Annotated in this window: 50 protein-coding genes (2 of these 50 cut by a window edge); 31 read left to right on the top strand and 19 right to left on the bottom strand. The window is 49.3% G+C overall.

What is annotated here, in order from left to right; all coding sequences use genetic code 11:
- From BP71_RS23885 to alaS, 9 genes are all read left to right on the top strand, one after another.
- Positions 1-386, top strand: the 3' portion of a protein-coding gene (locus BP71_RS23885) for an RNA polymerase sigma factor (RefSeq protein WP_496383921.1). Its footprint begins 238 nt before the window's first position; only the last 386 of its 624 coding nucleotides appear in the window; its start codon lies beyond the left edge, outside the window; it ends in the stop codon at positions 384-386.
- Between the two features lie 61 nt (positions 387-447).
- A complete protein-coding gene (locus tag BP71_RS23880; protein WP_496383919.1) occupies positions 448-1,440 on the top strand; it encodes a FecR family protein in 993 nt (330 codons plus the stop codon).
- Between the two features lie 85 nt (positions 1,441-1,525).
- Positions 1,526-4,936 (top strand): SusC/RagA family TonB-linked outer membrane protein, encoded by a 3,411-nt coding sequence (locus tag BP71_RS23875; protein ID WP_496383917.1) that lies wholly within the window; start codon positions 1,526-1,528, stop codon positions 4,934-4,936.
- A gap of 26 nt (positions 4,937-4,962) precedes the next feature.
- Complete coding sequence (locus BP71_RS23870; RefSeq protein ID WP_496383915.1) at positions 4,963-6,447, top strand: RagB/SusD family nutrient uptake outer membrane protein; 1,485 nt, start codon at positions 4,963-4,965, stop codon at positions 6,445-6,447.
- 463 nt (positions 6,448-6,910) lie between these two features.
- On the top strand, positions 6,911-7,303 hold the full coding sequence (locus BP71_RS23865) for a hypothetical protein (protein ID WP_496383913.1): 393 nt from the start codon (positions 6,911-6,913) through the stop codon (positions 7,301-7,303).
- Positions 7,304-7,372: 69 nt separating this feature from the next.
- Positions 7,373-7,630, top strand: a complete 258-nt coding sequence (locus BP71_RS23860; RefSeq protein WP_496383911.1) for a hypothetical protein — start codon at positions 7,373-7,375, stop codon at positions 7,628-7,630.
- 221 nt (positions 7,631-7,851) lie between these two features.
- Complete coding sequence (locus tag BP71_RS23855) at positions 7,852-10,230, top strand: TonB-dependent receptor (RefSeq protein ID WP_496383909.1); 2,379 nt, start codon at positions 7,852-7,854, stop codon at positions 10,228-10,230.
- Between the two features lie 11 nt (positions 10,231-10,241).
- On the top strand, positions 10,242-11,186 hold the full coding sequence (locus tag BP71_RS23850) for a DUF4249 domain-containing protein (RefSeq protein WP_496383907.1): 945 nt from the start codon (positions 10,242-10,244) through the stop codon (positions 11,184-11,186).
- Positions 11,187-11,248: 62 nt separating this feature from the next.
- On the top strand, positions 11,249-13,900 hold the full coding sequence (alaS, locus tag BP71_RS23845) for an alanine--tRNA ligase (RefSeq protein ID WP_496383905.1): 2,652 nt from the start codon (positions 11,249-11,251) through the stop codon (positions 13,898-13,900).
- 101 nt (positions 13,901-14,001) lie between these two features.
- Here alaS and BP71_RS23840 read toward each other — a convergent pair whose 3' ends face one another.
- The 3 genes from BP71_RS23840 to BP71_RS23830 all read right to left on the bottom strand — a co-directional run bounded on the left by BP71_RS23840 (position 14,002) and on the right by BP71_RS23830 (position 16,627).
- Positions 14,002-14,487 (bottom strand): CHRD domain-containing protein, encoded by a 486-nt coding sequence (locus BP71_RS23840; RefSeq protein WP_496383903.1) that lies wholly within the window; start codon positions 14,485-14,487, stop codon positions 14,002-14,004.
- 167 nt (positions 14,488-14,654) lie between these two features.
- Positions 14,655-15,524, bottom strand: coding sequence for a lysophospholipid acyltransferase family protein (locus tag BP71_RS23835; RefSeq protein ID WP_496383901.1), 870 nt, complete (start codon positions 15,522-15,524; stop codon positions 14,655-14,657).
- On the bottom strand, positions 15,524-16,627 hold the full coding sequence (locus BP71_RS23830; RefSeq protein ID WP_496383899.1) for a hypothetical protein: 1,104 nt from the start codon (positions 16,625-16,627) through the stop codon (positions 15,524-15,526). The genes BP71_RS23835 and BP71_RS23830 overlap by 1 nt, the downstream gene beginning before the upstream one ends.
- Before the next feature lie 317 nt (positions 16,628-16,944).
- Here BP71_RS23830 and BP71_RS23825 point away from each other — a divergent pair, with 317 nt between their 5' ends.
- On the top strand, positions 16,945-17,913 hold the full coding sequence (locus BP71_RS23825) for a T9SS type A sorting domain-containing protein (RefSeq protein WP_496383897.1): 969 nt from the start codon (positions 16,945-16,947) through the stop codon (positions 17,911-17,913).
- A 14-nt stretch (positions 17,914-17,927) separates the two neighbouring features.
- Positions 17,928-18,749 (top strand): exosporium glycoprotein BclB-related protein, encoded by an 822-nt coding sequence (locus BP71_RS23820; protein WP_496383895.1) that lies wholly within the window; start codon positions 17,928-17,930, stop codon positions 18,747-18,749.
- A 78-nt stretch (positions 18,750-18,827) separates the two neighbouring features.
- On the opposite strand, the gene BP71_RS23815 is transcribed toward BP71_RS23820, so the two are convergent.
- From BP71_RS23815 to BP71_RS23795, 5 genes are all read right to left on the bottom strand, one after another.
- Complete coding sequence (locus tag BP71_RS23815) at positions 18,828-20,648, bottom strand: STN and carboxypeptidase regulatory-like domain-containing protein (RefSeq protein ID WP_496383894.1); 1,821 nt, start codon at positions 20,646-20,648, stop codon at positions 18,828-18,830.
- Positions 20,649-20,662: 14 nt separating this feature from the next.
- Positions 20,663-21,652: a FecR family protein gene (locus BP71_RS23810; RefSeq protein ID WP_496383892.1), complete on the bottom strand. Its 990-nt coding sequence runs from the start codon at positions 21,650-21,652 to the stop codon at positions 20,663-20,665.
- 6 nt (positions 21,653-21,658) lie between these two features.
- Entirely contained in the window at positions 21,659-22,231 is a 573-nt protein-coding gene (locus BP71_RS23805) for an RNA polymerase sigma-70 factor (RefSeq protein ID WP_496383890.1), read from the bottom strand.
- A gap of 123 nt (positions 22,232-22,354) precedes the next feature.
- Entirely contained in the window at positions 22,355-22,585 is a 231-nt protein-coding gene (locus BP71_RS23800; protein ID WP_496383888.1) for a hypothetical protein, read from the bottom strand.
- A 223-nt stretch (positions 22,586-22,808) separates the two neighbouring features.
- A complete protein-coding gene (locus tag BP71_RS23795) occupies positions 22,809-24,302 on the bottom strand; it encodes a catalase (RefSeq protein WP_496383886.1) in 1,494 nt (497 codons plus the stop codon).
- A 182-nt stretch (positions 24,303-24,484) separates the two neighbouring features.
- On the opposite strand from BP71_RS23795, the gene BP71_RS23790 reads away from it, so the two are divergent.
- The gene (locus BP71_RS23790; RefSeq protein ID WP_496383885.1) at positions 24,485-25,417 is read left to right on the top strand and encodes a hydrogen peroxide-inducible genes activator; all 933 of its coding nucleotides are present in this window, start codon (positions 24,485-24,487) and stop codon (positions 25,415-25,417) included.
- A 16-nt stretch (positions 25,418-25,433) separates the two neighbouring features.
- Here BP71_RS23790 and BP71_RS23785 read toward each other — a convergent pair whose 3' ends face one another.
- Both BP71_RS23785 and BP71_RS23780 read right to left on the bottom strand, forming a co-directional pair.
- The gene (locus BP71_RS23785; RefSeq protein ID WP_496383883.1) at positions 25,434-26,615 is read right to left on the bottom strand and encodes an ATP-binding protein; all 1,182 of its coding nucleotides are present in this window, start codon (positions 26,613-26,615) and stop codon (positions 25,434-25,436) included.
- 106 nt (positions 26,616-26,721) lie between these two features.
- On the bottom strand, positions 26,722-28,440 hold the full coding sequence (locus BP71_RS23780; RefSeq protein ID WP_496383881.1) for a PHP domain-containing protein: 1,719 nt from the start codon (positions 28,438-28,440) through the stop codon (positions 26,722-26,724).
- 280 nt (positions 28,441-28,720) lie between these two features.
- Between BP71_RS23780 and BP71_RS23775 the strand changes: the two genes are divergently transcribed.
- From BP71_RS23775 to BP71_RS23765, 3 genes are all read left to right on the top strand, one after another.
- The gene (locus BP71_RS23775; RefSeq protein WP_496383879.1) at positions 28,721-29,992 is read left to right on the top strand and encodes an AGE family epimerase/isomerase; all 1,272 of its coding nucleotides are present in this window, start codon (positions 28,721-28,723) and stop codon (positions 29,990-29,992) included.
- 157 nt (positions 29,993-30,149) lie between these two features.
- Positions 30,150-30,347: a CsbD family protein gene (locus BP71_RS23770; RefSeq protein WP_295928044.1), complete on the top strand. Its 198-nt coding sequence runs from the start codon at positions 30,150-30,152 to the stop codon at positions 30,345-30,347.
- A 125-nt stretch (positions 30,348-30,472) separates the two neighbouring features.
- Complete coding sequence (locus BP71_RS23765) at positions 30,473-31,474, top strand: 3-hydroxyacyl-CoA dehydrogenase family protein (RefSeq protein WP_496383877.1); 1,002 nt, start codon at positions 30,473-30,475, stop codon at positions 31,472-31,474.
- Between the two features lie 249 nt (positions 31,475-31,723).
- On the opposite strand, the gene BP71_RS23760 is transcribed toward BP71_RS23765, so the two are convergent.
- Positions 31,724-32,974, bottom strand: coding sequence for an alpha/beta hydrolase family protein (locus BP71_RS23760; protein ID WP_496383875.1), 1,251 nt, complete (start codon positions 32,972-32,974; stop codon positions 31,724-31,726).
- 171 nt (positions 32,975-33,145) lie between these two features.
- On the opposite strand from BP71_RS23760, the gene BP71_RS23755 reads away from it, so the two are divergent.
- From BP71_RS23755 to BP71_RS23730, 6 genes are all read left to right on the top strand, one after another.
- Positions 33,146-34,459, top strand: coding sequence for a cytochrome ubiquinol oxidase subunit I (locus BP71_RS23755; RefSeq protein WP_496383873.1), 1,314 nt, complete (start codon positions 33,146-33,148; stop codon positions 34,457-34,459).
- A gap of 76 nt (positions 34,460-34,535) precedes the next feature.
- Positions 34,536-35,561 (top strand): cytochrome d ubiquinol oxidase subunit II, encoded by a 1,026-nt coding sequence (locus BP71_RS23750; protein ID WP_496383871.1) that lies wholly within the window; start codon positions 34,536-34,538, stop codon positions 35,559-35,561.
- Positions 35,562-35,744: 183 nt separating this feature from the next.
- Positions 35,745-36,494 (top strand): LytR/AlgR family response regulator transcription factor, encoded by a 750-nt coding sequence (locus BP71_RS23745; protein WP_496383869.1) that lies wholly within the window; start codon positions 35,745-35,747, stop codon positions 36,492-36,494.
- Positions 36,495-36,635: 141 nt separating this feature from the next.
- Positions 36,636-37,889: an L-fucose:H+ symporter permease gene (fucP, locus tag BP71_RS23740; protein WP_496383867.1), complete on the top strand. Its 1,254-nt coding sequence runs from the start codon at positions 36,636-36,638 to the stop codon at positions 37,887-37,889.
- A 39-nt stretch (positions 37,890-37,928) separates the two neighbouring features.
- A complete protein-coding gene (locus BP71_RS23735) occupies positions 37,929-38,717 on the top strand; it encodes an SDR family oxidoreductase (protein WP_496383865.1) in 789 nt (262 codons plus the stop codon).
- A gap of 12 nt (positions 38,718-38,729) precedes the next feature.
- The gene (locus tag BP71_RS23730; RefSeq protein ID WP_496383863.1) at positions 38,730-39,743 is read left to right on the top strand and encodes a zinc-binding alcohol dehydrogenase family protein; all 1,014 of its coding nucleotides are present in this window, start codon (positions 38,730-38,732) and stop codon (positions 39,741-39,743) included.
- Positions 39,744-39,746: 3 nt separating this feature from the next.
- Here BP71_RS23730 and BP71_RS23725 read toward each other — a convergent pair whose 3' ends face one another.
- From BP71_RS23725 to BP71_RS23690, 8 genes are all read right to left on the bottom strand, one after another.
- On the bottom strand, positions 39,747-40,865 hold the full coding sequence (locus tag BP71_RS23725) for an ABC transporter permease (protein ID WP_496383861.1): 1,119 nt from the start codon (positions 40,863-40,865) through the stop codon (positions 39,747-39,749).
- Positions 40,862-41,968, bottom strand: a complete 1,107-nt coding sequence (locus tag BP71_RS23720; protein ID WP_496383860.1) for an ABC transporter permease — start codon at positions 41,966-41,968, stop codon at positions 40,862-40,864. The genes BP71_RS23725 and BP71_RS23720 overlap by 4 nt, the downstream gene beginning before the upstream one ends.
- Positions 41,969-41,970: 2 nt before the next feature.
- Positions 41,971-42,717, bottom strand: coding sequence for an ABC transporter ATP-binding protein (locus tag BP71_RS23715; RefSeq protein WP_496383858.1), 747 nt, complete (start codon positions 42,715-42,717; stop codon positions 41,971-41,973).
- Positions 42,718-42,739: 22 nt separating this feature from the next.
- Positions 42,740-43,648, bottom strand: coding sequence for an ABC transporter ATP-binding protein (locus BP71_RS23710; protein WP_496383856.1), 909 nt, complete (start codon positions 43,646-43,648; stop codon positions 42,740-42,742).
- Complete coding sequence (locus BP71_RS23705; RefSeq protein WP_496383854.1) at positions 43,648-44,583, bottom strand: HlyD family secretion protein; 936 nt, start codon at positions 44,581-44,583, stop codon at positions 43,648-43,650. Before BP71_RS23705 ends, BP71_RS23710 begins: the two co-directional genes overlap by 1 nt.
- A gap of 29 nt (positions 44,584-44,612) precedes the next feature.
- Positions 44,613-45,893 (bottom strand): TolC family protein, encoded by a 1,281-nt coding sequence (locus tag BP71_RS23700; protein WP_496383852.1) that lies wholly within the window; start codon positions 45,891-45,893, stop codon positions 44,613-44,615.
- A 52-nt stretch (positions 45,894-45,945) separates the two neighbouring features.
- Entirely contained in the window at positions 45,946-46,557 is a 612-nt protein-coding gene (locus BP71_RS23695) for a TetR/AcrR family transcriptional regulator (protein ID WP_496383850.1), read from the bottom strand.
- A gap of 109 nt (positions 46,558-46,666) precedes the next feature.
- Positions 46,667-47,497: a helix-turn-helix transcriptional regulator gene (locus BP71_RS23690; RefSeq protein ID WP_496383848.1), complete on the bottom strand. Its 831-nt coding sequence runs from the start codon at positions 47,495-47,497 to the stop codon at positions 46,667-46,669.
- 76 nt (positions 47,498-47,573) lie between these two features.
- On the opposite strand from BP71_RS23690, the gene BP71_RS23685 reads away from it, so the two are divergent.
- From BP71_RS23685 to BP71_RS23640, 10 genes are all read left to right on the top strand, one after another.
- Positions 47,574-47,930: a hypothetical protein gene (locus tag BP71_RS23685; RefSeq protein WP_496383846.1), complete on the top strand. Its 357-nt coding sequence runs from the start codon at positions 47,574-47,576 to the stop codon at positions 47,928-47,930.
- A 3-nt stretch (positions 47,931-47,933) separates the two neighbouring features.
- A complete protein-coding gene (locus BP71_RS23680) occupies positions 47,934-48,986 on the top strand; it encodes an HTTM domain-containing protein (protein ID WP_496383844.1) in 1,053 nt (350 codons plus the stop codon).
- Between the two features lie 129 nt (positions 48,987-49,115).
- Positions 49,116-50,903, top strand: coding sequence for a translation elongation factor 4 (lepA, locus tag BP71_RS23675; RefSeq protein ID WP_496383842.1), 1,788 nt, complete (start codon positions 49,116-49,118; stop codon positions 50,901-50,903).
- Between the two features lie 10 nt (positions 50,904-50,913).
- Complete coding sequence (locus BP71_RS23670) at positions 50,914-52,611, top strand: DUF6044 family protein (protein ID WP_496383840.1); 1,698 nt, start codon at positions 50,914-50,916, stop codon at positions 52,609-52,611.
- A gap of 115 nt (positions 52,612-52,726) precedes the next feature.
- A complete protein-coding gene (locus tag BP71_RS23665; RefSeq protein ID WP_496383838.1) occupies positions 52,727-53,458 on the top strand; it encodes a class I SAM-dependent methyltransferase in 732 nt (243 codons plus the stop codon).
- Positions 53,458-54,249 carry a class I SAM-dependent methyltransferase gene (locus tag BP71_RS23660; protein WP_496383836.1) on the top strand — a complete coding sequence of 264 codons (792 nt, stop codon included), beginning with the start codon at positions 53,458-53,460 and terminating at the stop codon, positions 54,247-54,249. Before BP71_RS23665 ends, BP71_RS23660 begins: the two co-directional genes overlap by 1 nt.
- Positions 54,246-55,070 carry an aldolase/citrate lyase family protein gene (locus tag BP71_RS23655; RefSeq protein ID WP_496383834.1) on the top strand — a complete coding sequence of 275 codons (825 nt, stop codon included), beginning with the start codon at positions 54,246-54,248 and terminating at the stop codon, positions 55,068-55,070. Before BP71_RS23660 ends, BP71_RS23655 begins: the two co-directional genes overlap by 4 nt.
- Positions 55,067-56,011, top strand: a complete 945-nt coding sequence (locus BP71_RS23650; protein ID WP_496383832.1) for a D-2-hydroxyacid dehydrogenase — start codon at positions 55,067-55,069, stop codon at positions 56,009-56,011. Before BP71_RS23655 ends, BP71_RS23650 begins: the two co-directional genes overlap by 4 nt.
- Positions 56,011-56,757: a glycosyltransferase family 2 protein gene (locus BP71_RS23645; protein ID WP_496383830.1), complete on the top strand. Its 747-nt coding sequence runs from the start codon at positions 56,011-56,013 to the stop codon at positions 56,755-56,757. The genes BP71_RS23650 and BP71_RS23645 overlap by 1 nt, the downstream gene beginning before the upstream one ends.
- Positions 56,758-56,988: 231 nt before the next feature.
- On the top strand, positions 56,989-57,671 hold the beginning of the coding sequence (locus tag BP71_RS23640; RefSeq protein ID WP_496383828.1) for a pyruvate dehydrogenase complex dihydrolipoamide acetyltransferase. It continues 1,000 nt past the right edge of the window; 683 of the gene's 1,683 nt are visible here — the first part of the coding sequence; its start codon is at positions 56,989-56,991; its stop codon lies off the right edge, out of view.

Here is a 57,671-nt window from a genome sequence, read left to right as displayed (position 1 = left end):
TCTGTCACTTCAAAAGTTACCTTTTTACGGTATGCAGGAACATGACCCTTAACCTGTTGACAAGGGCATCACGGGAGGCGCGGATCATGGAACTCATCTTACACGGGGCTCAAAAATTCCATGTGGACACTGACACAAAATTGCAACAGCAAGAATACGACAGGCTGTTTCAGGAAGCCATTGAGCAACTGCCCCCGCAACGAAAGCTGATTTTCAGGCTTTGTAAAATTGAGGGAAAAAGTTACGACGAAGTGGCTGCTCAGATGGGTGTCACACCGGGCACAGTCAATGACCACATTGTAAAGGGGACCCGGTCCGTAAAAGATTACCTTCGCCGATACAACATCACACTTACTCAATTAATCTTCCTGGCCCTTTTCAAATAATTTTTTCGCCGCGAGCATATGTTGGCTGTCTCTTGCTGGTCTTAGCAAGAAACAAACGAATATGAAGCAGATCCAGGCTGATCACCTGATGCGCCGGTTCATCGATAACAGATGTACGGCAGGAGAAGTGACCAGATTTATTAAACTCATGGCATCGGAAAAACACAGGCAATTATACGATAACCTGATGATGGAAACTATGGGCAAAGGAGCAATAGAAACGGTGGCCGTTCCCGATGATCTGATTGAAAAAAACTTTATCGCATTGGAACGGGAACTCGGTTCCGGCGTTCAGTCCATCCAGACCCAACAGGTTTTCTGGCTAAAATACATTACCACGGCCGCAGCGATTGCCGGGATTGTCCTGGCCGCAGCACTAGCCATTTACCATCTCGCGGGTAATTCTGCCGTACAATATGCAACAGGATTTGGCGAGATCAGGCGTATAGAACTGCCGGATGGTTCGACGGTTGTTCTGAATGGCAATTCTGCCATTACATACTGCCAGAAGCCCTACTTTCCAGGGCCAAGGTCCGTGGAGCTGCGGGGAGAGGCGTTTTTCAGGATCAGGAAAACGCCTGACCGCAAAAAATTTGTGGTAGTAATGCCCGGCTCCGGCAGTATCGAAGTGCTCGGCACGGAGTTTAATGTCCGGCACAGGCCTGTCGGCTCCCGGGTAATGCTGAGGACAGGCAGCATCCGGCTGACGCTGAACAAAGGAGGAGAACAGCCAGTCATCATGACACCGGGCGAAACGATCGACATCAGCAGGAATGGCCCCAATATTTTGCGTAAAAACATAGACCCGTCGATGTATGACAACTGGACCACCAACAAACTTGTTTTCGACAACACCCCTCTTCACGAAATAGCAGACATGCTCAGGGATACCTACGGCTTGGAAGTTTCCGTCAGCGATCCCCGGCTGCTCGACAAAAAACTTTCAGGTACCGCCCCTATCCATAACCTCGATATTTTTTTAGAAGCCCTCTCCGGTTCTTTTGATCTCAGGATCAACCGTCAAAAAGACAAAGTGATTATCTCGGCCCGCTAAGATCAACAGGGTTCCTCAATGCTTGTGGTTCTAATTCAAGCCCTTACAGGCTTACGGTATTCTATTGATCAATTTTTCAGGATTTATGAAAACAAACCTACGATATTGGTTGGCGATGACCGTCATTAGCTCATTCGTTGCGGTCCCGGCAGTCGTTGCGCATACGCGGCTCCCTGAAGCACCCCGTACTGAGGTTGCTCCTTCTGCAACACCGAAACCATTGCGGAATGCACTCTCTGAACTTGAAAAGATTTTTAACGTATCCATCCTTTACAACAGTGATCTCGTAAACAATAAATTTGTTACCATCCACGACTACACAACGGGGTCTATAGAAGAATCTCTTACCCGGTTACTCAAAGAACATGGTCTGCATTTCAGGAAGGCTGCTAACGGGTTTTATTACATTTCAGCCAAAAAGGAGCAAACCTACTCTAGTCCGGCTGCTCCATTACCACCAGACCAACCGCTGGAAACAGCAAGCGAAATCTCCGGTCAGGTTGTTCCCAACGCACCAGGATACATTTCCGGAAAAGTCAGCGATGCGGCTACCGGCGAACCGATTCGCGGGGCAAATGTCCTGCTTAAAGGCACCCATCATGGCACAGTGGCCGACACGGCCGGTGCATTTGGGCTTTCGTCCGATTCGGAAAAGGGCGTACTCGTGTTTTCATATATCGGATATGCCCCACGTGAAGTTAAGCTGAACGGGAAGACGACGCTGCTTGTGTCACTGGAACAGGATGTCAAGTTTCTGGCAGAAGCAGTCGTCGTAGGATATGGCACTCAGGACCGGAAAGATATTACCGGCTCCATTTCGGAGATCAGGTCGGCCGACATTGAGAAAATGCCTGTAAGCGGCTTGGATCAGGCCATGCAGGGACTGGTATCGGGCGTATTTGTTTCCTCCAATTCCGGTGCGCCGGGTTCGGATGTTACTGTCAGGATCCGCGGAACCGGTACCATCGGCAACAACAATCCGCTGTATGTAGTTGACGGGACGCCAACCGGACCAGAGGCACTCAACATGTTCAATCCCAGGGACATTGAATCGATTGTCGTTTTGAAAGACGCAGCAGCAGCCACCATTTACGGATCGCGGGCAGCGAATGGAGTAATTCTGATAACCACAAAAAAAGGAAAAAATGATGCTCCTAAAATCGCTTTTGATACCTATCACGGCGTGCAAACCGCCTGGCGGCTACCTCAACTACTGAATGTGACGGAATATGCGGCAGTTATTAACGAGGCGTATGTAAATGCCGACAAGGATCCGGCATTCGCCCGTCCTGACACCTTGGGCCAAAATCATGATTGGCTGAAAGAGCTTTTCCAAGCAGCTCCAACCCGGAATTACAATTTATCTTTTTCAGGCGGAACCGAAAAATCACAATATGCTTTATCAGCGGCATACCTCGGACAGCAGGGTATTTTGCCTAACAGCTATTTCAAACGAATTTCGTTCCGGTTAAATACATCTCACAAGATCAGGCCTAAATGGCAGGTTGGTCAAAATCTTACCATCAGCCATTCGACAGGCAACCAGATCCGTACTAACGAACTAGGCGGAATTCTTGCCAATGCAGTTTACAAAAGGCCTTTTAGCCCCGTCTACGACAGTGAGGGAAAATACGCAGAATCGGCAATGGACCCCAATCCGATTGCCCAGGCCTATCGCACCGAAAACCGAAGAAAACGCCTGCGATTGTTCGGCAATGTCTTTGCGGAATGCGAACTGACCGCTGATCTGAAACTAAGAAGCAATTTCGGACTGGATATCAACTACTCCAAAAACAAGAATTACGCCCCGGCATTCGGTGCGACGCCAAATTCACTCGTCGAATACCTGGATGCCTCCTACTCCCCGCTCTGGCAAAACTCGTTGTCCTTCCAAAAGAAAATCCGCGGCAAACATGCGTTGTCCGCTGTGCTGAGTGTAGACGCACAGTCTGCCCGCTATGAGTTCACCACACTGAAAGCCGATAATTTCGTAACCGACGACCCTGATAACCGGTATATCTCTGCGGCCCAGAATATTGACATTGGTCGCGTGGATGGCAGCGCAACGGAATGGTCGTTACTGTCGCTAGTAAGCCGATTGAATTACAGCTTTCGCGACCGTTATTTGTTCAGTGCAAGCCTCCGGCGCGACGGTACGTCACGCTTTGCCAAAGGTCATCGGTGGGGCAATTTCCCCTCGTTCTCCGCAGCATGGCGAATATCCGAAGAAGGGTTTTTACATAATCAGCCCTTTTTATCCGATTTGAAGATCCGCGCCAGCTGGGGCCAATTGGGCAATCAGGAGGTAGGCGACAATTACGCAGCCTACAATACAGTCGCTACGGGATTGCAATACACATTCGGGCCGGGGTCGCAAACTTATTATGACGGACTGGGTATCCCGAGCAATGGAAAGGCCGGGGCCAAACTTGCCTCGGACAAGCTTGTGTGGGAGGCCAGTTCACAGACCGACCTGGGCATCGACATGGCGTTCTTCAACGATAAACTGCTGCTTACGGCGGATTACTTTTCGAAAAAGACGACCGATATGCTTCTGGACCAGCCGGTTTCTTCGCTGTCCGGCGCCTCCACGATCAGCGTTAATGCGGGATCGGTCCGGAACCGGGGTGTGGAAGTGAGCCTGAGCGTAAACAAAAGCACAGGAGACTTCCGCTATAGTGCCGGTGCCAATGTTACGCTACTGGAAAATAAAGTGTTAGCACTAAATCAGGGCATCAGCTATATCCTCGGACCCGTGAGCGGCACACAGGGAAACCTGCTCACCCGTACTTCTGTCGGCGATGAAATCGGTGCATTTTACGGATACAAGGTCGACGGAATTTTCCAGAACACGGAGGAAGTGACAAACCATGCGAAGCAGGAAATCGGCACTGCGCCGGGAGACATTCGTTTCAAAGACCTCAACAATGATCATGTAATCGACGCCAAAGACCAGTCAAAAATAGGCAGCCCCATCCCCAACTGGCTATTTGGTGTCCAAAGTAATGTCAGTTACAAAAGTTTAGAATTTTCAGTATTATTTCAAGGCGTACAAGGAAACGACATATACAATCAACTCGCCATGCGGGCGCAGAGCGGCACGAATCTCTTCAACAAATTTGCTTCGGTCAAAAGCAGATGGAGCGGCGCCGGAACCAGCGATACGGAGCCACGTGTCCATATTTCAGACCCCAATAACAATGTCCGTGTTTCCGACCGATGGGTCGAGGACGGATCGTATGTCAGGCTCAAAAATGTTCAGATTGCTTATTCGCTCCCGTCGTCATTGATTCAGAAAGCCGGATTATCAAGTCTACGCCTGTACATGACCGCGCAGAATTTATTCACAATCACCAGATACGCCGGCTTCGACCCCGAAATGGGCCCTTCTACGGAGTTTGTAGACGGCCGCGGAGCAGATCTTGAAGTAGGTGCCGATAAAGGAAGATATCCCCAGTCCAGAATTTTCCTACTGGGCTTGTCCATGGGTTTATAAGGTTTAACAACATATCAGGAAGGCTTATGAAAACTTGTCTGACTAAATGCATCTTACTCATCTCAGTACTGATGACTCCGGGCTGCAAAGATTATCTCGAAAAGCGGCCCATCGGTGAAATGGTCCTTGGAAGTATCACCACCGAAGACCAGGCGGTCCTATTCGTCAATGCGGCTTACGAACCCTTATTGTGGGGCCGTGGAGATCCGATGCAGGGGCATTACTTCAATGATATGTGGGTTTTGGGCGACGTGATGTCGGACGACACGGAAACACCGGTTGATCCCAATAATAGTAGCGAGCGTGCTTTGCAGGATTTTAATGTATTCCCCGACAATCCGAATTTACGCGACTGGTTTGGGAGCGCCTATGTGGGTATTGCCAGATGTAACGCAGTGATCCGTGGTCTTGCTGATCTTCCCGAAAAAAACTTCAAAAACGTGGGTGTACGGGCGCGATGCCTGGGGGAAGCCCACTTCCTCCGGGGATTGTATTACTTTGATCTCGTGAAAGTTTTTGGCGGAGTACCTCTTGTCGATGAGCCAATCTCGACGATTGAAGAGACCAAAGTACCGCGATCCACGACAGAAGAGACATGGACTTTCATTGAAATGGACTTAAAACAGGCCCGTGACCTTTTGCCATCGGTTGTAAGTTACCGGAGCACCGCCCATCTGGGTAGGGCCAGTAAAGGTACCGCCACTGCATTGCTTGCAAAGGTATACCTCTACCAACAAAAGTGGGGTGAGGCCGTGAAGGCGTCCGAAGAAGTGATTTTGTCCGGAGACTACGCACTGTCGACTGATTATCTTGCGCAATTCAATGACCAGAATAACCAGAATACGATTGAATCGATTTTTGAAGTGCAAGCTTACAAAACCAATGGCTGGGGCGGAGGAACGGAGATCAGCCTTGATTTTGGCAGATGGGGCCTCAACAATCCGACAAAAGAACTGGTAAACGCGTACGAAAAAGGTGATCCTCGCAGGCGGTATAGCGTATTCAGCCCTGGCGACGACCGGTTCGGCCAACCGTATGACCCACAAAAAGGCCCGAACACCGTCACAGGCTACGTTGCACATAAGTATGTATTCGATCCCGCCGCCATGGGTCAGGGAGTGAATGGGTGGACGAATGGGGAAGGGATCAATTATGTTGTGCTGCGTTATGCAGAAATCCTGCTGATCCATGCAGAGGCCCTGATCGAGCAGAACCTGCGACTGCAGGATGCGACGGATGATATCAATGCAGTGCGCAGCCGGAAGGGAGTCGCAATGCCGGCCATCCCGCTAAGCGACCAGGCAACGCTGCGAAAACAGCTGCGTCATGAGCGCCGGGTGGAGCTGGCCCTGGAAGGACATCGCTACTACGACCTCATGCGTTGGGGGAAGGATTACGCCACGACATTGCTTTTAGAACAGGGTAAAGCTAATTTTAACTATGACAAGCACAAGTTGTTCCCTATCCCGCAGATAGAGATAGATTTGAACCCATTACTCATCCAGAATTGAAAGTCATGTGTATAAAATTCACTATTCTGATCTTTCTGGTCAGTATCGTAGTCCAAAAATCCACCGCACAGTCCCCAACGACCGAGCTGGTGGGTTGGAACCCAATGAACGGGACGACCTGTGGAAAAACTTCGAAGCACTTTTCAGTACATCATCGCAATAGCAAACCCATCATGATGACTACTCAAAATCCCCGACTCAAACGCAGGGTTAAAGCCAACATATGGAAGCCTGAAAAAGATATTAAGGTGTTTGAGCTCGCCAAATGCATTCGTTTTGTTACCAATCCCATCTGCTTGGACAGCTCGCTGATCGACCCCGGTTGCATGAGGCACTTTACAATAACTTTTATTTGAATGCTTAAAAATTCATCAGCACAGCATATGTAGCTCCCCTTGAATATGTCTTATTAATAAACTCCGTTCCATATCAATTTCAATTAATCAACTAAAAACGATCTGGTATGAAATCGAAGTATTGTTTAACACTGTGCATCGGTGTAGCTATCGCCGTCGCAGCCTGTAAGGAAAAGGAAGTCGATTCCAAATTCATTACCGTCAGTTCACCAACGCCTCATCAGCGGATCAATGACAAGGACAGTGTCGTTATCGAGGCAATCATCAAACCTCAAAACACAACGGTCATCAGCTATTCCGTATCTGTTAAAACCAAGAATGATAAAATTCTTTTTACAACGAACAGAAGCTGCGATTGTAAATTGGTGAAGGAGGTTAAAATGCGGGAATCATTTCTATACGACATTGATCAAACCTCGGACGTTTTCCTGGAAATCGTTGCCGTAATGGCAGACAATAGCGAAACCAGGGAAAAGGTGCCCTTCATTCTCCAAAACTAATACATCAGCGGTTTGGCGCAGCAGGATAAACCTTGTGATCGATTTTAATCATTATCAAACTATATGCACATGAAAACAATATCATTTTTTATTCCACTTTTGGGAATCGCTTTGTCCATTGGATCTTGTGAAGAGAAAGAACGGGTGTATGAAGATTCGCCCTTGATAACGGTTAAATCCCCAGCCAGAAACCAATACATAGAGGACACTGACAGCGTGCGGGTACAGGCTGTAATCGAAAACAAAAACGCATTATTGAAAAAATGTATCTGTTTGGTTGATAGACAATCACAAACAATACATATACAACCAGCAATGGTCTTGTGATTGTGAAGATGAAAAGGTAATCGTAATTAATACTGCCTTTTTACACGACATTGCAAAGACATCGGACCTCATACTGAACATTCACGCTGAATTTGATAACGGAGACATCGCCCGCGAGGAAATACCATTCCGGCTGGTAGACAAGGGCAATTAAACGCCGATAACCAAACCTGAAAAGCAGGGTTCAATTCCTTGATTCATCAACAACCATAACTAAGGCCATGAAAATACCTTTTGCAGCCTTGCTGTTGATATACAGCATTGGCGTTGCTGCGCAGCAACGTATAACCATCAGCGGTTTTGTACGGGAACAAAAGAGCCGAGAACAACTTCCTAGCGTAAATGTATACATCCAGGGCACTTCTTATGCCGCTGTTACCAATAATTACGGATTCTACTCCCTGACTGTGCCGGCTTCGGATTCCGCTGTTCTGTCTTTTTCTTTGGTGGGTTATGAAAGAGACAACCGGAGGATACATCCCCGAAAGAACATGGAACTGAACGTATTTCTTGCCTCCATGAACCAGTTGGATGAGGTCGTCGTGAAAGCCAATCGTGACGATGATATCAGCCAACGTGCCCAAATGAGCCAGATCGATGTTCCTATCGCCCAAATCAAAAAGATACCGGCGCTCTTCGGCGAGAAGGATGTATTGAAAGTGCTTCAGTTGATGCCTGGTGTGCAAAAAGGGACCGAAGGACAAACAGGCCTATACGTTCGCGGCGGCGGTCCCGATCAGAATCTGATTATCTTGAACGACGCGGTGGTTTACAATGCAAACCATTTGTTCGGCTTTTTCTCGGTCTTCAACAGTGATGCCATCAAGAGCGTCGAACTTACAAAAGGAGGCTTTCCGGCCCGATACGGCGGCCGGTTATCTTCCGTCGTGGAAATGAATATGAAGGAAGGCAGTAAAGACCGCCTGCATGGTGAGGGTGGAATAGGGCTGATTTCTTCCAGGCTGACGCTCGAAGGACCTATCCGAAAGGAAAAATCGTCATTTCTGGTTTCCGGCCGTCGAACATACATCGATCTGCTGGCCTCACCCGTCATCGCGCGCCAGCAAAAAGTCTTGAAGGATCGTACCAAACCGGGTTACTATTTTTACGATCTGAATGCCAAAGTGAATTTTGATATCGGCCCAAAAGACAAGCTCTATATCAGCAGCTATTTTGGCAGGGACAATTTTTACATGGATGAAAAAAGTGAATCCTATAAGGCTAACATCGGGCTGAATTGGGGAAATGCAACGGGCACAGTACGATGGAACCACCTCTTTTCGCAAAAGTTATTCGCCAACTCTTCCCTGATATTCAGCGACTTTAATTTTGGAGTTACCAGTGATTTTGCCGAGCTGAACCAAAAAGGCGTCGAAACAGATCGAAACACGCTCCGTTATAATTCAAAGATCAGAGATTTGAGTTTTAAAACAGATTTCGATTTTTACCCGTCTTCGCGACACACCCTGAACTTGGGAGCGCAAGGGATATTCCACAGGGCAGTCCCATCGGCAATCGCCATCACAGGGCCTGTTATCGCCAACCCCACCCCGCCCGTAAATCCAACTTTCAATTCATTTGAAGCAGGTGTATATGCAGAGGACACCTGGCAACCCTTCGCCGGAACGAAAATGAACGCAGGAATGAGGTTAAGTATTTTTACCACCAGGGGAAAAACTTACATCCGGCCGGAGCCCAGGATCTCGACAGCCATCAAGCTGGCACAGGGCCTTGCCTGGAAGCTCTCCTACGCCGGAATGAACCAATATGTGCATCTGCTTTCCAATACCGGGATCGGACTTCCCACTGATCTTTGGGTGCCGGCAACTGACAAAATCGGCCCACAACGATCCGAACAATTTGCAACTGGTTTCGCAAAGGACATTGAAAGGCCCGCATTACTTGTGACACTGGAGGGTTACTATAAAAAGATGAACCATATTCTATCCTATAAAGAAGGGGCGTCGTTTATCAATATCAATGGAGAGAATTCCAATGATCCAAGCTGGCAAGACAACGTCACCTCTGGCCGGGGATGGTCATACGGGACCGAATTACTGGTCCGAAAAAAAACAGGAAAGCTGTCGGGCTGGGTGGGCTATACGCTTTCTTGGACAAAATGGAACTTCCCTGAACTAAACTTTGGACAAACATTCTATCCAAGACATGACCGGCGGCATGATGTATCAGTAGTTACCATTTATGAAATCAATAAGCATATTACGTTGTCTGCAAACTGGGTGTATGGTACAGGTAATGCCCTTACTCTGCCGGTGTCAAAATACACCGGTATCCAAGAGTACTTTTTTGGAAGTGTTGCCGACGATCAGGAACACCTGATGAATACTGAATTAAGTGAATACTCCGGAAGGAGCAACTTCCGCGCTGAGCCATTTCACAGGATGGATATTGCAATTCAATTCCGCAAAAAGAAAAAACGATTTGAGAGAACGTGGGAGGTCGGCATTTACAATGTATACAACAGAAAAAACCCGTTTTTCTATGACATGGCGCCGCAGGGAACTACCGGCAAGAAGGTTTTAAAAAAATATTCGCTCTTCCCGATACTGCCCTCGTTCAGTTACAACTTCAAATTCTAACCCACACACTCATGAAATACGAACATCTTTTTCTCCCGATCATCTTCGCCGGATTGGTTTCATGCGAAACACTTGTGACAAACATACCGGAATCGCGCCTACCCAAAACGGAGTCAAAATTGGTTGTCCATTCTTTTTTATCGCCCCAGAATCCAAAAATCAGCGTATCAGTTTCTGAATCCATTCCATTGTTTTCGAACTCCACAGCGGGAGAAGATGCAATAAAAAATGCACTGGTAAAAATTTCTGACGGAACATACGAAGTAATCCTTCCATTTGATATTAAAAACCAGGTGTACAGCATCGACCAAAGTAAATTTCCGATTGAAGCTTCCAAAACCTACTCGCTTTTTGTTTCGGATGGCAAAAGGGAGATCACTGCGCGTTGCACCGTCCCGAGAAATACACCTGTTATTAAATCTTACGTCCTGGATACCGTTGTTGCCAGCAACCCAGCTTTCGGGCAGGACACTGCCATTACACTCAAGATGAACTGGCAGGATATTCCGGCAGACACAAATTATTATCGGGTAAGAGCTTCAGCAGAAGTTGAATACAGCATTCCCGATCCAATGCCGCAGGAAAAAAGGATCCGCAATTACTTCAATTTTGCGTGGGACAATACGCTGGGACGAAACGAATTCCAATCAGATCGAAACATTGATGGATCGCTCTTCTCCTCACCCCAGGGAAAAGTGACCATGCCTAATTTCACTCCGGCCCAACCCGGGAACACTGCAACGGTGCCGTTCTATCCCAAGAGCCATATCATTTCAGTCACCATGATGGTCTATAACACGGACATACATTACTTTAAATACCATCGTTCTCTGCAATTAAGGATGGATACCGATAATCCTTTCTCTGAGCCAACAATGATCTACTCCAACGTCCAGGGCGGCCTGGGCTGCTTTGGAGCATACACGATCGGAAAGCTCACCTACCAGCCTGACTAAATGAGATTTTTCGCTACCTTTGCGGCAAAATTCTTGATTGATATAGTACCAAAACATATACAATGACCTCGCATCAAATACGTCAGGCTTTTCTTGATTTTTTCCGCAGCAAAGAGCATTTAATCGTACCGTCGGCCCCGCTTGTGGCAAAAAACGACCCCACCCTGATGTTCAACAACTCGGGAATGGCGCAGTTCAAAGACTTCTTTCTCGGAAACGGCACACCTCCCTCCCGACGGATCGCCGATACTCAGAAATGCCTGCGGGTTTCAGGAAAACACAATGACCTGGAAGATGTAGGTTTCGACACCTATCACCACACCATGTTCGAAATGCTTGGTAACTGGTCATTTGGTGATTATTTCAAAAAAGAAGCTATTGCGTGGGCATGGGAGCTGCTCACCGAAGTGTACAAATTGCCCAAAGACCGCCTGTATGTGTCGGTTTTCGAAGGCGATGCCAAAGACGGCGTACCGTTTGACCAGGAAGCCTGGGACCTTTGGAAAGGCATTGTAGGCGAAGATCGTATTATCTTGGGTAACAAAAAGGACAACTTCTGGGAAATGGGCGACACTGGTCCGTGTGGTCCCTGCTCGGAAATCCATATCGACCTGCGTTCCCCTGCAGAAGTAGCCGAAGTATCAGGTAAATCACTGGTTAACAACGATCACCCGCAGGTCGTGGAGATCTGGAACCTGGTATTTATGCAGTTCGAGCGGAAGGCCGACGGTTCGCTGATCCCCCTACCCGCCACCCATGTTGACACCGGAATGGGTTTCGAGCGCTTGTGTATGGCGATCCAGCAAAAAACTTCCAACTACGACACCGACGTTTTTCAGAACACGATCGGGGTATTGGAAACCCTTTCGGGTAAAAAATACGGACAGAACGACGAGCCGTTCGCAGACATCGCAATGCGGGTGATCTCCGACCATATCCGGGCCGTTTCCTTCGCCATTACCGATGGTCAGCTGCCATCCAATGTCAAGGCGGGTTATGTAATCCGACGGATTCTGCGCCGCGCGGTTCGCTATGGCTATTCGTACCTGGGCTTGCAGGAGCCATTCTTCCACAAGCTCGTGCCGGTTCTGGCAGAGCAGTTCAAGGATGTGTTCACTGAGTTGAAAGACCAGGAGGAATTTGTAGGCAGGGTGATCCTGGAAGAAGAAAAAAGCTTCCTGCGTACGCTGGAGTCCGGCTTGAAGAGACTCGACAGCATCACTACTTCCCTGAAAGAAAAAGGGATCAATACCATTCCGGGTGACGAGGTTTTCGAGCTCAGCGATACTTTTGGTTTCCCCGTTGACCTTACCGCATTGATCGCCCGCGAAAAGAGCTTCCAGATCGACGAAACCGGATTCCAGGATGCATTGGCAGAGCAGAAAAAACGCTCCCGTCAGGATGCCGCCAAAGAAGCCACCGACTGGGTAGAGCTGCGTGAATACGACGGCGTGGAGTTCCTGGGTTATGATTTTGAAGAAACCCACAGCCATATCGTGAAATATCGCAAGGTAAAAACGAAAACCGGCGAAGAATACCATATCGTGCTCGATCGTACACCGTTCTATGCCGAAATGGGCGGGCAGGTTGGTGACACCGGTGAACTCCTGATAAACGGAAAGGAAGAAGGAAAGAGGATTCGGATCGTCGATACTAAAAAAGAAAACGACCTGTTTGTACATGTTTCCCGGGACAAGAATCTCGACGAGGCATTGTCAGAGGCTGGCATTGTTACCGCGAAGATTGACGTGGACCGTCGCGACAAGATCAAGGCAAACCACACGGCTACGCACCTGATGCTCTCGTCTATGCGCGAGGTCCTGGGCGCACACGTGAGCCAGAAAGGTTCATTCCTGAACGATGAGGTGCTGCGCTTCGACTTTGCCCATTTCTCCAAGGTAACCGACGAGGAACTGCAAAGGATCGAAGACCGCGTCAATGAAAAAATCCGGGAAAACATCGCATTGGATGAGCGCAGAAATGTACCTATCCAACAAGCGCTGGATGCAGGAGCTACGGCGACCTTTGGTGAAAAATACGGCGAATTCGTTCGGCTGATCATTTTCGACCCCAAATTCTCCTTTGAACTTTGCGGGGGCACCCACGTACCGTCAACCGGAGAAATCGGTGTGTTCAAATTCATATCCGAAGGGTCGGTATCCGCGGGCGTTCGTCGTGTGGAAGCCGTTACGGGGGAGAAAGCTCTGGAACTGATGCGCCAGCAGGAAGAAACCCTGAACAGGATCAAAGATCTTCTCAAGGGACCTACCGACCTTGTCAAAGCGGTGGAAAACCTCATCGAGGAACGCTCCGCTTTGCAAAAGAAAATCACTGCCCTCGAAAACGAGAAAATTCAGACGCTGAAAGCAACGCTGATCGAAAACATGGAAACCCACAGTACATTCAATCTGATCGTACAGAAAGTGGACGTCCCCCATGCCGATTCCCTGAAACAGCTGTCCTACGAACTCCGCGACCAGATCGAAAACCTCATCGCCGTTTTCGGAACCGAAATCGGCGGGAAGCCGCAGCTTTCTGTGTTCATTGCCGAGAACATCGTGCAGGAAACCGGACTGAATGCGGGTAAGATCGTAAAAGACCTCGCTAAGGATATCCGCGGCGGTGGCGGCGGTCAGCCTTTCTTCGCTACGGCAGGCGGTTCCGACTCCAGCGGGCTTGACACCGCGCTTGAAAAAGCACGGGGGCTTTTCTGACAGACATTCCTACTCACTTTATCATACGCAAAAGAGCGGCTCCTTATGGATGCCGCTCTTTCTGCTTGGTTGCATTACCGGGAATGCATCAACCAAACAGGTTATTCTTCAGCTTTCAGCTGACCTCTGATCTCGCCGTTCGGATACTTGGCTGTATGGATATTTACATAATACAAACCTGCTTTCAGATCGGCCACCTGTGCCTCGGTAAGGGTGTCTTTAAATGCGAAAGGTGATTTGAAATCGGTACCAAAGTCGATCACTACCGAACCGGTTGAATCGGCCGCTGCTTTGTGAATGTGCCATGCGGTAGGTGTAAAAACGGAATCAGCCGATGACGAATCCGCGGCGGCGGAATCGCTGTACATAATGTTGAGACTCAAAATCCTCGATTCCTGATCTAATGTACCATCTACTGAACCAGTAGCTGTTGATGGATTAGCGGGTACTTCGTTTGCCCCGGAAAGTGTTGTGGAGACTTTCAACTCAGGCAATACAGGAGTGGGGTCTGTCGGATCGTCGTCGTCATTACAACCTGCCACCATCGCGGCGATCACAAACACACCCATGAATGCTAATTTTCTCATAATGCTTTGTTTTAGTAAATAATTGGTTTGACCGCGGCGCTACAAAATTATGATTCCCGCCGAACAGGAATTAACATATCACACTGACAATCAATTATTTAAAAAGCATTATTAAAAAATTACAAAAAACCGGGATATGGGGAGAACTAGCTACCCTTTGCTGAATATTACAACACTTTAAGTGCGCTAACCGGCTTCTGCCCTTCCCTGCTCGCAAATTTCCACCGGTTATGCGACCAAAGCCATAGCTCGGGCTGTCTTTGAATGGTGTTTTCCAGGGCCTTATAGTAATGTTCCATAATTCCTGCTTCACCCAGCTGCCGTGCTTCCGCCGTGATCAGCCTGAACCGGAAATGATAATTGTTACGGGCAGTCTGACTTACATCCAGGTACACGACGGCACAATCCCGCCGAACCGCTATCCGTGCCGCACCCGATTGCACAAATGTCTTTCTGTTCATGAAATCAAGGTAGTACTTTCCCGACTCCGGTGGCCGTTGGTCTGCTATCGTTACAAAAATAGCCGGTTTATCCTCGCACCACTCCATCGTCTTGCGATACCACTCGGATTTCGGCACCAGCAATACACCGAAACGCCCGCGCATTCTTCGCAGCCAGCCATCTATCCGCCGGTTCGATACCGGTGAGTAAGCTGCCAATACCTTAGCGTCGGTCTGCAGGGGAAGCGAGAGGAGGTATTCCCAGCTACCATAATGCGAAGCCATCAGCACGATGCGTTTCTTTTCCTTCAACAGACGGTCCAGCAATGCGACGTTCTCGTAGCGCACCAACCGGTCCATATCGGCATGCTTTATATTGCTGAGCATCAATGGCTCTACTACGAGATCGGAAAGGTGACGAAAATACTCCTTCGCCATTTGCCTGATTTCTCCTTCAGACCGTGTTGGAAAACAGCGGGCCATGTTGACTAATACCATGTTCCTGCGATAAGGCCAGATTCGAACCAAGATCAGGAAAATCAGGTCCGCCAGCGACCGCCAGCCCCGTAGGGCCAGCCTGAAACTGAGTGCCTGCATCAAAACAGGATCTGTGCACCAACATTGAACCCTACAAACAGCCCCTGGAAGTCTTTGGATTTGTTGTTCTTCCAGATATACTTTTTGATGAAATCGTAATCATTTTCACGTTCGTAGCTGACGTAGTTGAGTGTGGGCCCCGCAAAGGCCTCGAAACGGTTGCCCAGCTTCAAAGCAGGCAAGATCCGCAACGAATTTTTGAAATAGCTGCCACCGTCAAAGTCTGTCAGAGTGTGGCTTACGGCCTCTACATTTATCCGGAGACTTCTGGCCAGCGGAATATGTGCACCCAAACCGCCCTCGGCCGCAAACATGTCTTTCGCATTGTCCTTGAAATTGTAGCCCACACCGGCGATGCCGTACAACACCCGTCCACCCGAGCGGAAAGATACAATACCCGTCATCGTTTCGTCGAAGGTAAGCGCTACGGATTTTTCACCATTTTTGATGAAGTTAAAGATCGCGATCGGATAGTCGCTGCTGTCGGCGATGTTGATCAAACCAGCCAGTTGAACACCTTTCACTTTTTTCGCAACATTCGCAAAACCACCGATCTGCACATTCACATCATTGGCTTTATTGAGAAAGCCCGCGATCTGAACACCTTTCACATTTTTTCGGGCTATGTTGGTAAATCCGGCTACCTGGGCTGCACCGGCATTTTCTGCCAGATTAATGAAGCCCGCAATCTGCGCACCTTTAGCATCGTGTCCGACAATGTTTCCAAACCCCGCTAACTGGGCTCCGCCCGAGTTATTCCCGACCACATTGGTCACACCTGCTAACTGGACGCCATCGGCATCTTTTCCGGTCACGTTCGCCGCCCCGGCCATTTGCAGGCCCCGTGCGTTTTCTTTAATGACATTGGCGACACCGGCCATTGCGACACCTGTTTCGGCTTTGGAGAGACCGGCTATTGCGTGTATCGAAAAACGGTTGGTATAAGAAGCCGCATTTTTTCCATTGGAACTAACCGGATAAATAAAGCCGACATGTACCGTAGCGGTGCGCTCCTCCTGGGCATACAGAGATGCAAAAGTGGTGGAAACTAATATGATAACGGTAAGCAGAATTCCGGATGGATTAAAAAGAAGATTTTTCATGGGTAATGCATTTGAGAAATTAAAATGTTCAAACGCACACGGTGACCACTATTTCATTGCAGGCCTTCAAATCGATCGCTTCATCCGTATGCAATGAATCGACAACCAGCAGCCCTGTTACCCTATTTTTTTTGAAAAAATTTCCAACAAATAACATAGTTGCCAAAACATATAAATATATCTCTACAAACAATATTCACCTCGAAAATAAATAGGTAGAAATAATTTTATGCAAACTCATTAGCTTCTATAAATATTTATATACATTTATCCAATTATCTTATTATTCAATTTATCACAAAAATCAGTTCACTATTATGAAACGTTATCTGCTTTTTTGTCAACTGGCACTGCTTCCTACTATGGCGGCACATGCCCAGTTCGGGGCCGGCACACAGGGATTCGTCATCAAGCAAAACACTCAGGTGTTTATTGACGGTCTGACCCTGCTGCCCAGCACCGACTTTACAATTGAATCCCGCAACCTGACGATCTCACCCACCCCAATACCCGGCACCCCGCCCAGTATTGCGCGCGTGTATGATTTTAGCAGTTCGGTTGACTTTGTGGGAACTGTCGGTTTTTTCTACCTGGGCTCCGAGCTCAACGGTAATAACGAGAGTACTTTACAGCTGGCACACGGGAATGCAGCTTTTGTAACCACGCTGGGAAGCACGGTGAACATACCGCAGCATTACATTTCGAATACCCTGCCGCTCACCAATTTCACTTCGGTGACAGCTGCGCAGGAAGGCGCGTTACCGGTTACGCTGGTTGATTTCAGTGTAAAGCGGGTGGAAAACCTGACGATGCTCTACTGGCAGACCTCCGAAGAAAAAAACAGTGATTTCTTTGAAATACAGCAGAGCGGGGATGCTAAAAAGTGGGCTGCGATCGGTAAAATAGATGCAGCGCGTGAAAGTAAAGTGCAGAAGGAATATTCGTTCCAGGATCCGGCCAACAGGAAAGGAATGCAATACTATCGTCTCAAAATGGTCGATGCCGACGGTAGTTTTGCGTACAGTGCCATCCGTAACCTGCATCTCGGATCGACAGAACTTGTCAGCGCTTATCCGAATCCGGTGGTAGATAAACTCCATATCGGAACTAACGTAGAGCTGGCTACTTTAAAACTGACTGACGTTTCGGGAAGATCCCTGGTAGAGCTTTCCAAGCCAAAAGCCGGACAAGAGGTTAATATGAAAAACTATCCTGCCGGAACTTACCTGGTTCAGCTAAAAACAGCTGACGGTCAAACTCAAGTGGTCAAAATTATCAAACAATAAACGCTCAAATTCTCATGAAAAATCAATACATCTTCAACGTTCTATCATCCCGGGCCAAAGGGATGTTGCTGACTACTTTGCTCGCTCTGTTTGCACTCTCTGTACACGCACAGGTTGGTATCGGAACCATTACACCTGATGCAAGTTCACAACTCGACATTCAGTCTACATCAAAGGGGCTTCTGATCCCGCGCATGTTGGATTCGGAACGTGCGGGAATCGCCACGCCGGCAACCGGTTTGCTAGTGTACCAAACAAACGGAACTCCTGGATTTTACTACTACACCGGTACAGAATGGGTACCGCTTAAAGCCGAAGCAGCAGCGGGAGGAAGCGCTATTATACCATACGCATCGGGAACCCCTATTGTAATGACAACCGTTCTGGGAGGACTTGTGGGTACGACCTCGGTGCTGGGCTTTGGAATTTCCGCGCCCGGAGTATCACTAATTGGAGGTCTTATCGACGCGACGTCGCTCACCAATATGGCTTATTCCGTACCGCGGAACGGCACTATTACTTCCCTCTCGGGCTTCTTCAGTACCACCGTTGGCTTGTCTCTTCTCGGAACGTCCCTCAACATACATGCGCAATTGTACTCAGCTCCGGCCGGAAGTAATTCATTTTCACCAGTACCTGGCGCGGTTGTAAACCTCGCACCGGCACTTACCGGAATCTTGTCAATCGGTACTACTGCTTCGGGAACTGCTACCGGTTTAAGCATCCCGGTAACCGCGGGCTCAAGATTGCTGCTGGTTTACTCTGCAACAGCAACCGGGCTTTCCCTGCTTAATACTGTAACCGGTTACGCCAGTGCAGGTGTAGCTATTAACTAACGAGGTAATTAAACCATTATCAAAAAGCCCGGAACCGCTTGGTTCCGGGCTTTTTGATAATTCAGCTTATCGGCTCATTTATAACTTCCCGTAGCGCCAGCTGATCCCCGCCTGCCATCCGATCCATGAAGTCAGCTTACCCTTATTCATATCAAAGTTCGGATAACCACCTGGCGGGAAAGACTTATACGTCTCACCACTTTTTGCACCGTCGTTGTCAAATACTGAAAAAGACGGCCCGGCAAACAGCAGGAAACGCTTGTTGAGCTTGTAGGTTGCGGCGAGTTGAAACCGGTAAAGTGACGGCGTATTATTCCAGTCACCCTGGTAGACATTCTGGTTTAGCAATTCTACAAAAAAGCCGGCCTTTTTGAATGGAAAAAACTCCATACCAATACCCGCACCAAACGTGTATATCTTTTTCTCGCTATTTACCCCTGTGCCGCCCATCAGCAAACTGTAAAATTTGTGCGTTCCCATCTTCCAGGCCACATTGAAGGGTGCCACATCACTGGCATACAGGGATACATTGGATGTACTTTTTCTGATAAAATTGAGAAACCCGATACTTACACCCGAAGAACTGTCTGCAATATTGACGATACCGATCTGGACGCCTCTCATACGTTTGGCGTAATTGAACGGAGCAAGCTGTGTGCCTTTGATGTTTCTTGCAATATTGAACCCGCCGGCAATCTGAGTAGCGTGTATAGAGTCTGCTGCGTAGTTTGCAGCACCGGCGATTTGTACGCCCCGATAAGGTCCCCGCACCTGATTATAACCTCCTGAGATCTGGGCTCCGTTTCCCCCATGGCGGATGAGGCTGATAGCACCGGATACCTGCACACCGGATAACTCCTGCCCGGTGCGGCTCAAAAAACCGCTTACCTGTACTCCGTCGACCCTTTTGCTCACCATACCACTGAAACCCGACACCTGAACGCCATTCAGCGAATCGATGACATTGTTACTGAAACCTGCTACCTGCACCCCGCTCACACGCCCCGAAACGACGTTGAAAGCGCCCGCAATCTGGACATAGCGTACATCCTGCTTGGAAATATTGAAACCGCCCGCGATCTCCACTCCATTGACTCCCGCCGTATAACCTCCTGCCAGGTTCAGTGAAAATTTGTTAACCACCTGCCCGCTCATGCGCCCGTGCGTACCAAGCCCGGGTGTGAGGGAAGCCTGATAAGGTAACGCAACAAAAAAACGGCCGATGTTACGGCTCTGCGCGCGCAACTTAGCGGATAAAAACAGCCGCGCCAGCCAGGTAGACTCCCCTTCGGAATAGCGCACGATTAACGGATCGAGGTCCACTGCGCGCGGCAGGATCATGATTTCGTGGCTACTCTCGTCGGCATGGCCCAAAACGAACGTAGTATCGCCGTACCCTACTTTGCTGATCGTAAACTGGATGGGAAAAACCCTGTCCCTGATACGGAGCCTGAAACCGCCGTCATCCTCCGACAATGTGGATATCAGCAGTTGACGGGAGTAAACGCTGGCGTAATCCACCGGCTTTCCCGTTTCCCCATCGATGATCCGGCCATTGACATGAAACGACTTTTCCTTTTGGACCGGAAGGATGATCAGGTAATCGCCTTTCTCCCGGTACTGATAGTTGTTGTTGAAAAGCTGGTCCAGCACCTGCTTCACGGTCCGCCGGGATGCATTCAACGTCACGAGACTATCGCCCGGGATGAGATTGCTGTTGTATGAAAAATAGAATTTACCCTGGTCGCTCATCATTTTCAAAATGGCAGAAACCGGCTGCCCCTTCACGGAGATATCAACCGGTTTGTTCAGGATCTGCTGCGCAAAGCAACTGCACGGGACCACAATAAAAATGACGGCCAGCCTCAGCGCATTGCGGAAAATAAAAGTTCGATTCATTCCGAAAGATAAGGCTATTTCAAAATGATCTGGTCGCCGTGGTATTCTGTTTTAAGTGAAAGGGTCTCCTCGATGATACTCAATATGCTCCGAAGATTCTGCTGATCAAAAGTGGTGTGGATGGGAAGATCCCTCAACCGTTCGTTCCCGATCACGATATCTGCCTCATACGCCTCGTTCAGGATCTCGACCAATCTCCATAACGGTGTGTTGTCACAAATCAGCTTTCCGGTACGGTAATAGTTATGGAATTCATCTTCGGCCCTGCCCTTCCGAAGTTGCGGATCGGCTTTTACCGCGATGGCCTCTTCCTGAGGCGTAAGCCTTACTTTCTGATTCGCACGGGCTACCTCCACAATACCCGTTTCCACCACCACTTCGGTTCTCTTCGCATTATCCTTCACATTAAAAGATGTACCTACCACCTTCACCGTCACATCATTGACTGAAATAATAAAAGGCTTTGCCTTATCTGGTGCCACATCGAAAAAGGCCTCGCCGGTCAGTTGTACGGCCCTGGTTTTCCCATCAAAGTGCTCCGGATAGGAAATGCTGGATTTTTTATTGAGGGTCACGACGGAACCGTCGGGAAGCGTGTCGATCAGAGTCGCCAGGCCTGAACTCACCGTGAGCATTTCACCGGGTGAGCTCCGTTTCGCGGCCAGGTAGCTCAGCCAGCCAACCCCGGCTGTCATGAGCACCATGGCTACCATCCGTAATATCCTGAAAACCGGTTTCGGGTGAAGAGGCATCACTTTAACCTCTTCGGTTACACCGCGGGTTCTCGCCTTGAAACGCTCCCAGGCAGCGTTTTCATCAACGGTGCTTTTACTCACGAGCCGTTTGCTCTCGTTCCAGATCAATTCGAATTGTTCGAAATACCGCTGGTTTTCATCGTTATCGAGTAGCCATTGATTAATCTCGATCTGCTCCGCAACGCTGGCCTCGTCGAGCATCGACTTCACCAGCAATTCATCTATGCTATGATTATTTTCTGTTTTCATGACTGATCAGCTGAGGAAAAAAAGTAAAAAGGAGGCGGGTAGAAAATCGGCCAGTTTAATTCGCAGCAGGCGCAGGGCTTTCCCCATCTGGTTCTCGACCGTCTTGACCGGTATTTGAAGCTGGTCGGCAATTTCCTGGTATTTCAGCTCTTCAAACCGGCTCATTTGAAAAATGGTGCGGCATTTCTCGGGCAACTCCCGCAATGCAACGTCCAGACGGGTTTCCAGTTCCGATAATTCGAGGTGCTGCGAGGTGCTGTTGCTATGCTCTACGTGGTGCAGGGCATAAGTTTGGTATGCGTCCCGCACTTTCAGATGTTTGATATAATTGAGGCTTTCGTGGTAAACCGACCGATACAGATACCCGCTGACCGACTCACGGATATCGATGTGGTCCGTTTTTTCCCACAACCTGCAAAACACATTCTGGACCATCTCTTCGGCCATGACATCGTCCCTCAATATGGTGCAGGCATAGGCATGCAATCCTTTGAAATGTTTCTTGAAGACCTTCTCAAACTCCGATTCTCTGTCCCTGCTCAAAACCGTTACGTGGTCATCCGCTAAGGCTGCATTCATTGTACCGAATGATTAATGATAAAAAATAAGCGCCCGACTCGGGTTGTACATATCATTGACAACCGGTCGGGCGCTTACCCTAAATTTTCCGGAAAAATTTTCCGGGTTATGTCTTTACTTGTCTTACTTCTTTTTAGCTGCGTTGGTCGAATCCGCTTTGTTCACTTTGTAGCGTTTATCGGGCGTCCCGTCCTTTTTCAGATGTTTGTTTTCCTTATAGCGCTTATCGGGTGTACCATCCTTCTTCGTTTTGGCAGCAGTGGTTTTTTCTTTTTCCGCCGGCGTGGTTTGTGCGAAAATGGGGCTTACCACCGCCATCATCGCCAGTAACAGCCATAATCTCAGGTTTTTCATAGTTGATAAAATTAAAAAGTGAGTGATAGTTAAAGAGTTGCTAAGTTACAATTCCTGTGTGAATTGTAAACCGGAGAAATCTCTGTAAAAGAAAGTTTAATGACGATTTAATCCCAATACCCGTTATACGTTTTCCTTGAAATAAAACCGGTTCACTTGTATCAGGTAAAACAGCCGCACCGGAACGATCCGGCACGGCTGTGAATGCGCTTTATATTGCCTGCTATCGATGTGCGAACATCGCTGCATCGGCCTCGACTCCCAAACCTGCCGCAATGCGCGCACCCAGTTCGGAGTCGCAACGGAAGAAATGGCATAGTTGCCTGTTCAGGATCAATTCCCGTTTCGGGCCGGAGACATTTCTCAGAGAGCCAAGCAGGTTGTTGACCTGCGTCGTTCTTTCCTCATCGTTGAAAACCTCCCTGAAAAGAATGCCAGGCTGTGTGTAATGATCGTTTTCTCCTTCGCCATTGCGGTCATACCAGTCGGCTGTCAATGAATCCAGTTCCAATGCAGCTTCTTTATAAGTTTGGTCCACTTCGATCGCGTCGAAACTATTGGGAAAATAATTGGGCGAGCTTCCGCCATTACCATCGAGGCGCATGAAACCGTCGCGCTGGTGATTGCTCGTTGCATAGGGACAGCGGTTTACCGGCAACTGCTCGTAATTTGTTCCCAGTCGGTAACGCTGGGCGTCCGGATAGGATAGTAACCGGCCTTGCAGCATTTTGTCCGGTGAGTATCCTATCCCATCCACCACATGGGACGGCGCAAATGCGGCCTGTTCCACATCGGCAAAGTAGTTGTCCGGGATCCGGTTTAGCTCCAATACGCCTACGTCGATCAATGGATAATCTCCCTGTGGCCACGTTTTGGTCACATCAAACGGGTTCCAGCGGAATGTTCCGGCTTGCTCGCGGGTCATCACCTGGATTTTTAGTTCCCATTTCGGATAATCACCGGCATCGATAGCCTCCACCAGGTCGCGCTGAGCCCAGTCGGCGTCCATACCCTTCATCCGGCCTGCTTCTGCATCCGTAAAGCTTTTGATTTTCTGCTGTGTCTTGAAATGAAATTTGACATATACCAATTCATTCTCTGCGTTGATCAACGAGAAAGTGTGGCTCCCGAAACCGTGCATGTGCCGATAGCTGTATGGTGTGCCACGGTCGCTGAACAACAGCATTACCTGGTGCAGCGACTCCGGGTTCAGCGACCAGAAATCCCAAACCATCGTCGCACTTTTGCAGTTGGTGCGTGGGTCGCGTTTTTGTGTATGAATGAAATCGCTGAATTTCTTGGGATCCTTGATAAAAAAGATCGGTGTGTTGTTGCCAACCAGATCCCAGTTACCATCTTCGGTGTAAAATTTCAACGCAAACCCGCGGGGGTCGCGCTCGGTATCTGCCGAGCCTTTTTCACCGCCTACCGTCGAAAAACGAAGAAAGGTTTTCGTTTGCTTTCCAATTTCGCTGAACAACTTAGCCTTTGTATACTTTGTAATGTCATGCGTTACGGTGAAAGTCCCGTAAGCACCCGATCCCTTCGCATGAACAACCCGCTCAGATATCCGTTCGCGATTGAAATGCGCCATCTTTTCATGTAAAACAAAATCCTGCAACAGAACAGGACCTCTCGGACCGGCGGTGAGCGAGTTTTCATTTTCTGTGTAGGGTCTTCCCGAGGCGGTGGTTAGTTTCTTTTTCTCGTCTGCCATGGTTATGTAGCTTAACTGATTTTGATAAATTGTAGAATGCGCTACAATGCTAGGGCAATAAAAAGAATCAACCAAACTAATAGTTTCTATCTTTGCATAAATGAAATCTATCCAATTTCGAATCCCGGAGGTAGGACGAATCAAGATTCCATTAGACAAATAATCAATAAGACTAAACTATCATGAATATCCAGCAACTGGAATATATTGTCGCGGTCGACAACCACAGGCACTTTGTACAGGCAGCCGAGCATTGCAATGTTACCCAGCCTACCCTCTCGATGATGATCCGGAAACTGGAAGAAGAGCTTTCCGTGAAAATCTTCGACCGGACCAAGCAGCCCATCGTCCCTACCGGTATCGGACGGGAAATCATCGATCAGGCGAAAACGATCCTGCGTGAAGCATCGCGGATGAATGAAATCGCCAAACATTTCAACGGCGACCTGTCCGGTGAACTGCATGTCGGTGTCATCCCGACCATCGCTCCCTATCTGCTGCCCCATTTCGTGAATCCGTTCATTTCAAAATATCCGGACATCAAACTACATGTATCCGAAATGATCACGGAGCGCATCATTACCGAACTCAAAATGGGTAATCTGGACGTGGGGATTATCGCATCTTTGTCGGAGGAAAGCAGTTTGAGGGAAATACCCATGTACAAGGAGAGGTTCTATGCCTATGTGTCGGAAAAGACGGACCTTTATGCTAAACAGTACATTTTGCCTACCGATATCGAGCCCAACGAGCTGTGGCTGCTCGAAGAAGGGCATTGTTTCAGGACGCAGATCCAGCGGTTATGCGAGCTGAGCCGCAACAGCCAGTTTGGTAGCAGTTTCAGTTACCGCTCGGGCAGCATTGAAACGCTGATCCGGATGGTTGAGCGCAATGGCGGTATCACCATCCTGCCCGAAATGGCTGTGATGGAATTGTCCGAAGAAAGGCAAAAGCATATCCGGCATTTTCGCTTTCCCGAGCCCGCACGGGAAGTTTGCCTTGTTGTAAACCGGGAACAAATGAAGGCCCGTCTGATCGACGCATTGAAACAGGGGATTACCGAACATCTGCCTGCCGGGATCGTCAACAGGGAAGTGGAGTTAAAGGTACTGTGATAGAACAAGGGAGGTTTCAAACGATAAAACCTCCCCAAATGTACCCGTCGAAAAGCCTTGCGGGGTGCCTGCCCACTACATACGAGTCATTAATGCCCAGATTTCTGGCAAGTGACTGCGTGTTTTTCAAATCGGCTTCGGTCCCGGTTTCTTTTACTTCGAAGCACCGCTTCCGGTCGAGTATGAAATCGATCTCCCGCCCTGTTTTAAGTTGGTAGTAGGCAATTTCACCATGGTGTAAAAGCTGGTTGAAAACCGCATTCTCGAACTTTACCCCGCTGCTCAGCTCAACAAACCGGGAAGCTACCCCGTTGTCCAGGAAATAAACTTTTTTTGCCTTTACGATCTCCCGCTCGGGACTATTGGACAAAACAGGGATCGTTTTTACCAAATAACTTTTTTCAAGTAAATCCAGATAATTTTCGACGGTTTGCCTCGCCATGGCCGTAACACTCGTCAGTTTGGAGATATCCAGCTTGGTGCCAATGCGGACAGCAAGTAGCCGGATGAGCTTGAACAGGTTCGTTGGGTTTCGGATATCGGAGAGTAAAGTGAGATCGAAATTGATGTACGAACTAATGATGTCGCTGAGCAGGTCTTTCCTCTCCTCGTCAGAATCCGCCAGCACCACCTCAGGAAACCCTCCAAATTCAATGTATTCGTCATAGTAAGCTTTCAGGCGTTCATATTCGGCAGGGATAAATCGTGTTGCTGCGTCGATGCTCAGCCGTTCTGCCCGCACTCCTTTGAATGACAGCAATTCCCCGAAGCTCAGCGGATAAATTTCAAATATCTTCTTCCTCCCCGCCAGGGATTCCGAAAATTGGTTTTTCATGTAATAGGCACTGGAACCCGTTACGATAAACTTGATATCATAAGTATCGTAGAGGTATTTCAGGACACTCGGCAGATTAGGCACCAGCTGGATTTCGTCCAGTCCGATCAGCACTTTTTTCGTAAAATCGGTTCCCTGCCGGGTAAGTGCCTGTACAATGGTTTCGTAGTTAGGCTCTGAAAAGAGTGCTCGCACATCGATCCTTTCGAGGTCGAAATAATGCTTCTGGGGGATATCACATTGCGCCATCAGCTGCTTCACCAGGGTCGTTTTCCCGGTTCGTCGCATACCTGTCAGCACTGTGATCTGTCGCCTGGTGGCGTGGGCTAGAAGCTTTGGATAAATGTTGCGGGCGTGAAACATAACACTATGTTTAAAGTGTGATACAAAAATAGTTATACTATTTTATACCAACACTACAAAAATAGTATAACTACATTACTATTACACCTTAAAATAGCGAAAAACTCTAAGCCAATTTAGGCAACCGGTTACGCAAATAGGATTCGATCTGTTCAAGGCTCAATGCATTGAACGTCATATCCTTGGTCAAACCGCCTTTGCGGGCATTCGCGACGCCATAGTGCATATCGAGATAACCCTCCATCGCATGTGCATCCGGATTAATACTGAGCATTACACCCTTTTCCATGCAGTGGGAGATCCAGCGCCAGTCCAGATCCAGTCGCCAGGGGGATGCATTGATTTCAACCACCACGTTATACGCTGCGCACGCATCGATAATCACCTTGTGATCAATGGGATAACCTTCACGGGACAACAGCAATCGGCCAGTCGGATGACCAAGGATCGTAGTGTAGGGATTTTCAATGGCGCGCAACAAACGCGTCGTCGCTTTTTCCAACGACATGGTAAGATTGCTGTGCACCGATGCCACGATATAATCGAAAGAGGCCAGCACTTCGGTGGGATAGTCCAGTGAACCGTCGCCCAAAATATCAGATTCGATGCCTTTCAGTATTTTGAATGGTTTCTCAGGATTTTCAGCCGCAAAGCGCGCGTTCAATCTGGCTATTTCCTCATGCTGCCGGATCACCTCTTCTACTTTAAGCCCCTGCGCGTAAGTCGCCGTCTGTGAGTGGTCCGCAATACCGAGGTATTCAAATCCCAGCTCACGGCAGCGGAACGCCATTTGTTCGAGTGAATGCTGACCATCCGAATAGGTACTGTGGTTATGCAGAATGCCTTTCAAATCATCCCATGTAACAAGTTGATCGGGCGAATGCGTCTCCGCCCAGGCAAACTCACCGGCCCCTTCACGCATTTCCGGAACGATATAGGGAAGTCCCGCCTTTTCATATATGGCTTGCTCGCTGTCTGCAGCTTCATAGTACGCATGTTTCCAGATCGTGCTGCCCGACGTCCCTGCCAGCCCCAGGTGATCCGCGCCAGCGGTTTCCAGGAAGAGCTCATTGATCATCCGCTCCGGCTTCACTGCGACAATTTCGACTGCCACTGCCACATCCCGAATATGTCCGCGCCAGACAAACGGAGACGATGATTTCTCGTCCTGAAGCAGGAATTCGATCTCGCCGATCGTACTCTGCATAAGTGCGGGCGAGTCGGTACCCACCACAATGCGGATCGTGTCGACGACTTCTGACTTTCTACGGATGTCGCCCGCAGCCTCTACCTGCTCAAAGGTCTTTTTCAGCTCCTGTACAATCACATTCGCCACCGATTCGGCCTTATCCATTCTGAGCTTCCCGGCCTGATCTTTCAGAAATGCCAGTGAATCCAGGATCTTCTGCTGCGTGTTGGCACCAAAGCCTTTTACTTTGGCAACCGTTCCGTTCAGGCAAGCCAGTTCGAGTTCGTGTAAGTTATCGATTCCCAGCTCTTTCCATAGCACAGCGATTTTTTTGGGCCCTATGCCTTTGATATTGAACATCTCCATCACACCCAACGGCGTGTTACTGATGAGTTCTTCCAACTCGGGGAAAGTGCCGGTCTTCGCGATCTGCATGATCTTACCTGCCGTACTTTTCCCAACCCCCTGCAATTTGACAAGCTCTTGCTCGGTCATATACTGAAGTTCGCCCTCCTTGTATTTATCAAGGTAAAAAGCCGCCACAGCGTATCCTTTGACTTTGAAAGGGTCTGCATTGTGCAGTTCAAGGAGTTTAACCGTCAGTTCGAGGATCTCGACTATTTCCGAATTGCTCATAAGGATTGGGATTAATGAATTCTTCGCGAATTACGAAGTATGCGTCAGCATTTGCAAATCAAAGCAGGCCGGGGACGGTATAATCCCGTCAAGTAGTTATACCATCGTCTCGCCTTAATTGGAAAATACGGGCCGGAAAACAGACGTTGGCAAGACACAAAAAGGAATATTGTTCCATAAAAAATATTTATAATGATAACCCCGGACCCGATAGCCGGGAACAGTACCATCCGAGTACTATCCATTAACCATTTTAAACTCTGAACCATTTCCAAAACCAATGAATGCAGATCAATTGAAAAGTTACCGCGAGGAAATCCGCCAGCACCTCACCAATGAATTGCTACCCTTTTGGGAAAACCGGTGCGTGGACAAAGAAAACGGCGGCTTTATCACCCATTTCGACAATGCAGGCCATGATTCGGGCGAAGACGAAAAATCACTGATCGCGCAGACCCGCACGGTTTATACTTTCTCATCTGCTCACCGGGCAGGTTATGGCGACGGCCGCTACGCCGCAATCGCGAGCCACGGGGTAGATTTCCTGATCAACAAAATGTGGGACAAGGAGCATGGCGGTTTTTACTGGCTGATGGATCGCAAGGGGGATGTCAAAATCGATGAAAAAATAGTCTATGGCCATAGTTTCGCCATATATAGTCTTGCCGAATATACCCTTGCGACCGGCGACCCGCGCGGGCTTGAATACGCTGAGAAAGTTTTCGATCTGCTGCAAAAGCATGGTGCAGACACCTACTATGGCGGGTACTTCGAAATGTTCCACCGCAACTGGGATCTGAAAGGGCCGGGTGCAGCCGGCGGCGACCGCAAGACCCTCGACGCGCACATGCACCTGATGGAGGCGTTCACTACATTGTATGAAGCAAGCGGTAAGCAGGTCCATCGCCGCAAGCTGATCGAGATCATCCGTTTGCTGATCACCAGGATCATGCATCCACAGTACAAAACAGGCATTCCGCAGTTCTGGGAAGACTGGACAGTTGCCCCGCAAATCAAATTCGACATCATCTGGGGCTGGGACCGCTTTACGGAAGACGGCCTGAAAAGCGCTGCAGAAGACAATACCAGCTATGGTCACAATGTGGAATTCGCATGGCTGCTCATGCACGCGCTGGATATCGCAGGCATTCCTTACGACGAATACCAAGACCAGCTCAGAGCCTCTTTTGACCACGCCGTAGAACACGGCATCGACTGGGAATATGGAGGGGTGTATGTGGAAGGTTCACACGCGGGGGAAGTGTACGACCGTGAAAAAGAGTTCTGGCAACAGGCCGAAGTCATCATCGGGATGCTCGACGCGTATCGCATTTATGATGAAGAGAAATACCTTAAAGCCTATGACGCGACGCACCGGTTCGTGTTTGATCACATGATCCACAAGTCGGTAGGCGAATGGCTCCCGTTGCTTACTCGCCAGGGCGAACCGATCTGGAAGCACATGAGCCACTCCTGGAAGGTCAATTACCATTCGGTGCGCTCGATGGTACAGGGGATCGTCCGCCTGAACAAGCTGATCGGCGACCGCTAGTTTTGTAAGGATTTGGACGTTCCGGGTAATTTTTTGCTCATCGACAATCGTCCTGCGGTGTTACAGCGCCCGGTGAGAAGTGGAACGGTTCTTGAAAGGGATAATGTAAAACAGCGCTTCCAAAAGCGCCATTATCAAATTTAAAAACCACACAATCATGAGCGCATTCACACAACAAGTCAAAGGAAACTGGAACGAACTTAAAGGAAAGTTCAAGCAACAATATGCTGACTTGACCGATGACGACCTGCTGTATGAAGAAGGAAAAGAAGATGAACTTCTTGGAAAAATTCAGAAAAAGATCGGCAAAACCAGAGAGGAAGTAGAGAGCGAAGTTGAAAGCTGGTCACGCTAAATCTAACACAGGTCGATATAAAGCCCCGGGAACATTGGTTCCGGGGCTTTTTTTGTAGTAGGACACACCCGGAACGCTCTTTCCATTTATATTTCCTCAAACAAATCCTGATCCCTTTTTCTAAGATGAACCCAAATGAAATCCCCGTCGGCATTGTTGGTTTAGGTTTAATGGGCTGCAGTATCGTAACCTGCCTGCTCATTGCCGGGCATCCGGTTGTGGCTGTGGCGCCGGTAAGCGCCGACCTCGACCATGCGGAGCGGCGCATCCGCGAACATTTGCAGACCGCCTGGCAGAACGGCATTGTGGACAATGAGCCCGATTACTACCTCCGCAGGCTGGTCATTACCGAAGACTACGCACTACTATATCCCTGCAAGCTCGTCAACGAATGCACGATCGAGAATATCGACATTAAAAACACGGTTTATCAGAAAATAGAAAAGGAAATCGCCGCTGATGCATTGCTGACCAGCAACACTTCCGCCATTCCGATCAGCCAATTACAAAAGTTAACACAATATCCGTCGCGCTTCCTCGGCCTGCATTGGACGGAGCCCGCACACACGACCCGCTTTCTGGAAATCATCTGCGGCGACGAGTCCGACATCCAAAATGGCGAATACCTGTACGAACTATCCCATTTATGGGGTAAGGAGCCCATTCTGGTTCGGAAGGACATTGCCGGCTTCATCACCAACCGGCTCATGTACGCCATGTACCGGGAGGCCATCAGCCTCGTCGAAAATGGCTATGCGACCATCGAAGACGTGGACCGCTCGTGCAGAAACAATGCCGGCTATTTCATGACGCTCGTCGGCGTGTTCCGCTGGATGGACCTGACTGGCGTTCCGGCCTATCACACTGTGATGAAAAACCTGCTGCCTACGCTAAACAACAGCACCGAAGTTCCCGAACTGATCGACAAAGTCGTGCGGGAAGGCGGTAAAGGTATCCTCAATTCCCATGGCTTTTACGAATATGAACCCGGCGAAGCGGAAGTGTGGGAGGAGACATTCAAGGAATTCACTTACGACATCCGCGAGCTTGCGTTGAAATACCCGGCTGACGTTGTAAAACGGCGATTGGCTGAGAAGCGTGAAGTGAATGGAAACGAAGAAGTTTAGCAATTACTTCGGAGGAAACTTCTTATAGATATCGCCGCGGGATTGGATCGTTATGATCGCAACGATCGTCTCTTTTTCAGAGAAAAATTAGATGCGGGCATTCCCACCTTATCGGCGGTACAAGTATTTCTGTAACCCGACTGGTCGATCAGTGCCCCGAGACATCATCTGAGTTCCTTATAGTCTTCGATGATCCCAAGCATGTTCTTAGTTATCACAAAAAATAGCAAATAAAAATCAACCTAATCGCTAATTCGGCTTTCCATCCGTCAAATACACGGTGGTCCCCGAAACACCATTCACGTCTTTCAAATAGAAAAATGCATACTTATAACCTCCTGCCGGAATGGATTGGGCGATTGTCTGCGTATCTGTATTGATTGTAGCGGGAACATGCTGCCAAACACGGTGCTCGTTGTCGGAGGTAGTGTCGTTGGTGTAATAAAACTCAGCGGACGCTAGCTGTTTGCCTGGCGCGGGTTTCAGCACCGCAGTAAGCTGATTTTTGTCCAATGCAATGGCCATGATCTCAACGAACGGTCTCGGATTACCATTTAACGCACCATCGAAGAAGGTACGAATCTCGACAGGCGCCCAGCCGTCTTTGTGGCTGTGGGGCATGTCGGGAATAATGCAGATTTGCCTATTGCTGCTCAATTCATAGGTTTTAATGTACGGGCCCACATTATAATGCTTGTCTTTATTCCCATTTATGAAATACATAAAAGGCTTGGAAAAACGCAGATAAACCGACGGATCGAAAAACCTCATCCACCGCGCCTTCGCTGCGGGCGACAGTGCGTTCAGATTCTGTTTAAACACATCGGATTCGTCGTAAAAGCCACAACCATAAACCGGAGCTGCGGCGATGAAACGACTGTCGAGGCTGGCGACGAGGCAGGTAAGGTAGCCGCCCCAGCTAATGCCCGTCACGCCCGTCCGGAGCGGATCAATCTCGGGGAAACTTAGCAATAGCGAATGCGCCAGAATGGAGCTGGCGACGGCATGATAGGTCCAGACATTTTTAAGATTACCTTTTTCTATGTTCTGAAACTTGTTTTCATTAGACTGCTCCGGTCCGGGCTGTCCGACCTTCTGACCGTCGCCGCCATTACCCGATAAATCCATCGCGATGGCCGCATAACCCTCATTCGCCCACTTTTCCACCCATTCACGAAACGCTTTGCCACCACCGCCATGTATCAATACCAGGCCTGGAAACTTCTGATTTCCCGCTGGCCTGCCGGCCACCATGTCCGGATTGGAATAGTAAGCAAAAACTTCCGTCGGCTTTCCTTCGAAATCGACGCTCTTGTACAGTAGCGACCGTACGGCACCTGTACTGTCGAGCCAGCGGAACTGCGGGCCTTTGCTGAGCTCGTTCAGGTCCCAGAGGAGGCTATCCACCTTGATGTGCCTGGAATCTATAAGCCAGGGTTGCTTGACCTGTGCGTGGGCCCCTCCGCCCAGTAATAGCAGTATGGCAATGATTTTTTTCACCCTGTTCATGATTGTTTTTAACGCTTGAAACATTTTGATAAAAAAAGGCCGGAAACCTGATCATTTTAGTGCAAATGATGGTTCTTCTAAAAAGACTTCCTTAGTTTTGAAATACCCTTGGCAGCTGTTCCTAACCCGGAAAACGATATTTTTTCAGTAAATCTATTTCCCATGAACGACTTCATTGCCGCCAGATCCCAAATGGCCCTCTCCCTGGGTTTTCATATCATATTTTCATGCATCGGGATGGTCATGCCATTCTTTATGGCCGTCGCCCATTACTATTACCTCAAAACCGGTCAGCCCGTCTATAAAAACGTTACGAAGGCATGGAGCAAAGGGGTGGCTATTTTCTTTGCAACCGGCGCCGTATCGGGAACTGTGCTTTCTTTCGAGCTGGGGCTTTTGTGGCCCGGATTTATGAAACACGCCGGTCCCATTTTCGGAATGCCGTTTTCCCTTGAAGGAACGGCATTTTTTATTGAAGCGATCGCCCTGGGCTTTTTCCTTTATGGGTGGGGCCGCTTCAATCCATGGTTCCACTGGTTCACCGGCGTCGTAGTGGGTGTCAGCGGCCTGGCATCCGGGATACTTGTAGTCGCAGCCAATGCCTGGATGAACAGCCCCGCCGGCTTCGACTATGTGAATGGGCAATATCTCAACATCGATCCCATTGCTGCCATGTTCAACGATGCGTGGTTTTCACAAGCCTTGCACATGACGATCGCAGCGTTCGCAGCCACGGGCTTCGCGGTAGCCGGTGTGCACGCGTTCATGATCCTGCGTGGTAGTAATGTGCTTTTTCATACTAAATCATTCACAATCGCGGCGGTGTTCGGCTGCGTAGCCGCATTGGTCCAGCCGCTGAGCGGAGATATTTCCGCCAAGGATGTGGCCATCCGGCAGCCGGCCAAGCTGGCAGCAATGGAAGCGCATTTCCATACCGAAAAGTCGGCCTCACTCCTGGTAGGCGGTATTCCGGATGAGGAACGGCAGGAAGTGGATCTGGCGATCAAACTGCCCGGTTTTCTGAGTTTTCTCGCCCATGGCAATTTCAAAGCGGAAGTAACAGGCCTTGACCGCATTCCAAAGGAAAATCATCCGCCGGTAGCCATCACACATTATGCATTCCAGGTGATGGTGGGAATGGGTATGACCATGATGCTCATCGCCGTGCTCTATTTTACCGCATTGTGGAAAAAGCGTACGTGGTTGCAGAAAGCATGGCTGCTGAAACTGTTCGCGCTGGCTACGCCCTTGGGTTTTATCGCGGTAGAAGCCGGGTGGACAGTCACAGAAGTAGGCAGGCAACCCTGGATCATCTACGGTGTCATGCGCACTGCAGATGCCGTCACCCCAATGCCCGGCGTTGCCTATTCATTCTATCTTTTTTCCGCCATTTATGCCTCGCTGGCCATTTTCGTAGTGTTCATGCTCTACCGCCAGATCAAAATGGTCGGGGAGCTTTATGATCACAATGATTGAATGAAATTGCTTTCATCCCGGTTTCGACGGTAATCCTGCTCCTATTCCAAAGATATTCACTCATTCAAAATTAACAATGCTCTACATCGTCATCACCTACCTCTGGGCGTCCATTCTGCTTTATCTGCTCCTGGGCGGGGCAGATTTTGGCGCGGGGATTATTGAGCTTTTTACGTCTCAAAAAAACAAGCAGGTTACCCGCAAAACACTTTACTCGGCCATCGGACCGATCTGGGAAGCCAACCATATGTGGCTGATCATTGCGATTGTGATCCTTTTTGTGGGGTTTCCTGTGATTTATGCCACGATGTCGGTTAACCTGCATATTCCCCTGACAATCATGCTGATCGGCATTATAGCACGGGGCACCGCCTTCACGTTCAGGCATTACGATGCGGTTGTCGACGATATGCAGCATCTTTATAATACCATATTCGCCATTTCCAGCTTCACTACCCCGCTTTTTTTGGGCATTATCGCCGGCAGCGCCGTTTCCGGCCATATCGACCCGACTGCTAAGTCATTTGCTGATGCCTATGTTTTCAGCTGGCTGCATTGGTTTTCGATCACCGTCGGCCTGTTCACCGTCTCGATCTGCGGTTTTCTTGCCTCTGTGTATCTGATCGGCGAAACCCAGGTCGAGCATGAACGGTTGCGTTTTGCCCACAAGGCCCAGTTCTTCAACATAGCCGCTGTGATCTGCGGAATATTGGTTTTTGCCGCTGCCTGGTATGAGCGTATCCCGCTTATCGATTGGGTTTTCGGAAACTGGGTTGGCCGGATCGCCATCCTGTCGGCCACCTTGTCGCTGGTGTGGATGTGGGTGCTGCTGTACAGGGGAAAGATCTCTTTGCTTCGCCCGCTGGCTGGTTTCCAGGTAACGATGATCCTCCTGACGACGACTTTCAGGCATTTCCCCAACATTGTCATACTGAAAGGAGGCGGCTACCTGTCTCTGACCGAACATGCCGGTCAGGGAAAAACCATTCAGGCGCTGGCCATGGCACTACTGCTCGGCAGCCTCCTTATTCTTCCTGCCCTGTTTTATTTAATTTACAGTTTCCAGAAAAAACCGCTTGCGTACGGCAGCGAGCCACATTGAGCACTCCAACCGCGGTCTTGAGCACCCAAATCCGGCCACTTTGCAGGAAATTAGGTAATCCTTTTGATAATCATTTGACTCCATTCGGACATTGAAATACGTTGCTTCGTAAGCCTTATCATATTTTGTGAGAGAAATCACAACAGAGATATCCTCTACAACGGGTTTTCAATCCAAATGCATATGATAAGAGCCTTGATCATTGACGATGAGCCCAGAGCGAGAAATGTGCTTCATCAGTTTATCGTCAACTTTGTGCCTGAAATCACAGAAATACGATCTGCAGGATCAGCAGAAGAAGCCAGGGCGATTCTGGAATTTTATCAGCCCGAAATTGTGTTCCTCGATGTCGAAATGCCTTATGAATCCGGGTTTGACTTTCTCCTGTCTCTGACCAGTCCTCAATTCGACGTCATCTTCACCACCGCATACAACCAATACGCGATCCAGGCGATACGGTTCAGCGCGCTCGACTATCTTTTGAAACCCATTTGCCCGGACGACCTCCACGAGGCTGTGAAACGCCATCTGACAAATCAGGAAACCTTCCGTCAAACCCAGCTGCTTTATGAAAACCTGGCCACCAATATCGAGAAAAGGGATATAAATGATTACAGGCTTGCAGTACCGTCCAGTGAGGGTGTTTTCTTCTTCATGATCCACGACATTCTGCGCCTTGAAGCCGACCGTAACTACACAATCATCCACCTGCGTGGCAAGCGTCCCTTCATTGCAAGCAAAACCCTCAAACACTTCGAGGAAACGCTTGAAAAATTCCGGTTCGTCCGCACACATAAATCTCATCTGGTCAATCTCGACCACATTGTCCGGATCAGCAATAACAATGAATTTATTATCCTTTCCGACGGCTCCAAAATCGAGGTATCACGAAGAAAAAAGGAAGAAGTTCAGCAACAACTCAACATCCACTGATGCCGTCTGTGCCAGCTCGTTAATGCAAAAGGCCTGAATTTCGATTTGGTTAAAAACAACATCTTCGCAAAAAAATATAATTCCTTTGCATTGTTTTGTTTTACTTTACAACCGTTCCAAATTCTATTAAACCTGACCTTTATGACCGATCGTAAAACGCGGCTGGCTGTCATCCTTATTACATCACTGTTTTTCCTCTGGGGTTTTGCCCTCAATCTGAACCCGATCCTCATCCCGCACCTGAAAAAAGCCTGTCAGCTCAGCGACTTTCAATCCGCACTCATCGATTCGGCATCCTACATTGCCTACTTTCTCGTCGCGCTGCCTGCTGGTCTGTTCATGAAAAAATACGGCTACAAAGCAGGTATTGCACTGGGATTGCTGCTGTTTGCAACCGGGGCTTTTCTCTTCTACCCGGCGGCTGAAATACGGCATTTCGGTTTTTTCCTGTTTGCCTTATTTGTGATCGCCAGCGGTCTGACGATGCTGGAAACCGCGGCAAATCCCTACATTACCGTCCTGGGCGACGCCGACTCTGCAACCCAACGCCTCAATTTTGCACAATCATTCAATGGGCTCGCGGCATTCCTTGCCCCGCTGATGGGAGGCAAGTTTATCCTTTCGGGTAAAACACTGACCGATACAGAGCAACAGGCCATGTCACCGGACCAGCTGAACAGTTATCTGAACGAAGAAGCCTCTTCAGTGCAGATCCCGTTTATACTGATCGGATTGGTGGTGTTGATCGTCGCCGTAATGATCTGGCGGACTTCACTTCCGGAAATAAAAGGCGAGGACGAGCCTCAACAGAAAGCAAATGGCTCAATCTGGGGCGAAAAGAACCTCATATTGGGCACCACAGCACAGTTCTTTTACGTCGGCGCACAGGTTTGCATCAGTAGCTTCTTTATTCGTTTTGCGGATAAGGTGGCAGGTATCGACGAAAAAACCGCTGCTTACCTGCTCTCCGGCGCATTGCTGGCTTTTATGATCGGCCGTTTTATTGGAACCTATCTCATGCGTTTTGTTGCGCCATCGCGACTGCTGGCACTTTACAGCATTATCAACATTGTGCTCCTGGTGATTGCCGTCCTGACGGAAGGAATGTTCTCCGTATATGCGTTGGTAGGCGTGGAGTTCTTCATGTCGATCATGTTCCCGACCATCTTCGCGCTGAGTATCCGCGGACTGGGCGAGAAAACCAAAATCGGTTCCTCGCTCGTGATCATGTCGATCGTCGGCGGTGCATTTTTCCCGGTAATTATGGGTCAGGTGTCCGATATTTCGTCCATCCAGACAGCCTACATAGTCCCTGCCGTTTGTTTTTTCGTAGTACTATACTTCGCGATCCGGAACAGTTCAGTGAAAAGTGTTACACTAAGCACTTCGCATTAAGGCATATTTAGTTCATTGCAAAGCTTATATCAATCAATAATGGATTTACAACTTCAGAATAAAGTGATCATTGTCACCGGTGGCGCCAAGGGGATCGGTGAAGGTATTGTGCAGGTACTCGCATCGGAAGGTGCTATTCCTGTCATTGTGGGAAGAAATGCAGCGGATAACCAAAAGGTGGTCGATGAACTGGCTGCGCAAGGCAAAGAATCATTTCAGGTCCCGGCTGAACTGACCACGCCCGAAGCATCCGAAAAGGCGGTAAATGCAGTGCTGGAAAAATACGGCCGCATCGACGGGCTGGTCAACAATGCGGGCGTCAATGATGGAGTGGGCCTCGAAAATGGCAGCTATGAGGGCTTCGTAGCCTCATTGCACAAAAATGTCGTGCACTATTACCTGATGGCGCATTATGCGCTCCCTGCCCTAAAGGCTTCGAAAGGATCTATTGTGAATATCAGTTCCAAAACGGCCGACACCGGCCAGGGAGGAACCTCAGCCTATGCTGCTTCCAATGGCGGTCGCAATGCGCTTACCCGGGAATGGGCAGTGGAATTGCTCAAATATGGCATCCGCGTCAACTCCGTGATCGTAGCTGAATGCTGGACGCCCCTGTACGAAAAGTGGATCGAGACTTTACCTAATCCGAAAGAAAAGCTGGAATCCATTGTAGCCAATATCCCGTTCGAAAACAGGATGACCACAGCGGAAGAAATCGCCAACATGACCGTTTTCCTCCTTTCACAAAGATCCAGCCATACAACCGGCCAGCTGATTTATGTCGACGGTGGCTACGTCCACCTCGACCGCGCACTCGCCAACTCCTGAAACCTATTTGCAATGGAAGTACTCGTTTGCACCACACCAGGCAGTTTTTCATACGAACAAACTGAACAGCCGGTAGCCACACCTGGCCATACGCTCATTAAGATCCGCAGAATAGGCATTTGCGGTACCGACCTTCATGCATTTGAAGGCACTCAGCCTTTTTTCAACTATCCCAGGATCCTGGGCCATGAACTGGCAGGAGAAATCGTCGAGACCGACGCACCAGGTTTCCAATCCGGCGAGGCGGTCACATTTGTGCCTTACTTCAACTGCGGAAAATGCGTGGCCTGCCGGAACGGAAAGCCCAACTGCTGCACCAGTTTAAAAGTCTCGGGTGTGCATATCGACGGAGGAATGGTAGAATACCTTTCGGTCCCCTCCTACTCGCTCGTACACGGCGATGGCCTCAGCTTCGATGAGCTTGCGCTCGTAGAACCGCTCGCGATAGGCGCGCATGGCGTCAGACGTGCGGACGTACGTAAGGACGAGATGGTCCTCGTGGTCGGCGCAGGCCCGATCGGCCTTGGTGCGATGAAGTTTGCCCGCATTGCAGGAGGGAGGGTCATTGCGCTGGATATCAATGACGGCCGGCTTGATTTCTGCCGCGAACGCATCGGCGTGGAATATACCGTTAATGGCCTCACCGAAAACGTTATGGACCGTCTTATGGAAATTACCAATGGCGACATGCCTACGGTGATCATCGACGCCACCGGCAATCTGCGGGCCATCAATACTGCATTCGGATACCTCGCGCATAGCGGGAAATATGTGCTGGTAGGCCTGCAAAAAGGCGAAATCAGTTTCAGTCACCCTGAATTTCACAAGCGGGAAGCGACTTTGATGAGCAGCCGGAATGCGACCAGGGCCGATTTCGAGCACGTCATCCACAGCATGAAAAATGGCCTGGTCGATCCGAAAACCTATATCACTCACCGGGTCGCATTCGGGCAGGTGAAGGAGGAATTCGAAAGCTGGCTCGATCCCGCGAATGGGGTCATCAAGGCGATGGTCGAGATCGGTTGATCGTCAGTTGGTTTTTTTGTAATTCAAAACGGCCCAGCCATTCAGGACCAGGGCCATCAGGCTCACAATACCCAGATGCGGCAGCACATCCGAAAAACCGCTGCCTTTGAGAATAACCATCCGCATGACCTCGATCATGTATCGCACCGGATTGAACCACGTGATCACTTTTGCCCATTCTGGCATGCTATCGATAGAGGTAAATAGTCCACCCAGCAGTATAAATAGCATCATGAAAAAGAACATGATGAACATCGCCTGCTGCTGGGTGTCACAAAATGTCGAAACCAGCAGCCCGAAACCCAGCACCGTCAGCAAGTAGACGGAAATGAAGACATAAAGCACCACCAGGCTTCCCACAGGAACTATCCCATACACAAACCGCGCAAGGAGGAGACCAATCGTAAAGACGATGTTGGCCAATACCCAGAACGGGATCAGTTTTCCCAGGATAAAAATGTGCTTCCTGATCGGCGTCACGTTGATCTGCTCGATTGTGCCGATCTCCTTCTCCCTCACAATATTCAGAGCCGACAGAAAACCTCCCACCATGGTCACCAGGATCGCAAGAATGCCCGGAACAATGAAGATCTTGTAATTCAGGATCGGGTTGAACCAATTGGAAGGGACTACATCGATGACCGGAAACTGGCTGAACCGCGGTGGCAGAACCAGCTGCATACGGATATCTGCATTGAAATCTCCGATGATGCTCCCCAGGTAAGAACCTCCCAGGCTCGCTTTGGTACCATTGATCGCATTGACGGCAACAAACAGCTTCTGCTCATCTTCCCGGATCAGGTTTTTCTCAAAACCTTGCGGGATTTCGAGGATCAGGTCTGCCTGGTCCGATTCGATCAACCGGAGCGCTGCCCTGAAAGAATCATTGTAACCGCTTAATCTGAAATAGCCGGAAGCGATCACTTTGGAGATCAGCTTCTGCGAGTAGGTTGATTTGTCATGGTCGACTACCGACAAATTGATGTTCCTCACTTCATAATCCGCCGCGAGCGGCATCAGGATCAGCTGTACCATCGGCATGAAGAAGATCAGCGCGACAATCGATTTGTCCCGGAAGATCTGTTTGAATTCTTTACGCAGCAAAAATCTTAAAGTCCTCATTGCAACCGAATTTTGAAACTTTTCAAACTAATAGCCAGCAGGAAAACCGTCATCCCAAACAGGATCAGCGTTTCTTTCCACAACGCATGCAAACCCAAACCCTTGATCATGATCGATTTGACGATCACGTAAAACCATTTGGACGGCACTATATTCGAGATGATCTGCAAGGGCACCGGCATATTTTCGATCGGAAACAAGAATCCGCTAAACATCATTGTCGGCAGCAGCATTCCCATCAGGGAAATGAGCATGGCGATCTGCTGGGATTCGGTTTTGATAGAAATGAATATTCCCAATGCAAGGCAGGTGATGATAAACAATGTACTTTCTGCAAACAGCAACGGCAGACTCCCCTTTACCGGCAAATCCAATACAAAAACGCTCAGAAACAGGATCGCGCTCACATTTACCAGCGACAGGATGAGATATGGAAATGCTTTGGCAAAAATCACGAGCACCGGTTTAAACGGGGATACCAGCAAAATCTCCATCGTTCCGGTTTCCTTCTCCCGCACAATGGCAATAGCGGTCATCATCACCGATACGAGCATCAATACCAGCGCCATTACGCCGGGAACAAACCCGTGAGCACCTTTCAACTGCGGGTTATAGAGCATCCTCGTCTCCGGAATAATGCGGTAGGGCATATCGAGGCTCCCGTTCACCTGGTTCTGATAATCCCGGATAATGGCAGATAGATAGCTGGTGATCATATTGGCGGTGTTGATGTCCGTCGCGTCGGTAATAATCTGGATCTGCGCCCTGTTGTTATGCAGCAAATCGTTATTGAAATGCGCCGGGAATACCAGTACTGCTTTGATTTTGCCTTTCCGAAAAGTCCTCAGGATCTCCTGGTGACTCAGCGCGGCCTGGCGGATGTTGAAATACCGGCTTGCACCGATGCGCGTGATCAACTCCTGCGAGGCATCATCCCGGGCATAGTCCACCACCAGGATTTCGGAGTCCTTCACCTCATTGGTTAGTGCGAAACCAAAAATCAGTATCTGGGCAACGGGCATACCGAACAGGATCAGCAACGTCCGTCGGTCACGCAGTACATGGAAAAACTCTTTCCTGACAAATGCGATGAATTGTTTCATGACTAATCTCCTCTTTTGGCACCGCGGGCCAGTTGGTAAAAAACTTCATCCATCGATCGCACGCCGAATCGGGCTTTCAGATTTGCGGGTGTGTCTACTACCTCCATTTTCCCGTCAACCATAATGGATATACGGTTGCAGTACTCGGCTTCGTCCATATAATGTGTCGTCACAAATACGGTAATCCCACGGTCCGCAGCTTCGTAGATCAAGTCCCAGAACTGCCGCCTGGTCACCGGATCGACACCGCCGGTCGGTTCATCCAGAAAAACAATCCTCGGCTCGTGCAGCACAGCGACGGAAAACGACAATTTCTGCTTCCATCCCAACGGCAGGGAGGCCACCAGCTTGTTGGCTTCGCTTTTCAGGCCCAGTCGGTGCAACAATTCCTGCGTCTTCGCTTCGATCTGCTGATCCGAAAGTCCGTAGATCCCGCCAAAAAATTCGATATTCTCCAGCACGGTCAGGTTTTCGTACAGCGAGAATTTCTGGCTCATATACCCGATGTTCCTCTTAATCTGTTCGGTTTGGGTATATACATCATATCCCGCAATGGAAGCCTTCCCGGAAGTGGGAGCAGACAGCCCGCACAACATGCGCATCGCGGTCGTTTTTCCGGCGCCGTTGGCTCCCAGAAAACCGAAGATTTCGCCTTTGTTGACGTCAAAAGTTATTTCGTTGGCAGCCGTAAAATCCCCGAAACGCTTGGTGAGCCTTTCACAGATAATCACTTTGTCATCCTGCATCATATCTTTTCAGCCTAAGCCGCTTTTAGTTCAATAACTGGATAAATGAATCCTCGATCGTGGCAGTAATGCGCTTCACTTCCACACCTGGAAGTCCCTGCTCTTCGAGGTACTGTTCTAATGTCGCCGGATCCGGTACATTCCTGAAAGTGGCATGTGCGTACTCCCCGAACGCGTAGCTTCGCTGTACGTCGGGATGCGCCTCCAATAGCCGCAGCAAACGGTACATTTCTTTGCTCCGGATCGCGAAAAGCGGCTCGGGATAACTCCCTACAATGTTTTCAGGGGTATCGATCGAAAGGATCCGCCCGCCCTGTATCAGGGCAATGCGGTCGCAAAGCGAAGCCTCATCCATATAGGGCGTCGAAACGACGATGGTGATGTGCTGTTCTTTCAACCTTTTGAGCATTTCCCAAAACTCTTTCCGCGAAACCGGGTCGACACCGGTGGTCGGCTCGTCGAGAAACAGGGTAGTCGGCTTGTGGATCAATGCGCAGCATAATGCGAGCTTTTGCTTCATTCCGCCCGAGAGTTTCCCCGCACGGCGTGTTTTGAACGGTTCGATCTGCACATAAATGTCCTTGATCAGGTGATAATTTTCTTCGATAGTCGTTCCGAACACCGTGGCAAAGAAATTCAGGTTTTCCTCGATCGTCAGATCCTGATAGAGCGAAAACTTGCCGGGCATATACCCTACCGAACTCCTGATCTTCCGGAAATCATTCACGATATCGTAACCATCCACACTCGCATTGCCACTATCGGGCAAAAGCAGGGTCGTCAGCATTCTGAAAATACTGGTCTTGCCTGCTCCATCCGGCCCTATCAGCCCGAAAAGTTCTCCCTGGCCGACGGTAAGCGAGACATTGTCTACCGCCGTGGTCTTTTCCTTCCCGTACGTTTTCGTCAGGTTATTGACAATGATTGCTTCCATTATTTCAGCACTACTTCTCCATACATCCCGATTTTGAGCAAACCATCATTTTTGACACGGATTTTCACCGCATACACCAGGTTAGCGCGCTCGTCTTTGGTCTGGATCGTCTTCGGCGTAAATTCAGCCTTATTACTGATCCACTCGATGGTTCCCGGCAATTCGCGGTATTTCCCACCGGCATCGTCCACCAACACTTTCACCGGTTGATTGAGCCTGATCCCTGGCAGCTGATCGCCCGTCACGTAGGCGCGCAGGATCAGCGTCGATAAATCCGCGATCTTGTAGAGTGGCTTACCAGCAGAGGCGACTTCATTCGCTTCAGCGTACTTGGTCAGCACGGTGCCATTCACCTCATTGACTATTTTGGTTTTGGCCAATTGATCGCTGGTCTGCTCGATCTGCACATACAGCGGCAGCACATCGCCCCGCAATCCGGAAGTCTGTGTTCTCAAAACAGAGGTCTGCGCGGCATCCTGTTTTCTGATCACGTCCAGCTGTTTTTGCAGCTCCTCCACCTGCGCATTGATGTCATCCAGTTGCTTGGGTGTCGCGGCATCGGCTTTCAGCAGGTTTTGGATCCGCTTTTGCTCGTGGAGGAGATTGTCCAGTCTTACCTGCGATACAGCGATCTGCTGTTTATAGACATTCGTTTGAGCAATTATATCGGGTACGCGGCTACCCGTGGCCCGGATCTGCGCTTCAAGCTGCTTCTTTTTTAGAAATAACTGGAGACTGTCAATATACCCGACAGTCTGGCCGGCTTTCAGCGCCTGCCCTTCTTCCAGGTTCAGTTGAATAATCCTTCCCGTGGCTTCGGCCGAAACGATCGTTTCTACCGCCTCGAACGTCCCCGAAGCATCATATGGGTTTTCCTTCCCGTTGCAGGCCGTCAAAGCCACACCCAAAGCAATCAGATAAGCATATGTTTTCATGTAAAATGGAATTTGTATCGATGTATGATTTATTCTATGGACTGCCCCATCGTTGTGTTCAGGCTGTACTGGGCCATCAGCAGTTGAATTTCGTGCAGTATCTTGCTGAGTCTGGCCTGATCCTCAGCATTCACTTCACGGAGGTAATCATTGGTGTTGATCACCCCATTTTCCAGTTGGGCGGCGGCCGTGACTTTGACTCCTTCCCGCAAGGCAATGATCTCGTCGTCGGTATCCAGTAACTGCCGGTACTTGTCGACGTCCGCAGACTGTTGCCGGACCGTCAGGTTGGTATTATATACGAATGTCTCCCTTTGCAACCGGATCGATTCCCGGTTGTTTCTGATCAGTTCACGGTCCTTTTTCGCGGTATATAGCCCCGACAACGACCAGTTCAGCCTGACGCCCGTCACATAGTAAGGATCAAAGCCATTACTCAGGATATTCAATGCGGGCCTTCCAAAACCACCCTGAAAGAAAAAGTTAAGGCGTGGCCGGTTCTTCACGTTGAGCAGCTCAGACTGGATATCCAGGTTCTTATTCTGAACGTCGTATAATTTGAGTTCCGGGCGACTGATCTCGGCTGCGACCGTCATGGCTACCGGTTTTTCAAGAACGGCCGTTTCATCCAGTGGTTGATTGATCAGCAACCCCAGCATAGCGACATATGCCTTGCGATTCGACCTCAGATCGGTATCGCGCTGTTCGGCTTTGAGCAGCTCCGCCCTCAGGGAATTGGCATTACTCCTGAATGCAGTTCCATTGTCGATCAACGCCTGTACTTTTTTGATACCCAGCGCAATGTCCTTTTTCAAAAGTTCATTCTGCCGGAGTTGCTCATCCAGCGTCAGCACTCCAAAGAACAATTGATTGACCCGCTCATTCAGCTTGTACAGTTCCACTTCCAGTTTCTGTGACTCTACCGCAGCATTAACCTCATGCGAGCGTACCTGTGTACGCACCTGCCCGCCATCGTAAATCACCTGATTTATCTCTCCCAACAGCTTATACTGGTCTTTATTGAGCGTCGGGAACTCCACGCCCGGAACTGAAACAGGCAGTTTAAACTCCGTCACCGCCGATTGATAGGTGGCCTGTCCCTGGACTGAAAACTGTGGCAGATATGCCTTGGCAGCATTTTCAACAGAATAGTCCTTCGTCTTCGCAATAAGGTCGAATTGGCGGATCATCGGATAATTTTTGCGCGCCAGTTCGTACGCCTGTCGGATCGTGAGCGTCTGCGCCTGTGCCTGCGATACCAGCACCAGGCAGCCCAACATCCAAATCACTTGTGTAACCCGGTTAATCATTTTATTTATTCGTTTTATTTAATCATTTGATTAATTACAGTTCAAAAAAATTTCAAGTTTGATCCAGCATCATTTTAATCCATCCCGGAATAAGTTTTTTCCGCTGTTCCATCATGGCATAGTAAACCTCTTCATTGCCCGTAATGGGTTGCAGCACAGGCTTCGCCACAAAGGGAAAAAGCGTCATACCCAGCAAATTCATCAAAAAATGGAACGGGCTGATATCACTGCGGCGCTCTTTGAGCTGCTTGATGAAAACCGACTCTGTCAGGAGCTTTCTGGCCTGAAAGCGATTCGACAGTTGCTCCGGATTGTTGCGTATCTCGCTCAACACAAAAATGGGCAGGTCCGGATTTTTCAGCAGCATGCTGATGTAATTTTCGGTGATCTTGTCCAGCTTTTCATCCAGCGTTGTTCCAGCGTCGTTCAGGATTGGCGCGAGCACCCCGAACAACTTTTCGATACGCTCCGCCATCACGATCTGGAAAAGTTTCTCCTTGCTCCTGAAATAATAATTCAGTAATGCCAGGTTAATCCCCGCCTCTTCCGCAATATCCCTCGTACGCGCATTGCCATATCCCTTTTTTGTAAATACAATGCTAGCCGCCTCCTTGATTTTCTCTTCGGTACTGAGATCTATTTCTGCCTTTCCAACTTTCGCCATGCCATGAATTCTTTGAACGTTTCAAAGGTAAAGTGGATTTTTGATTTATACAAAATATTTAATCAAATGATTAAATATTTTGTATAATTTTGATTCTTATCGTCATTAGCTAGCCATTCGTCATACAGAAACCATCCTGCTCATTCATTTTCATGAACTTCCGGGGAGCCATACCGGTGTAGTACCTAAAATCCTTGATCAGGTGGCTTTGGTCGTGGTACCCGTGCATCTCTACCAGCATCGCCCAGTCGACTGCCGTCTCCGGTTGCATTGTCAGCAGGAACCGGAGTATTTCCTTAAACCGCAGGAAACGGATCAGCTCTTTGGAGGTATATCCGGTGTACTTCCTGAACCGCCCCTGGACCGTGCGCTCGGTAATACCGTGCTGCCGGGCTATGGCTTTCACCGGACTGGCGTGCAGGTTATGAAAACTGCCCGCCGCATCGAGCAACGGCAGTGAATCCGGTTCATTTCCGAGAAGATTAGCCAGCAGGTACGCATTCAGCCAGTCGATTCTGGCACTCGATGCCAGCGAAGCCATCGTAGTCCACATCCTCTCCAATCGTTCCTGGTGGTTCGCAACAACATCCTTGGACACGATATTGTCCTTAAAATCGTCCATCGGCACTGAAAAGAAACGATAGAAGCCATTCATTGTAAAATTCAGGATCAGCAGATCGGCGCTTTCCGTTAATTCATAGTTCAGCATTCTGCGCAACGGGCCAAAAACCTCCGTTGCCTTCACCGCACGCCGCCCGATCTGCACCTCTCCGAACGAAAAAAACACGGGCGCGCCGAAGTTGAACACCAGCATCATTTCCAGATTCGGCGATAGGTGATATGTCTTTTTCCCATGATCCGCGCCAGTTTCAATCAGGTAGAAATGACTGAGCACCCCGTTTAGCCGCGAATCTGCTTTTTCTCTGTACCCGGTTTCCATTTCCGATTATAATTTTCTTAACTTTTACTCCACATCAGCCATTCACCTCCTTTGCCTGTAAATCTACTTAAGATCCATGACTTCCTTTTCCGCCAAAAGATGGCTACCAGGTATTCTGTTTCTTTCTGTACAGCTCATTAATACCATTTATGAGCTTACCCGGGATACTAGGACCATGTCCTGGGCTCCCCACACCACGCAGGTCCACTATCAGATCGATGTTTTCCGGGATGGTAAAAGCTGGGGCCGGGAAGCTGTGGAAGCCCGCTACCGGATTGCGCAAACGCAGTGGGAAAGCCATTCGGAAGGCAATTTGTCGCGCCTGGTCCGATCCGTAGAACAAAAAATGAAGGATCATCCCGACAGCGTCATGATTCGCTATCGCCGGAATAACGGTCCGGAAAGGATTTATCTCTGGAAAGCCAGTCTGTAAGCCATGCGCCATCTCAATCCTTTTTATATCCTTGGAAAAGCTGTGCCGCCAGAATTGGTGCTCGCAGCCCGGCTTCTTTCCGTATACCTTCTCCTCAGCCGTGAGCATCCTTTCAACGGCAATCAGGGTTCAGGCAGGTTCTATCCTCTGATTGATATACTGGACAAAATAGGGACCGATACACAGTTCAACCAGGGTGTTCAGGCACTATTTCTGGGAAGCATCGGTCTGCTGTTATTTTCATCATACGTACGTACGGCCGCGTTCGGAGTGGGACTTTCCTTCGCAACGGGCATCCTGTCCTGCCAGACCTGCATATCGGTAGCCCATATGTTTACGGGCTGTGTTTTTTTGTGCACATCGTTCAGCAATGCCGAAACGGGGACAGGCCTGATCCGCTTTCAGCTGGTCGTGCTGTATCTCGGCGCGGATCTTAACAAAGTATTCGACCAGGATTGGTGGACAGGTACGAGTATTGAAACGCTTCTGATCGCAAAGCATCAGATTCCCGCCTACATACGGGTTGCGCGGTTACTCCCTCCCTTTCTACTTTCCCAGGTGATTGGCATCAGCATTATCCTGCTGCAGATGGGCATCGCCGCATTGCTTTGCAGGCGAAGTACCGTGGCCTATGCCATGCTGCTTGCCCTGGTGCTGCATTTGCCGATGGTTATCCTGATGCAAATGACTTTCGGTCCGTTCCTTTTTGCGTTGGTAACCGCCTATGGGTCGTTGCTCGCATGGCGGCGACAAATCGTCTGCAACCCCCATTTGCACAGCGCTTTCCTTGTGGGACTACTCACCCGCGTGGACTACAACCATCAGGTAGTTCCATGTTCTATGGAGACAGGCCCTGATTCCGTCCGAAAATGGATCCGAACCGGTCTTGATTTCGTCTCTCATCCGCTAATCCTGTTATTTCTGGCGCTGCTATCGGCCGCAATGGTGCGTTATGGCAAACTTCTCCCGCTTTGCGCGCTTGTCCTGACGGGGTACTACCTATACGTATGGCCCCGGCGTAAATCCGTGAGCTCCGTGCAGGCAGCGTCCGCCTGATCCCGGCCCGAACCATTTTTAGTTTGAACTTCTCTTGGAAAACCTGTTGAAATATTAATTACCCTCGTAATTTTGTGGTTGCTTTGACCTGAACTATATATTCAAAGCATTTGAATAGGAACCACTTTCATGAAGAAAATCCGTAATTTTTGCATTATTGCCCATATTGACCACGGGAAAAGCACGTTGGCAGATCGCTTGCTGGAATTCACAAAAACCGTATCGCATCGCGAAATGCAGGCACAGCTTCTCGACAATATGGACCTGGAACGTGAACGGGGCATCACGATTAAGAGCCACGCGATCCAGATGAGCTATGTTTACAAAGGAGAAGAATATATACTGAACCTGATCGACACGCCGGGACACGTGGATTTTTCCTATGAGGTGTCCCGCTCCATTGCCGCCTGCGAAGGTGCGCTCCTGCTCGTAGATGCTTCACAAGGTACCGAAGCTCAGACGATCTCAAACCTCTATCTCGCTATCAACCACGACCTGGTTATCATACCGGTCCTCAACAAGATCGATTTACCTGGTGCTATGCCCGAGGAAATCAAGGATGAAATGGTAGATCTTCTGGGTTGTGAACGCGCCGACATCATCCCGGCCAGCGGCAAAGAAGGAATTGGTATCGAAGATATATTGAATGCCATTGTAGAACGCATTCCTGCGCCCGTCGGCGACCCGGACGGCCCGCTGCAGGCTTTGATCTTCGATTCGGTTTTTAACTCCTACCGCGGTATCGAGGTTATATTCCGGGTGAAAAACGGAAGTATCAAAAAGGGCGATAAAGTGAAATTTATGGCCACCGGTAAGGAATATATAGCCGACGAGATTGGCACTTTGGGCTTGCAGCAAATTCCCCGGCAGGTAGTGGAATGCGGCGATGTCGGTTATCTGATTTCAGGAATCAAAGTTGCCAAAGAAGTGAAGGTGGGTGATACATTCACGCACATCGACCGGCCGGCAAGCGAAGCGATCGTCGGTTTTTCAGAAGTAAAACCGATGGTTTTTGCCGGGATTTACCCGGTGGATACCAGCGAGTTCGAAGAGCTTCGCGAGGCAATGGAGAAATTGCAGCTCAACGACGCCGCCCTGGTGTGGGAGCCTGAAACTTCGGCCGCACTTGGCTTCGGGTTTCGTTGCGGTTTCCTGGGTATGCTGCACATGGAGATCGTACAGGAGCGTCTGGAAAGGGAATTCGATATGACGGTGATCACCACCGTGCCGTCGGTGCAGTTCCGAGTACTTACCACCAAAGACAAGTTATTGAATATCAGCGCTCCGTCGGAAATGCCGGAACCGAACCATATCAAGTACATTGAGGAGCCTTACATCAATGCACAGATCATCACCAAGGCTGACTACATTGGTCCGATCCTGAACCTGTGTATGGACAAGCGGGGTATCCTCAAAAATCAGATCTATCTGACCGCCGAACGTGTGGAACTCCAATTCCTGATTCCTTTGGCAGAAGTGGTTTTTGACTTTTTTGATAAGCTCAAAACCATTTCAAGAGGATACGCGTCGCTGGATTACGAACTGGCCGGTTACCAGGAATCCGACATGGTGAAACTGGACGTGATGCTGAATGGCGAGGCGGTGGATGCATTGTCCGCCATTGTACACCGTTCGAAATCCTACGAGTGGGGTAAAAAGCTTTGTGAAAAACTCCGTGAACTGATCCCCCGCCAGATGTTCGAAATCGCTATACAGGCGGCCATCGGGCAGAAGATCATTGCCCGTGAAACGGTAAAGGCAATGCGCAAGGACGTTTTGGCCAAATGTTACGGCGGCGATATTTCCCGGAAACGCAAGCTGCTTGAAAAACAGAAAAAAGGTAAAAAACGGATGCGCCAGGTCGGCAATGTTGAAATTCCGCAGGAAGCATTTATGGCAGTCTTGAAAATCAATTAAATATTCGTTTATGAGCGCTAAATACCGGCAATATTACCTTCTGGGTTTGTTGCCGGTATTTTTACTTTATCATGCTCCCACCCTTTTTTTGGGGTCCGGCTCATTCTTCAATGCATTCGATTCGCTGGATTCCTTTGTGGTTTGGTACCGCGTCGTAACGCAGCAAGGCTATGCATGGGCACCGCCGTACACGATTGTAGAGTCATTTTTGGGAGGTGTACCCAAATTCACATTAGTCAGCACCTATAACATCTATTATTGGCTCAACCTCGTATTACCCACGTTCGAGGCTTACCGGTTTTACACCCTGCTGATCAGCGCAATTGCGCTCACAGGCATGTGGCTACTTTGCCGGCGCCATCTGGGGCTGGACATCTGGGCCTCTGCATTTCTAGCACTTTCATTTGCATTCACCCCCTTTTTACCCACCTGGGGCCTCAGCATTGCCGGGCAGCCACTTCTCCTGTTTGCCATTCTGAACATCCGGAATTCCAAACCAGCGACATGGAACTGGTTGATCCTGGGGGCATTCCCGTTCACTTCGAATTTCCAGTCGGCCGGCGTTTTTATCCTTTCCGCATTAGCGGTACTGATCGTGCATGACATGATCAGAAAGGTACCTTACCGGCGGCTACTATTCGCATTCAGCATTTTGCTGACTGTTTACCTTGCCACGAAGATGGATCTGATCCAGAATCTCCTCGGAGGAGAAGGTTTTGTATCACACCGCGTAGAGATGCGTCGTTTCCCCGTATCCTTGTTCACTTGCGTCAAAATATTTGTGCGATATTTTTTGCTGGGTAACATCGATGTCGCATTGTCGCTGCACACTTTTGTACTGTTGCCGTTTGTGTGCACGGTCTACGGAGCTTTCATTATCCGCAAAAGACTTTTCCCCACAGGTTTGACAATGACCCTGGCCGCCATTGTCCTGGTCTGCATATATATTGCAGCCTTACATTGGCAACCGATCGTGAGCCTGCGTAACCAATCGGACCTGCTGCGTATGTTCAGCCTCGAACGGTTTCATATTTTTCTGCAGCTGCTGTGGCATATCGCTGCCGGGCAGGCTATTCTGCTCGTGATGCCGGTTTATCGTAGCAGAGTAGTTGCAGTGATCGCATTCACTCAGCTCGTGATTTGTTTTGCCTATCAGCCTGCTTACTATACCTATTTTGTAAAGAAAATCGTCCCGATCGTCCCCTATCATTACATCTTTACCTATGACGATTATTACGCAGAACGCGTGTTCGGCGAGATCAAAGCATATATTCAAAAACCCGTACAATCCTACCGGGTAGCCAGTATAGGCATACCGCCAGCCGTGGCTCAATATAACGGAATGCAGACTATCGATGGTTATTCCAGCAATTATCCACTTCCTTACAAGCGGAGATTCAGGGAGATCATCGCCGCCGAACTGGAAAAGAATGAAACCAACCGGGGATTCTTTGACTTTTGGGGTAGCCAGTGTGTGATCGTGTATGACCAGGGACACCCCTATTTCGAGACCCATATGACAAGGGGAATGGCGCCGCGCAGTCGATCCATCACCCTCTCGCATAAAGCCTTGCGCGCGATGCAATGCGACTATATCCTGTCTGCTGAAAACATAGAAAAACCGGAAAAGTCGGGACTCAGGAAACTCGCCATATTCAATTCCTCGATTTGGCGCATTAATCTTTACGAAGTCACTAACGGTCAATAAGATCCGCTGCGGTTCGGTTACACTGATCCGCTTAAAAAGTCACACCTGCAATTTGTTGCCGATCGCAACATTTTCTTCTATATTGAAAGCATAAAGGACCTCAACTCGTTTTTCTATGAGCATCGTCGTTTCCAATATCAAGTTCCACAACAATCAGCAGCTCGACTATTTCGGGCATCAGATCAAGAAGACCATGATCCCGGTGTCCTCACCTTACGTGCGCAGACATGTAAAGGAAGTGATCGATTTTGCCGGTATCAAAAAAACAGACCGCATCATCGACGTGGCGTGCGGAATGGGAAAATATACACTCAATTTCCTTGCTCAGGGTTATCGGGTGGAAGGGCTTGACCTTTCACCATTCCTTTTGCAGCAATTGCTCGTTTACAATGACAACAAGTTTCCGGTGAAATTACACGCCGCCGATATTCTCGACGCACCGGAGGAACTCGATGAGCAGTTCGACGTTGTCATGGGTTTCATGGCACTGCATCATTTCCACAGCCTGCACGCCTGCTTTCAGGCCATGTACCGCATTGCCAAGCCGGGCGCCAAGCTTGTATTCCTCGAACCCAATGCCTATAATCCGTTGTACTACCTGCAAATCGCATTCACGCCCGGTATGTCATGGGAAGGCGATAAAGGTGTTGCGGATATGACCCGGAAAAAATTGTTCGAGGCGATGCATTATGCCGGGTGGAAAAACCTCCGGATTAAAAGATTTGGCTTCTATCCGCCTTTTATGTCCAACACGGCCGTTGGTCAGAAAAGCGAGCCGGTACTGGAAAAGATTCCGGGACTTAACACCTTTCTGCCGTTCCAGATCATCACAGGAGAAAAGAAATAATGGGAGAAAATAGGGAAAACTGGATTGTTTCGTATCCCGACGACGGCAATTCGGTCTGTTACGACATGGAGGATGTTTCTTTCTGGTACCAGCACCGGAACGAATGCCTTGTGGCAGCCATGCAGGCCAATGCCTTCCCGACCGACTTCCTGGATATCGGCGGAGGGAACGGGATCACGGCACTGGCCATGCAAGAGGCTGGCTACCAGGTAACATTGGTTGAGCCCTACCCTAGCGGTATCGAAAACGCCCGAAAAAGAGGGATACGATCGACCATTCAAAGTACATTGGAAGACTATGTGCAGGAGGCAAACGGCTCCGCGCCGGCCGCCGGATTCTTTGACGTGATGGAACACATTGAAAACGATCGGGCCTTTCTGGAAAACATCAACAGGTTGCTGATCCCGAACGGTCAAATCATGCTGACGGTCCCCGCTTTCAATAGCCTGTGGTCTGAAAATGATGTGCAGCTGGGACATTTCAGGAGATACACGCTTGACAAGCTCTGTATACTTTTAGAACAGGCCGGATTCGAAGTCAGCTATCAGTCCTACTTCTTCTCGCTGGTATGGGCACCTATGTGGCTTGCCCGCGTTTTACCGGAAAAGTTCGGCATCAAAAAGAACAACACACCCGAAAAAAAGAAGAACGAACACATGGCCGGACGTCCCGGTACCGCGCGCGTTTTGCGGAGCATGTTGCATTGGGAGACAAAAGCAATCCGCAGTAAATCGAAAATACCATTTGGGACCAGCTGTCTGGTCGTAGCACGGAAAACAAAAAGCTTGTGAATCAAAATTTACGCCAAACCGAACAGTTCCAGCTCTTTCTTTTCTCCACCGACCCGGCCATCGTCGAGACGGCTGTTTCGGCCGGTGTAGATGGCATTATCGTCGATTGGGAAAATCAGGGTAAGAAATTGCGACAAGAGAGATTCGATACGCAGATCAACTTCGATACCTATGACGACCTGTGCCGGGTACGCGAAGTAACGCCCGATGGAAAACTCATTTGCCGGATCAACGGCTTTTCCGATGAACACACTCACCGCGAAGTAGAGCTGGCAATACGTGCAGGGGCCGACGAAATTTTCCTGCCCATGGTCCATAACACGCAGGAAGCGCGGCTAACCGCCGAATTGATCGGTAACCGGGCAGGTTTCAACATTCTGATAGAGACTGCCGCAGCACTGAACTGCATGACAGAACTTAGTCAACTACCACTCCGGAGAGCCTACATAGGCCTTAACGACCTTCATATCCAGCAAAACAGCAAAAATATATTTGTTCCGTTAATGAATGAGACGGTGATTAATATACGCAACCACTTCGAGGTGCCGCTCGGTGCTGGTGGCGTCACTTACCCACCCAGCGGGATGCCCATTGCCAGTAAATTCCTCATCAAGGAGTACGCCAGGCTGGGCATCGATTTCAGCTTTTTACGCCGGACATTCATCCGCGACCATGCCCAACACAGCATGGAACATATGATTCACCACATTCGCAAGGCGTATGAAGATGCGCGCGCACGATCCGCCGAAGAGGTCGCGGCCGACTTTCATTTATTCCGGCAACAGGTGGAAAGCTGGACCACCAATCCCCACCACGCATGATCCTGCTGATGTACGAGCCCGTGTCGGAACATTTAAACCGCCTGAAACAAATAGCTCCGGACCATCCCATTGCCATTGCCCGCTCTGAACAAGAAGCCCGGACGTTGATATCCGAGGCAGAAGTAGTTCTTGGAAACCGCTTTTTTATCCAAAGCCTTCCTTTTGCGCGTCGGTTGCGCTGGGTACAATCCAATTCCGTCGGCGTCGATCTGATACTTTCGGAAAAGCAGCGTTTGGTTGAAGACAATATCCTGCTCACTTGTGCGAGAGGTGTTTATGATCCCGAGTTGGCAGAGCATACCGTGGCATTACTGCTAACGCTGTTCCGACAAATACACCTGCTCCGCGACGAGCAAAACGATAATCGCTGGCAGCGACACAGGCTGCGAACGCTGCACGGCAGCCAGTGCCTGATCCTGGGTTGGGGCAGCCTGGCCAAGGAAATTGCCCGGTTAATTACCGCCATGGGCGGTAAGGTTTCTGCGATGCGGAACCGCGTGGAAGATTCACAGGAAGGTTCTGTCATCGTTTTCGGGCGTGAATCCTGGCAATCCCGGCTCGGTGAAACGGATGCATTGATCATCTGCCTGCCCAAAACCATGGAAACAAGACATTTTGTAAATGAGCAGATTTTGGACCAGTTGCCTCAAAGCGCGTTTGTCGTCAATATCGGGCGTGGCGGAACACTCGACGATGAGGCATTACTCCAAAAGGTAAGCGCAGGACAACTCGCAGGAGCCGCACTCGATGTATTTGAGCAGGAGCCATTGCACCCCTCCCACGGGATCTGGAACGAACCCAGGATCATGGTCAGTCCGCACGTAGGCAGGAGCCTGGAAGGACCGGTTTATAAATGGCAGCGTCTTTTTGAGGAAAATCTCGCACGTTACGTGCGGGGGGAAAGACTGGCCAATGTTGTAGATTATGAAAAAGGTTACTGATGGTCAGTATTGTCGTTCCGGTATATAAAAGCGCTTCCACACTCGCGGAGCTCCATGAGCGGGTCAGCATGATGTCGGCAAAAGCAGAGGATGCTTACGAGATCATTTATGTGAATGACGCCTCACCGGATCACTCTCTTTCCATCCTCCGGCAACTGCCACCGACCGTTTCCTTCCATATTATCGACCTGAAAAGAAATGTGGGTCAAAGCAGCGCACTGATTACCGGCATGGCTTTTGCCCGCGGCGACCTCGTTGCGACGATGGACGCTGATTTGCAGGACGAGCCCGAAAACCTGCTCCGGCTGATCCGCTCCATAGGCCCGGGAACGGATGTGGTTTTTGCTACAAGACAAGGGCAATACGAATCCACGGCAAGGCTCTTTACCTCTTTTTTTTTCAAGGGAATGGTTCATTGGTTCTCGGGAAAACGGATTCCGATGCATGCAGGGCTTTTTATGGTCATACACCGGGACGCTGCGCGACAATTTCTTCCTTTTTTAAAGGAGTCGCCTTATCTGATCGGGCTTATTGCCAAAACCAGGCTGCGTTGCAAGGGCATTCCGGTGAAGCGATCCGGAAATCAACACGGAGAAACGTCCTATACCTTCCGAAAACGGCTGCGCGTGGCCGCCAGTTTTTTCAGAACGCTCAGATTAGCATCATCCGAAACACCCGCCGAAAACATGGAATGGCTTAATTCACATCTTTTGGCAGATCATTTATATATTGTCAAAAAACCTTAAACACTCCGTTCAGCAGTAACTTTCACATCGTTATAAATGCTCCCGGAACGCGCTGCATCCATATACCGCTGATAATCAAGCCCTACCAAAACAACTATTTCGACTAAATCAGACATCGGCCGCAGGCGGGGCAATTTTATACTGCTAAAAATCTCTCCTATTCACCTTTTATTGTAATTTTGACTGGAATCTGAATTTCGACCAAGAACAAAAAATACCTTAACGAGCGATATGGCAGAAGTAATTCGTATGCCCAAAATGAGCGACACCATGGAAGAAGGTGTTATCGCGGAATGGCACAAAAAAGTAGGCGATAAAATTAAATCCGGTGAAGTGATTGCTGAGGTGGAAACCGATAAGGCAACCATGGACCTGGAATCTTATTACGACGGAACTCTTCTCTACATCGGCGTGAAAAAAGGCGATGCCGTACCCATTGACGGGATCATGGCTATCGTAGGTGCAGAAGGCGAAGATTACAAAGCCCTGCTTGACGGTGCCAGCAACGGAAACGGATCCACAGCAGATACTGCTGCAGCCGAGCCCGCCAAAGCAGAAAGCAAACCTGCCGCGGAAACTATTGCAGCGCCAGCTCCAAAGCCGTCCGCTCCTGTCGAAAAAATCAATGCAACAGTAGTTCGCATGCCGAAAATGAGTGATACCATGGAAGAAGGTACGCTGGTGTCTTGGCAGAAAAAAGTAGGAGACAAAGTAAAATCAGGCGACATATTGGCAGAAGTCGAGACCGACAAAGCTACTATGGAACTTGAAGCATATGAAGATGGTACGCTGCTTTATGTGGGTATCAAAGAAGGTGAAGCCGTACCAGTAGATGGTATCATCGCCGTAATTGGCGAAGAAGGCTCTAACGTGGAAGCGTTACTGGCCCGCGAAAATGGCGAAGCACCTGCTGA

The sequence above is a fragment of the Dyadobacter ginsengisoli DSM 21015 genome (assembly GCF_059568735.1).
The sequence above is the reverse complement of the archived record's forward strand: the minus strand, read 5'-3'. Positions and strand labels throughout refer to the sequence as shown.

What these genes read in the sequence shown, in the direction of transcription:
- BP71_RS23880 (WP_496383919.1), top strand. Translation starts at nt 448, where the DNA reads ATGAAGCAGATCCAGGCTGATCACCTGATGCGCCGGTTCATCGATAAC.
- BP71_RS23875 (WP_496383917.1), top strand. Translation starts at nt 1,526, where the DNA reads ATGAAAACAAACCTACGATATTGGTTGGCGATGACCGTCATTAGCTCA.
- BP71_RS23870 (WP_496383915.1), top strand. Translation starts at nt 4,963, where the DNA reads ATGAAAACTTGTCTGACTAAATGCATCTTACTCATCTCAGTACTGATG.
- BP71_RS23865 (WP_496383913.1), top strand. Translation starts at nt 6,911, where the DNA reads ATGAAATCGAAGTATTGTTTAACACTGTGCATCGGTGTAGCTATCGCC.
- BP71_RS23860 (WP_496383911.1), top strand. Translation starts at nt 7,373, where the DNA reads ATGAAAACAATATCATTTTTTATTCCACTTTTGGGAATCGCTTTGTCC.
- BP71_RS23855 (WP_496383909.1), top strand. Translation starts at nt 7,852, where the DNA reads ATGAAAATACCTTTTGCAGCCTTGCTGTTGATATACAGCATTGGCGTT.
- BP71_RS23850 (WP_496383907.1), top strand. Translation starts at nt 10,242, where the DNA reads ATGAAATACGAACATCTTTTTCTCCCGATCATCTTCGCCGGATTGGTT.
- alaS (WP_496383905.1), top strand. Translation starts at nt 11,249, where the DNA reads ATGACCTCGCATCAAATACGTCAGGCTTTTCTTGATTTTTTCCGCAGC.
- BP71_RS23840 (WP_496383903.1), bottom strand. Translation starts at nt 14,487, where the DNA reads ATGAGAAAATTAGCATTCATGGGTGTGTTTGTGATCGCCGCGATGGTG.
- BP71_RS23835 (WP_496383901.1), bottom strand. Translation starts at nt 15,524, where the DNA reads ATGCAGGCACTCAGTTTCAGGCTGGCCCTACGGGGCTGGCGGTCGCTG.
- BP71_RS23830 (WP_496383899.1), bottom strand. Translation starts at nt 16,627, where the DNA reads ATGAAAAATCTTCTTTTTAATCCATCCGGAATTCTGCTTACCGTTATC.
- BP71_RS23825 (WP_496383897.1), top strand. Translation starts at nt 16,945, where the DNA reads ATGAAACGTTATCTGCTTTTTTGTCAACTGGCACTGCTTCCTACTATG.
- BP71_RS23820 (WP_496383895.1), top strand. Translation starts at nt 17,928, where the DNA reads ATGAAAAATCAATACATCTTCAACGTTCTATCATCCCGGGCCAAAGGG.
- BP71_RS23815 (WP_496383894.1), bottom strand. Translation starts at nt 20,648, where the DNA reads ATGAATCGAACTTTTATTTTCCGCAATGCGCTGAGGCTGGCCGTCATT.
- BP71_RS23810 (WP_496383892.1), bottom strand. Translation starts at nt 21,652, where the DNA reads ATGAAAACAGAAAATAATCATAGCATAGATGAATTGCTGGTGAAGTCG.
- BP71_RS23805 (WP_496383890.1), bottom strand. Translation starts at nt 22,231, where the DNA reads ATGAATGCAGCCTTAGCGGATGACCACGTAACGGTTTTGAGCAGGGAC.
- BP71_RS23800 (WP_496383888.1), bottom strand. Translation starts at nt 22,585, where the DNA reads ATGAAAAACCTGAGATTATGGCTGTTACTGGCGATGATGGCGGTGGTA.
- BP71_RS23795 (WP_496383886.1), bottom strand. Translation starts at nt 24,302, where the DNA reads ATGGCAGACGAGAAAAAGAAACTAACCACCGCCTCGGGAAGACCCTAC.
- BP71_RS23790 (WP_496383885.1), top strand. Translation starts at nt 24,485, where the DNA reads ATGAATATCCAGCAACTGGAATATATTGTCGCGGTCGACAACCACAGG.
- BP71_RS23785 (WP_496383883.1), bottom strand. Translation starts at nt 26,615, where the DNA reads ATGTTTCACGCCCGCAACATTTATCCAAAGCTTCTAGCCCACGCCACC.
- BP71_RS23780 (WP_496383881.1), bottom strand. Translation starts at nt 28,440, where the DNA reads ATGAGCAATTCGGAAATAGTCGAGATCCTCGAACTGACGGTTAAACTC.
- BP71_RS23775 (WP_496383879.1), top strand. Translation starts at nt 28,721, where the DNA reads ATGAATGCAGATCAATTGAAAAGTTACCGCGAGGAAATCCGCCAGCAC.
- BP71_RS23770 (WP_295928044.1), top strand. Translation starts at nt 30,150, where the DNA reads ATGAGCGCATTCACACAACAAGTCAAAGGAAACTGGAACGAACTTAAA.
- BP71_RS23765 (WP_496383877.1), top strand. Translation starts at nt 30,473, where the DNA reads ATGAACCCAAATGAAATCCCCGTCGGCATTGTTGGTTTAGGTTTAATG.
- BP71_RS23755 (WP_496383873.1), top strand. Translation starts at nt 33,146, where the DNA reads ATGAACGACTTCATTGCCGCCAGATCCCAAATGGCCCTCTCCCTGGGT.
- BP71_RS23750 (WP_496383871.1), top strand. Translation starts at nt 34,536, where the DNA reads ATGCTCTACATCGTCATCACCTACCTCTGGGCGTCCATTCTGCTTTAT.
- BP71_RS23745 (WP_496383869.1), top strand. Translation starts at nt 35,745, where the DNA reads ATGATAAGAGCCTTGATCATTGACGATGAGCCCAGAGCGAGAAATGTG.
- fucP (WP_496383867.1), top strand. Translation starts at nt 36,636, where the DNA reads ATGACCGATCGTAAAACGCGGCTGGCTGTCATCCTTATTACATCACTG.
- BP71_RS23735 (WP_496383865.1), top strand. Translation starts at nt 37,929, where the DNA reads ATGGATTTACAACTTCAGAATAAAGTGATCATTGTCACCGGTGGCGCC.
- BP71_RS23730 (WP_496383863.1), top strand. Translation starts at nt 38,730, where the DNA reads ATGGAAGTACTCGTTTGCACCACACCAGGCAGTTTTTCATACGAACAA.
- BP71_RS23725 (WP_496383861.1), bottom strand. Translation starts at nt 40,865, where the DNA reads ATGAGGACTTTAAGATTTTTGCTGCGTAAAGAATTCAAACAGATCTTC.
- BP71_RS23720 (WP_496383860.1), bottom strand. Translation starts at nt 41,968, where the DNA reads ATGAAACAATTCATCGCATTTGTCAGGAAAGAGTTTTTCCATGTACTG.
- BP71_RS23715 (WP_496383858.1), bottom strand. Translation starts at nt 42,717, where the DNA reads ATGATGCAGGATGACAAAGTGATTATCTGTGAAAGGCTCACCAAGCGT.
- BP71_RS23710 (WP_496383856.1), bottom strand. Translation starts at nt 43,648, where the DNA reads ATGGAAGCAATCATTGTCAATAACCTGACGAAAACGTACGGGAAGGAA.
- BP71_RS23705 (WP_496383854.1), bottom strand. Translation starts at nt 44,583, where the DNA reads ATGAAAACATATGCTTATCTGATTGCTTTGGGTGTGGCTTTGACGGCC.
- BP71_RS23700 (WP_496383852.1), bottom strand. Translation starts at nt 45,893, where the DNA reads ATGATTAACCGGGTTACACAAGTGATTTGGATGTTGGGCTGCCTGGTG.
- BP71_RS23695 (WP_496383850.1), bottom strand. Translation starts at nt 46,557, where the DNA reads ATGGCGAAAGTTGGAAAGGCAGAAATAGATCTCAGTACCGAAGAGAAA.
- BP71_RS23690 (WP_496383848.1), bottom strand. Translation starts at nt 47,497, where the DNA reads ATGGAAACCGGGTACAGAGAAAAAGCAGATTCGCGGCTAAACGGGGTG.
- BP71_RS23685 (WP_496383846.1), top strand. Translation starts at nt 47,574, where the DNA reads ATGACTTCCTTTTCCGCCAAAAGATGGCTACCAGGTATTCTGTTTCTT.
- BP71_RS23680 (WP_496383844.1), top strand. Translation starts at nt 47,934, where the DNA reads ATGCGCCATCTCAATCCTTTTTATATCCTTGGAAAAGCTGTGCCGCCA.
- lepA (WP_496383842.1), top strand. Translation starts at nt 49,116, where the DNA reads ATGAAGAAAATCCGTAATTTTTGCATTATTGCCCATATTGACCACGGG.
- BP71_RS23670 (WP_496383840.1), top strand. Translation starts at nt 50,914, where the DNA reads ATGAGCGCTAAATACCGGCAATATTACCTTCTGGGTTTGTTGCCGGTA.
- BP71_RS23665 (WP_496383838.1), top strand. Translation starts at nt 52,727, where the DNA reads ATGAGCATCGTCGTTTCCAATATCAAGTTCCACAACAATCAGCAGCTC.
- BP71_RS23660 (WP_496383836.1), top strand. Translation starts at nt 53,458, where the DNA reads ATGGGAGAAAATAGGGAAAACTGGATTGTTTCGTATCCCGACGACGGC.
- BP71_RS23650 (WP_496383832.1), top strand. Translation starts at nt 55,067, where the DNA reads ATGATCCTGCTGATGTACGAGCCCGTGTCGGAACATTTAAACCGCCTG.
- BP71_RS23645 (WP_496383830.1), top strand. Translation starts at nt 56,011, where the DNA reads ATGGTCAGTATTGTCGTTCCGGTATATAAAAGCGCTTCCACACTCGCG.